Source organism: Trueperaceae bacterium, assembly GCA_023954415.1.
Lineage (GTDB): Bacteria > Deinococcota > Deinococci > Deinococcales > Trueperaceae > JAAYYF01.
Genome location: JAMLIB010000001.1, coordinates 80,001 through 137,671, shown reverse-complemented (window position 1 = coordinate 137,671; position 57,671 = coordinate 80,001). Strand labels below are relative to the sequence as shown.

At 70.5% G+C, this 57,671-nt stretch carries 46 protein-coding genes and 1 tRNA gene (2 of these 47 cut by a window edge); 17 read left to right on the top strand and 30 right to left on the bottom strand.

What is annotated here, in order from left to right:
• Positions 1-131 carry the 5' end (the start) of a nitronate monooxygenase gene (locus tag M9914_00620; GenBank protein MCO5172673.1) on the bottom strand. The gene continues 1,324 nt to the left of window position 1, outside the view, so only the first 131 of its 1,455 coding nucleotides appear in the window; the start codon lies at positions 129-131; its stop codon lies beyond the left edge, outside the window.
• A 146-nt stretch (positions 132-277) separates the two neighbouring features.
• Between M9914_00620 and M9914_00615 the strand changes: the two genes are divergently transcribed.
• From M9914_00615 to M9914_00605, 3 genes are all read left to right on the top strand, one after another.
• Positions 278-2,188, top strand: a complete 1,911-nt coding sequence (locus M9914_00615; protein ID MCO5172672.1) for a potassium transporter Kup — start codon at positions 278-280, stop codon at positions 2,186-2,188.
• Between the two features lie 255 nt (positions 2,189-2,443).
• Positions 2,444-3,772 carry an aspartate--tRNA(Asn) ligase gene (gene aspS / locus M9914_00610; protein ID MCO5172671.1) on the top strand — a complete coding sequence of 443 codons (1,329 nt, stop codon included), beginning with the start codon at positions 2,444-2,446 and terminating at the stop codon, positions 3,770-3,772.
• A 176-nt stretch (positions 3,773-3,948) separates the two neighbouring features.
• Positions 3,949-4,596, top strand: coding sequence for a hypothetical protein (locus tag M9914_00605; protein MCO5172670.1), 648 nt, complete (start codon positions 3,949-3,951; stop codon positions 4,594-4,596).
• A gap of 90 nt (positions 4,597-4,686) precedes the next feature.
• On the opposite strand, the gene M9914_00600 is transcribed toward M9914_00605, so the two are convergent.
• The 8 genes from M9914_00600 to M9914_00565 all read right to left on the bottom strand — a co-directional run bounded on the left by M9914_00600 (position 4,687) and on the right by M9914_00565 (position 19,251).
• Positions 4,687-5,862 (bottom strand): amidohydrolase, encoded by a 1,176-nt coding sequence (locus tag M9914_00600; protein ID MCO5172669.1) that lies wholly within the window; start codon positions 5,860-5,862, stop codon positions 4,687-4,689.
• A gap of 9 nt (positions 5,863-5,871) precedes the next feature.
• Positions 5,872-6,978 carry a hypothetical protein gene (locus M9914_00595; protein ID MCO5172668.1) on the bottom strand — a complete coding sequence of 369 codons (1,107 nt, stop codon included), beginning with the start codon at positions 6,976-6,978 and terminating at the stop codon, positions 5,872-5,874.
• A 73-nt stretch (positions 6,979-7,051) separates the two neighbouring features.
• Entirely contained in the window at positions 7,052-12,376 is a 5,325-nt protein-coding gene (locus M9914_00590; GenBank protein ID MCO5172667.1) for a VWA domain-containing protein, read from the bottom strand.
• Between the two features lie 120 nt (positions 12,377-12,496).
• Positions 12,497-13,117 (bottom strand): hypothetical protein, encoded by a 621-nt coding sequence (locus tag M9914_00585; GenBank protein MCO5172666.1) that lies wholly within the window; start codon positions 13,115-13,117, stop codon positions 12,497-12,499.
• A complete protein-coding gene (locus M9914_00580; GenBank protein MCO5172665.1) occupies positions 13,114-13,338 on the bottom strand; it encodes a hypothetical protein in 225 nt (74 codons plus the stop codon). The genes M9914_00585 and M9914_00580 overlap by 4 nt, the downstream gene beginning before the upstream one ends.
• Before the next feature lie 135 nt (positions 13,339-13,473).
• Entirely contained in the window at positions 13,474-15,870 is a 2,397-nt protein-coding gene (locus M9914_00575; GenBank protein ID MCO5172664.1) for a hypothetical protein, read from the bottom strand.
• 190 nt (positions 15,871-16,060) lie between these two features.
• The gene (locus tag M9914_00570) at positions 16,061-18,520 is read right to left on the bottom strand and encodes a tetratricopeptide repeat protein (GenBank protein MCO5172663.1); all 2,460 of its coding nucleotides are present in this window, start codon (positions 18,518-18,520) and stop codon (positions 16,061-16,063) included.
• 86 nt (positions 18,521-18,606) lie between these two features.
• Positions 18,607-19,251 (bottom strand): thymidine kinase, encoded by a 645-nt coding sequence (locus M9914_00565; GenBank protein ID MCO5172662.1) that lies wholly within the window; start codon positions 19,249-19,251, stop codon positions 18,607-18,609.
• Between the two features lie 162 nt (positions 19,252-19,413).
• Here M9914_00565 and hslV point away from each other — a divergent pair, with 162 nt between their 5' ends.
• Positions 19,414-20,013: an ATP-dependent protease subunit HslV gene (gene hslV / locus M9914_00560; protein MCO5172661.1), complete on the top strand. Its 600-nt coding sequence runs from the start codon at positions 19,414-19,416 to the stop codon at positions 20,011-20,013.
• 60 nt (positions 20,014-20,073) lie between these two features.
• Here the strand turns inward: hslV and M9914_00555 are convergent, their stop codons facing one another.
• The gene (locus tag M9914_00555) at positions 20,074-21,747 is read right to left on the bottom strand and encodes an Ig-like domain-containing protein (protein ID MCO5172660.1); all 1,674 of its coding nucleotides are present in this window, start codon (positions 21,745-21,747) and stop codon (positions 20,074-20,076) included.
• A gap of 163 nt (positions 21,748-21,910) precedes the next feature.
• Between M9914_00555 and M9914_00550 the strand changes: the two genes are divergently transcribed.
• The 3 genes from M9914_00550 to hslU all read left to right on the top strand — a co-directional run bounded on the left by M9914_00550 (position 21,911) and on the right by hslU (position 28,824).
• Positions 21,911-24,904, top strand: a complete 2,994-nt coding sequence (locus M9914_00550; GenBank protein MCO5172659.1) for a tetratricopeptide repeat protein — start codon at positions 21,911-21,913, stop codon at positions 24,902-24,904.
• Between the two features lie 20 nt (positions 24,905-24,924).
• On the top strand, positions 24,925-27,372 hold the full coding sequence (locus tag M9914_00545) for a S8 family serine peptidase (GenBank protein MCO5172658.1): 2,448 nt from the start codon (positions 24,925-24,927) through the stop codon (positions 27,370-27,372).
• Between the two features lie 147 nt (positions 27,373-27,519).
• Positions 27,520-28,824: an ATP-dependent protease ATPase subunit HslU gene (gene hslU / locus M9914_00540; protein ID MCO5172657.1), complete on the top strand. Its 1,305-nt coding sequence runs from the start codon at positions 27,520-27,522 to the stop codon at positions 28,822-28,824.
• 54 nt (positions 28,825-28,878) lie between these two features.
• Here hslU and M9914_00535 read toward each other — a convergent pair whose 3' ends face one another.
• The 8 genes from M9914_00535 to M9914_00500 form a co-directional block, all read right to left on the bottom strand.
• Positions 28,879-29,772, bottom strand: a complete 894-nt coding sequence (locus M9914_00535; GenBank protein ID MCO5172656.1) for a prolyl oligopeptidase family serine peptidase — start codon at positions 29,770-29,772, stop codon at positions 28,879-28,881.
• Positions 29,773-29,876: 104 nt separating this feature from the next.
• Positions 29,877-30,248: a type II toxin-antitoxin system VapC family toxin gene (locus M9914_00530; protein ID MCO5172655.1), complete on the bottom strand. Its 372-nt coding sequence runs from the start codon at positions 30,246-30,248 to the stop codon at positions 29,877-29,879.
• A 26-nt stretch (positions 30,249-30,274) separates the two neighbouring features.
• The gene (locus M9914_00525) at positions 30,275-30,529 is read right to left on the bottom strand and encodes a type II toxin-antitoxin system VapB family antitoxin (protein MCO5172654.1); all 255 of its coding nucleotides are present in this window, start codon (positions 30,527-30,529) and stop codon (positions 30,275-30,277) included.
• A 63-nt stretch (positions 30,530-30,592) separates the two neighbouring features.
• Positions 30,593-31,558 (bottom strand): menaquinone biosynthesis protein, encoded by a 966-nt coding sequence (locus M9914_00520; GenBank protein MCO5172653.1) that lies wholly within the window; start codon positions 31,556-31,558, stop codon positions 30,593-30,595.
• Entirely contained in the window at positions 31,545-32,702 is a 1,158-nt protein-coding gene (mqnE, locus tag M9914_00515; protein MCO5172652.1) for an aminofutalosine synthase MqnE, read from the bottom strand. The genes M9914_00520 and mqnE overlap by 14 nt, the downstream gene beginning before the upstream one ends.
• A 32-nt stretch (positions 32,703-32,734) precedes the next feature.
• Positions 32,735-34,165 (bottom strand): dihydrolipoyl dehydrogenase, encoded by a 1,431-nt coding sequence (gene lpdA, locus M9914_00510; GenBank protein ID MCO5172651.1) that lies wholly within the window; start codon positions 34,163-34,165, stop codon positions 32,735-32,737.
• 1 nt (position 34,166) lies between these two features.
• Complete coding sequence (gene odhB / locus M9914_00505; protein MCO5172650.1) at positions 34,167-35,501, bottom strand: 2-oxoglutarate dehydrogenase complex dihydrolipoyllysine-residue succinyltransferase; 1,335 nt, start codon at positions 35,499-35,501, stop codon at positions 34,167-34,169.
• 45 nt (positions 35,502-35,546) lie between these two features.
• The gene (locus M9914_00500; protein ID MCO5172649.1) at positions 35,547-38,342 is read right to left on the bottom strand and encodes a 2-oxoglutarate dehydrogenase E1 component; all 2,796 of its coding nucleotides are present in this window, start codon (positions 38,340-38,342) and stop codon (positions 35,547-35,549) included.
• 261 nt (positions 38,343-38,603) lie between these two features.
• Between M9914_00500 and M9914_00495 the strand changes: the two genes are divergently transcribed.
• From M9914_00495 to M9914_00485, 3 genes are all read left to right on the top strand, one after another.
• Positions 38,604-39,611 (top strand): PfkB family carbohydrate kinase, encoded by a 1,008-nt coding sequence (locus tag M9914_00495; protein ID MCO5172648.1) that lies wholly within the window; start codon positions 38,604-38,606, stop codon positions 39,609-39,611.
• Positions 39,612-39,645: 34 nt separating this feature from the next.
• Positions 39,646-40,656, top strand: a complete 1,011-nt coding sequence (locus M9914_00490) for a threonine/serine dehydratase (protein MCO5172647.1) — start codon at positions 39,646-39,648, stop codon at positions 40,654-40,656.
• A 211-nt stretch (positions 40,657-40,867) separates the two neighbouring features.
• Positions 40,868-41,578, top strand: coding sequence for a hypothetical protein (locus M9914_00485; protein ID MCO5172646.1), 711 nt, complete (start codon positions 40,868-40,870; stop codon positions 41,576-41,578).
• 6 nt (positions 41,579-41,584) lie between these two features.
• On the opposite strand, the gene M9914_00480 is transcribed toward M9914_00485, so the two are convergent.
• The gene (locus M9914_00480) at positions 41,585-42,238 is read right to left on the bottom strand and encodes a DUF2847 family protein (GenBank protein ID MCO5172645.1); all 654 of its coding nucleotides are present in this window, start codon (positions 42,236-42,238) and stop codon (positions 41,585-41,587) included.
• Positions 42,239-42,525: 287 nt separating this feature from the next.
• Between M9914_00480 and M9914_00475 the strand changes: the two genes are divergently transcribed.
• Positions 42,526-42,617: transfer RNA gene (locus M9914_00475), tRNA-Ser, on the top strand.
• Positions 42,618-42,691: 74 nt separating this feature from the next.
• Here M9914_00475 and M9914_00470 read toward each other — a convergent pair.
• Positions 42,692-43,222 carry a dihydrofolate reductase family protein gene (locus M9914_00470; protein MCO5172644.1) on the bottom strand — a complete coding sequence of 177 codons (531 nt, stop codon included), beginning with the start codon at positions 43,220-43,222 and terminating at the stop codon, positions 42,692-42,694.
• Positions 43,223-43,376: 154 nt separating this feature from the next.
• Here M9914_00470 and rph point away from each other — a divergent pair, with 154 nt between their 5' ends.
• Both rph and rdgB read left to right on the top strand, forming a co-directional pair.
• Positions 43,377-44,099: a ribonuclease PH gene (rph, locus tag M9914_00465; protein MCO5172643.1), complete on the top strand. Its 723-nt coding sequence runs from the start codon at positions 43,377-43,379 to the stop codon at positions 44,097-44,099.
• A gap of 79 nt (positions 44,100-44,178) precedes the next feature.
• On the top strand, positions 44,179-44,859 hold the full coding sequence (rdgB, locus tag M9914_00460; GenBank protein MCO5172642.1) for an RdgB/HAM1 family non-canonical purine NTP pyrophosphatase: 681 nt from the start codon (positions 44,179-44,181) through the stop codon (positions 44,857-44,859).
• A gap of 114 nt (positions 44,860-44,973) precedes the next feature.
• On the opposite strand, the gene M9914_00455 is transcribed toward rdgB, so the two are convergent.
• The 7 genes from M9914_00455 to M9914_00425 all read right to left on the bottom strand — a co-directional run bounded on the left by M9914_00455 (position 44,974) and on the right by M9914_00425 (position 51,202).
• Entirely contained in the window at positions 44,974-45,399 is a 426-nt protein-coding gene (locus M9914_00455) for a type II toxin-antitoxin system VapC family toxin (protein MCO5172641.1), read from the bottom strand.
• Positions 45,396-45,650 (bottom strand): antitoxin, encoded by a 255-nt coding sequence (locus tag M9914_00450; GenBank protein MCO5172640.1) that lies wholly within the window; start codon positions 45,648-45,650, stop codon positions 45,396-45,398. The genes M9914_00455 and M9914_00450 overlap by 4 nt, the downstream gene beginning before the upstream one ends.
• Before the next feature lie 144 nt (positions 45,651-45,794).
• Positions 45,795-46,877: a class II fructose-bisphosphatase gene (gene glpX / locus M9914_00445; protein MCO5172639.1), complete on the bottom strand. Its 1,083-nt coding sequence runs from the start codon at positions 46,875-46,877 to the stop codon at positions 45,795-45,797.
• 69 nt (positions 46,878-46,946) lie between these two features.
• The gene (locus M9914_00440; GenBank protein MCO5172638.1) at positions 46,947-48,026 is read right to left on the bottom strand and encodes a hypothetical protein; all 1,080 of its coding nucleotides are present in this window, start codon (positions 48,024-48,026) and stop codon (positions 46,947-46,949) included.
• A 139-nt stretch (positions 48,027-48,165) separates the two neighbouring features.
• Positions 48,166-48,852: a bifunctional phosphoribosyl-AMP cyclohydrolase/phosphoribosyl-ATP diphosphatase HisIE gene (hisIE, locus tag M9914_00435; GenBank protein ID MCO5172637.1), complete on the bottom strand. Its 687-nt coding sequence runs from the start codon at positions 48,850-48,852 to the stop codon at positions 48,166-48,168.
• A complete protein-coding gene (gene hisF, locus M9914_00430; protein ID MCO5172636.1) occupies positions 48,849-49,664 on the bottom strand; it encodes an imidazole glycerol phosphate synthase subunit HisF in 816 nt (271 codons plus the stop codon). The genes hisIE and hisF overlap by 4 nt, the downstream gene beginning before the upstream one ends.
• Before the next feature lie 224 nt (positions 49,665-49,888).
• The gene (locus M9914_00425; protein MCO5172635.1) at positions 49,889-51,202 is read right to left on the bottom strand and encodes a hypothetical protein; all 1,314 of its coding nucleotides are present in this window, start codon (positions 51,200-51,202) and stop codon (positions 49,889-49,891) included.
• 55 nt (positions 51,203-51,257) lie between these two features.
• Here M9914_00425 and M9914_00420 point away from each other — a divergent pair, with 55 nt between their 5' ends.
• Both M9914_00420 and M9914_00415 read left to right on the top strand, forming a co-directional pair.
• Complete coding sequence (locus M9914_00420; protein MCO5172634.1) at positions 51,258-51,725, top strand: hypothetical protein; 468 nt, start codon at positions 51,258-51,260, stop codon at positions 51,723-51,725.
• 149 nt (positions 51,726-51,874) lie between these two features.
• On the top strand, positions 51,875-52,312 hold the full coding sequence (locus M9914_00415; GenBank protein MCO5172633.1) for a cytochrome c: 438 nt from the start codon (positions 51,875-51,877) through the stop codon (positions 52,310-52,312).
• A 120-nt stretch (positions 52,313-52,432) separates the two neighbouring features.
• On the opposite strand, the gene M9914_00410 is transcribed toward M9914_00415, so the two are convergent.
• The 3 genes from M9914_00410 to M9914_00400 all read right to left on the bottom strand — a co-directional run bounded on the left by M9914_00410 (position 52,433) and on the right by M9914_00400 (position 56,417).
• Positions 52,433-53,476, bottom strand: a complete 1,044-nt coding sequence (locus tag M9914_00410; GenBank protein MCO5172632.1) for an ABC transporter permease — start codon at positions 53,474-53,476, stop codon at positions 52,433-52,435.
• Position 53,477: 1 nt separating this feature from the next.
• Complete coding sequence (locus M9914_00405) at positions 53,478-54,506, bottom strand: ABC transporter permease (protein ID MCO5172631.1); 1,029 nt, start codon at positions 54,504-54,506, stop codon at positions 53,478-53,480.
• Positions 54,507-54,674: 168 nt separating this feature from the next.
• The gene (locus M9914_00400) at positions 54,675-56,417 is read right to left on the bottom strand and encodes an ABC transporter substrate-binding protein (protein MCO5172630.1); all 1,743 of its coding nucleotides are present in this window, start codon (positions 56,415-56,417) and stop codon (positions 54,675-54,677) included.
• 271 nt (positions 56,418-56,688) lie between these two features.
• Here M9914_00400 and M9914_00395 point away from each other — a divergent pair, with 271 nt between their 5' ends.
• Together M9914_00395 and M9914_00390 are read left to right on the top strand one after the other, a co-directional pair.
• Positions 56,689-57,306 carry a hypothetical protein gene (locus M9914_00395; protein MCO5172629.1) on the top strand — a complete coding sequence of 206 codons (618 nt, stop codon included), beginning with the start codon at positions 56,689-56,691 and terminating at the stop codon, positions 57,304-57,306.
• Positions 57,303-57,671 carry the 5' portion of an aminotransferase class III-fold pyridoxal phosphate-dependent enzyme gene (locus tag M9914_00390; protein MCO5172628.1) on the top strand. 1,068 nt of this gene lie beyond the right edge of the window, so 369 of the gene's 1,437 nt are visible here — the first part of the coding sequence; its start codon is at positions 57,303-57,305; the stop codon falls past the right edge of the window. The genes M9914_00395 and M9914_00390 overlap by 4 nt, the downstream gene beginning before the upstream one ends.

The following is a 57,671-nucleotide window of genomic DNA, read 5'->3' as shown; positions in this document are numbered from 1 at the left end:
CTGACGAGAACCGTGTCGATGCCGGTGGCTGAGACGACGCCCAGCTGACCGATCGAGGAGACGGCCCTGGCCAGACGCCAGTTAGAGACCGCGACCCCCATGCCGCCTTGGATTATCGAGGTTAGATGCAAGATAATTCAGCATAACCCGCCGCTACTTGCGATCAGTGATTCTAGGAACGTAGAGAGCCGGTGCCGCCGTGCGTGTCGGTGACCTGCGTCACGACACCGGCCCAGCCAGGACTTAGAGTGTGCGCCGCTCGCTCGTGGCGAGCCGTATGGCGACCCCCGTCTCCCCTTCCAGGCAGTACCTGCCCCTCAGCCTCATCGCGCTCGGCGTGGTGTTCGGCGACATCGGGACCAGCCCCCTGTACTCGATGCGAGAGGCGTTCGCGGTCACGCACGGCCTCGACGTGGCGCCGGAGACGGTGCTAGGGGTGCTCTCCCTCATCATCTGGTCTCTCGTGCTCGTCGTCTCCGTGAAGTACGCCGTCCTCGCCATGCGGGCAGATCGGAACGGCGAGGGCGGGATCCTGATCCTCACCTCCCTCGTCACTCCGTTGCGCGGACGACCCGTCGGCGCGCGCCGGGTGCTCGTACTGCTCGGGCTCTTCGGGACGGCCCTGCTTGTCGGTGACGGCATGATCACTCCGTCGATCACGGTGTTGAGCGCCGTGGAAGGCGTTGCAATAGCCGCTCCGAGTCTGGCGGGGTTCATCGTGCCGCTCGCCGTCGCCGTCCTGGTGGTCCTGTTCGCCGCGCAGCGCCGAGGCACGGACGCCGTTGGCAGGGTGTTCGGACCGGTCATGGTCGTGTGGTTCTCGGTCATCGCCGCGCTCGGCATAGCGGGCGTCGTCAGGGAGCCGAGCGTTCTCCTAGCCGTCGACCCTCGCCACGCCGTGGCCTTCTTCGCCCACGAGCGCTGGCGAGGCTTCCTGGTACTGGGCTCCGTGTTCCTGGCGGTGACCGGCGGCGAGGCGCTCTACGCCGACATCGGTCACGTCGGCAAGCGCGCGGCGCGCATCGGCTGGTTCGCCGTCGCGCTGCCCGCCCTGCTCCTCAACTACGCCGGCCAGGGCGCGCTCCTCCTGGATGTCCCCACGGCCGCCGGCAATCCGTTCTTCCTCCTCGCCCCGGCGTGGGCGCTCGCCCCGCTCGTCGGGCTCGCGACCTTGGCCGCGATAATCGCCTCACAGGCGTTGATCTCGGGCGTCTTCTCGCTGACGATGCAGGCCGTTCGCCTCGGCTACCTGCCACGGCTCAAGGTCGAACACACGTCGGCCAAGACGTTCGGGCAGGTGTACGTCGGCAGCGTCAACTGGCTCCTGTTGTGTGCGTGCGTGGCGCTCGTCCTGGCGTTCGGGACGTCGAGCGAGCTGGCGGCCGCCTACGGGGTCGCCGTGACGGCGACCACGCTCATCACCTCCGTCCTCCTGGCGGTGGTCGCGCGGGAAGTGTGGCGTTGGAGCCTGCCGGCCGTGGCAGCCTCGGTGGGCATCTTCCTGCTGATCGACGCCGCGTTCCTAGGCGCCAACCTCGCGAAGGTCCTGCATGGCGGCTGGTTCCCGCTCGTCGTCGGGGCGATCGTCTTCACCGTCATGACGACGTGGCGGCGCGGGCGCGAGGAACTGCGCGCGAGACTGGGCTCGAGCGAGCTCGCCATCGAACGCTTCCTCGCGAGCATCGAGGCGACGCGGCCGCGACGGGTTCCGGGGACGGCCGTCGTCATGCACGGCATGAAGGGCGTCGTCCCACCCGCGCTCCTGGCCAACCTGCGCCACAACCACGTGATCCACGAGACGGTGGTCATGCTCGTGGTCGAGACGGCGGAGGAGCCGCGCGTGCTGCGGGCCGAGCGGATCGCCGTGAAGGTGTACGGCGATGGCTTCTTCCAAGTCCGTCTCAGGTTCGGCTTCATGGAGCGGGCGGACGTTCCGGCGGCCCTAGCGGGCCTGGTACACCCTGAGCTGAACCTCGACCCGGACGTGACGACCTACTTCCTCGGACGCGAGTTGGTCGTGGCAGCCGAGCGTCCGCAGCGGACGCACGTCCAGGGAGGCCGACGGCCCATGCCGCTCTGGCGCAAGCGGCTCTTCGTGCTGTTGACCAGGAACGCCGCGAACGCCGCCTACTACTTCTCGCTGCCGCCCGAACGCGTCATCGAGGTCGGCGTGCAGGTGGAGCTGTAGACCCGGCTGTCGGTTGACTCCCCACGGCCCTCCTGCTAAGCTTCCGCGCATGACGAACGCGCTCGCCCTGCGCCCGGACGATAATTCGGATTCGAGGCACCTCGGGGCGTAGGCGTCGTAACGGTTCACCGTACCGACCCCCGAGGCTTAGACCCTCGGGGGTTTCTCTTTAACGTGCACGAGCCCGGCCGCGTCCCGGCCGTCACGTGAGCGGCGCAGCGAGTCGGGAACGGTAAGGCCATAGGAGGCGGTCGGATGACGGGCAAGGCAGAAGCGGTCGAAGAAGGCGAGACGCATGGGAGCGCAGCCACGGACAGGGTGCTCGTGCGCGATCTGGCCGCGCACATCGGCGGGCACGTGGCCCTCGCCGGTTGGATCCTCACCCGCCGCGACCTAGGGGGCATCCGCTTCCTCGTCCTGCGCGATCGCACGGGGGTGGTCCAGTGCGTGCTCGAAGGCATCGACGTGCCGCTGCACGAGAGCTGTGTGCGCGTGAGCGGCAAGGTCGTCGAGCAGCCTCGCGCGCCGGGCGGCATCGAGGTGCAGGCTTCCGGCCTCGAGATCGTCAGCGCGGCCACCGTCCCGCCGCCCGTCGAGCTCTCCAAGGAGGAGTGGCAGGCCAACCCGGACACGCTCCTGCAGTACCGCCACGTCACCGTGCGCAGCCCGAAGGCCCGGGCCGTCCTCAAGGTCGAGGCCGAGCTGGTGCGCGGCTTCCGGGCGTTCCTCGACGCGCGGGAGTTCACGGAGATATTCACGCCCAAGCTCGTCTCCGCCGGCGCCGAGGGGGGCGCCAACCTGTTCGAGGTCGACTACTACGGGCGCCGCGCCTACCTCGCCCAGTCGCCGCAGCTCTACAAGCAGATCATGGTGGGCGTCTTCGAGCGCGTCTACGAGACCGCGCCCGTCTACCGCGCCGAGAAGAGCCACACGCACCGCCACCTCTCCGAGTACCTGTCGCTCGACGTCGAGTTCGGCTTCATCGAGGACGACGGCGACGTCATGGACCTCGAGGAGGCCCTCCTCAAGAGCATGCTGAACAGCGTGGCCGGGAGCTGCGGCCGCGAGCTCGCCGCGCTCGGCGCCGAGTTGCCAGACAGGAGCGTGGCGTTCCCGCGCATCGAGCTCCTCGCCGCGCGCGAGCTGGTGGCGGAGCGTTACGGGCACGTGTCGGGCGGCAAGGACCTCGACCCGGAGGCCGAACGGCTCGTCGGCCGCTGGGCGAAGGAGGAGCACGGCGCCGACTTCGTGTTCGTCACCCGCTACCCGCAAGCGGCCAGGCCGTTCTACACGTACCCGCTCGACGGCGGGCTCACCCGTGGCCTCGACCTGCTCTTCAGGGGCGTGGAGATCACGTCCGGCGGCCAGCGCGTGCACCGGCCGGAGGTGCTCGTAGAGGAGCTCCGCAAACGCAACATGGACCCCGAGGCCTTCGGCGACTACCTGGAGGTGTTCAGGCACGGCATGCCGCCGCACGGCGGCTTCGCCATCGGCGCGGAGCGGCTCACGGCGCTCTTGCTCGGCATCCATAACGTTCGCTTCGCGCGCGCCTTCCCGAGGGACGCCCAGCGCCTCACGCCCTGAGCTCCCGGCTCAGACGGGGGACCGCTGCGGCCCCCGTCCGAGCGGGCGGCCGGCCCGCCGACCCACACGGCGCGGCATGCGCGAGTGGCGCCTTTGACGGCGGATTGACGCGGTTCTGCTAGCCTGACCGAGTAGCAGGACGGCTCGCTTCGCCGCAGCCAGGAGGAGAACAGACCATGCAACGTAGGACCCGTCTAGCCGTGCTCGTCGCAACCTTGGCCGCGCTCGTCGCGCTCGGCGCCTGCGCCCCCACAACGGAGTCCGCGGAGCAGCCCGCCGCGTGCGTGTCGAACCCGATCCCGACGGTGGCGGTGGTCGACTTCGAGAACACCTCCAGCCAGGGCGGCGGCGTCAGCGTCGTCGGGGTCGAGGAGGCCGCGACCGCGCGCCTGATCACGCTCCTCAAGGAGTCCGGCTGTTACGTGGTCGTCGAGCGCAGCGAGCTGCAGACCCTCATCGAGAAGCAGGGCATCGAGTCGCTCGACCCGATCGGCCTCGCCAAGGCCGCCGGCGCCGGCTACGTCGTGACCGGCACGGTCACGCGCGCCACGGTCGCCCGACCTGGCGGCAGCCTCTTCGGCGTGACCCTCGGCCAGACCAAGGCCCAGATCGAGGTCGACGTGCGCGCCACGGACATCATCACGGGCGTCGTCGTCGTCTCCATGAAGGGCGCGGGCGAGGCGAGCAGCCCGAACGTCAACATCAACAACGTGCCGTTGGCCGGCAACGTCAGGTACGACGACCCGACCGTCGGCCCGCTCTTCGCGCAGGCGGCCAACTCGGCCGTCAGCCAGGTGGTCGCCGCCCTGCGCGCGAAGTTCTAGGCGCTCCCCGGCGCCCGCAAGGAGCGGGGCCGATCGCTTGCCTCACGGCAGGCGGTCGGCCCCGCTCCCCGTTAACCGTCGAAGGCTCCGTCAGTCTCCGCTCATGAGGTCGGCCACGCCGGAGGCGAGCACGGTGACGGCCACCTCCAGGCCGCGCTCGTCGAGGTCGAAGCGCGGGTGGTGGTGCGCCCACGAGGAGTCGGGGCCGGAGCTGGTGCCGACGAAGAAGTAGCAGCCGCGCGCCTGGGCCAGCCAGAGGGCCATGTCGTCCCCGCCCATGATGGGCGCCTGCAGCGTCACATGCTCCGGCCCGACGACGCCGGCGGCCACCTTGCGGAAGCGCTCGACGGACTTGGGGTCGTTGACGACCGCCGGCGTGCCAGCTATCCACTCTTGCTGCAGCGAGCACCTGGCCAACGCGCAGGACGCCTCGGCGACGGCCAGGATGCGCTCGCGCAGGCGTGCGCGCGTGGCCGCGTCGAAGGTTCGCAGCGTGCCCTTGAGCTCCACCTCCTCCGGGATGATGTTGAAGGCGGTGCCGCCGTGGAAGCTCGTGACGCTGATGACCGACTGGTCGATGGGGTCCGTCTCCCGGCTCACAAGCGTCTGCAGCGCGAGGACGAGCTGCGACGCCGCCACGATCGGATCGATGCACACGTGCGGGTAGGCGGCGTGACCGCCACGGCCCCTCACGACCAACCGGAACGAGTCGGTCGCGGCCATGGCCGGCCCCTCGCGCACGGCGACCGTGCCGAGCGGGTGACTGCTGGAGAGGTGCAAACCGATCACATGGTCGACGGTGAGGCCGTCGAGCGCACCGGCGTCCAGCATCGCCTGCGCCCCGCGCACGACCTCCTCGGCCGGCTGGAACACGAACACGACCCGGCCGGCCAGCTGCGCGGCGCGCGCCAGCACGATCTCGACGACGCTGAGGAGCACGGCGACGTGGCCGTCATGACCGCAAGCGTGCATCTTCCCCGCCACGGTCGAGCGGTACTCGACTCCCTTCTCCTCGGGCACTGGCAGCGCGTCCATGTCTGCGCGGGCCAGGACCGTCGGGCCGGGGCGACCCGTGTCGAACACGGCCACCACGCCCGTGCCGCCCACCCCCTCGCGCGGCTCCAGGCCGAGCTCGCGCAGCCTGGCGGCGATGACGCCCATGGTGCGGCGCTCCTCGAAGGCGATCTCGGGGTGGCGGTGCAGGTCGCGGCGAACGGCGACCGTGCGGGGCTGTAGCTGCGCTGCCAGCTCGGCTATCTTGGTCATGCCGGAAGTCTAGCCGACGGCACCGTCCGTCGCCCGGTCGTCCGGGACTGTCGGGGCGCCGGCATGCGTCGGTGCCCCAATATCCCGCTCCGGGGCCTCGGCCTCCGCTACCAGAGCAGCGGCTCCTGGCGTAACGGCGACCGACGGGATGCTGGGATCAGCCGCCGCGGCTGCATCGGCCGCCGCGGGCCGCCGCGCCGCCGCGAGCGCCTTGTCACCGAGCTCGCGGAACTTGGCACTCGCCCCTTCGAGCTTGGCCACCCAAGACGGGTCCGGCACCATGCCGGCCGTGGTGCGGTGGTAAGCGAGCAGCGTGGCCGCCAGGGCGACGGCGTCCGACAGCGCCAGCTTGAGCATCCAGGCGCCTATGAGAGCAGCGACGCCGAGGGTCGGCCCCAGGCTCGGCACAGCGGCCCCTACGGCGAGCGCCGGCAAGCCGAGGACGACGAGGAACAGCACGAACTCCGCGTAGCTCAGGAGCGCGAGCACCACGGCGTTGGCCAGGATGGGCTTCCACGCTTGCGCGTAGAGCACCACGCCCTCTTGTGCCACGGCCCACACGTTCTGCTCACGCTTCGCGTAGGCGCGCGACAGGACGGCTTCGTCGACGTAGGTGGTGCTGAGTACGGCCACGCGCTCGAGCAACCTGCCGAGCGAGTCGACACCTGGCAGCGGCAGGATGGAGGCGATCCTGGTGAAGGTTCGCACGATGAACTTGACGACCCCGCCAACGAGGAGGGCGACCCCGAAGAGGATGGACGTGTCCTTGAAACGGCTCGTCACCTGCTGCCGACCGTACGCGAGCTGGCCTTCGGACGGCCCCTTGCCGGTAGTGATGAACTCCGTGAGCACAGCAGTATGCGCCGCCCGCAATAGGTGGAACCAGTAGCGGCCGGCGAGGTCGACTATCCAGAAGGCCCCACCGACGGCGGCGAGGAACAGGATGACACCGAGCGGCGCCCACAGCTTGGCGAGCAGCCAGCCGATCCCGGCGAACACGCCGGCGTACGCCCCCAAGACCAGGCCGAGCACGAGGTAGCTTCCAAGCCGCACCCACACGAGCGGTAGGGTCTTCATGACGAGGCCGATGGCCTCACCCAAGTATATCTTCGGCACTTTCGCACTTCCTTTCTATTCACGAGGTGGGGAAGGGGCCGCCTCGCGGCGCGGCCCCTTCCCCAGTCGGCGATCAGTCGGCCCGGAGGGTGAGCGTCACGTCCTTCTCGCCGGGCACACGCACGCCTTTGAACTCCTGGACGGGCGCGACCAGGACGCTGACGTCGTACACGCCCATCTCCAGGCTCACCGGCTCACTGCCGACGCGCCCGCGTGCGACCAGTTCTCCCGTTGCGGCGTCGTAGACCTCGAAAGCTGGGTTGAGGGCTTCCGCCACGGCCTCGGAGAGCGCCTCGTAGGAGCCGACATCCACGTAACTCGCCCCCACGTCCGCCGCGAGCTTCTCGAAGACAGCGAGGGCGTCCGGCTCGAGGCCGAGGGAGACGATGGCGAGATCGAGCGGCCCCTTGCTGCGCGCCTCCCGCACGGCAGCGACCGGGTCGCCGCCGCAGGACTCGGCGCCGTCCGTGATGAGGATGACGGTGCGGGCGCCGCCGGCCTGCGCGAGGTCCTGCGGGACGGCCGCAAGCGAGTCGGCGATGGGCGTCTGCGACAGGAGCTTGGGCGCGATCGCCTGCACGGCCGCGAGGGCCTTGGCGCGGTCCAAGGGGGCGAGGGGCACGTCGAGGCGCGTCTCGCACGACGACGGCGCTATGTGCCCGAAGGCGCGCAGCGCGAACGGCGCGCCTTCCGGCAACACCTCGTTCACGAGGGTGGTGAGGGCGTGCTTGGCTGCGGTGATGCGCTGCTCGCCGCTCGGGAGCTCGCGACCCATCGAGCCGGAAGCGTCGAAGATGACCTCGATGGCCGGCTGGGCGGCGCCGGCGGCGGCGCGCACGCTGAGGCTGCCCGGGCCGGGCAGGGCCTGGCTGCGCGTCGCGAGCGCGACCGTGTACTGCTTGGGCCGCCTGAGCAGGCACGAGGCGCGGGAGAAGCCGGCGTCGAACTCCCCCACGCCCGCGGCCAGCGCGTACCTGCCGGAGTTGACGTCGGCCCAGTCCTGCATGAGGTCCTGCGCGTAGTCGTTGCCGGCGGAGCTGATCTCGAACGTGAAGACGCGCGGGCGCACCTGCTCGAACGCGCTCCACAGCTCCGGCGTCAGGTAGTCGGTGCCCGACTCTGCGTCGGTCATGAGCATGATGGCGCGGGTGCCCTCGCGATCGGCCAACGCCTTGGTGGCCGCGAGGAGCGCCGTCTCGGAGTTACTCGAGTCGGCCGAGCGGTCGAACTCGACGATGGAGCGCTGCACCTGCGCCGTGTCGCTCGACCAGAACGGGAGCAGCCACTGCGGGTTCGGGTCGTCGAAGGCGAGGAGCTGGACGGCCTCGCGCTCGCCGTCCACGTCCGTCGCGAAGCTCGCGAGCGAGTTGTACGTGATGGCGAGGTACGGGCTGACCGAGCCGCTCGTGTCCCAGGCGAAGACGACCGTGCGTTTCGGCTCCCAGAGGTGGAGGTAGTAGTCGCCGGGGGCGGCGAACAACGAGAGGGTGAGCGCGTCGCCGTCCGCCTTCTCGTCGTAGCTCACGGCGTGGCCGGAGGCGTCTAGGAGCTCGAAGCGGTAGGCGATGGCCGGGTCGCCGGCGAGGCTCAGCTCGAGGTAGTTCTCGCCCGCCGGGATGGTGAGGCGGTACCAGTCCTCGTCCACCGCCACCTGGACGGTGCCGGTGACCTGCTCCCCCGAACGCAGGGGCGAGGCGGACTGGCGCGTGTCGTTGCCGGCGTCGGCGACGCTCGTCGCCACGCTGACCGGGTTGAGGTACTCGTAGACGGCCTCGCGCGAGCTCGGCCCCCACTCGGCGAGCGCGGAGCGGTAGTCGGCGTCGGCCGGGCGCTCGAACACGCGCACGGCGTCCGGCGGGTAGTAGTAGCGGCCGGGCGCGCCGTCGGCCCCGGTGACGGCCTTGCCGGTGAGGCGCAGGTAGCGCGCCCATGCGGGCGCGTCCAGCTCGAGCTTGGCGAGGCCGGTCGCGTCCCGCTTGAAGGTCCAGTCGGCCAACGGCGCCCACGGTCCCGCACCCCCGCTCAGGCTCACCTCGACGGTGACCGACGGGAAGATGGCCTCGGGCTTGGCGAGCGCGTCGGCCGTCTCCTGCCACTCGAGCCGTGTGATCTGCGCGGCGCGACCGTCGTTGAAGCCGATAACGAAGCTGAACGCCCCCGTGTCGCGCAGGTCGAGGGTCGAGGCGCGGCCGTCCGCCGTCAGGAGCTGGGCGCCGTAGCTGCTCATGTAAGGCTCGGAGCGCACGACGTGGCCGCCGTTCTCTGGCGCGGCCAGGTTCAGCTCGCCTAGGCCCACGTCCGCCGCGAGGAGCTTCCACTCACCGACGTAGCCGTTGGCGCGCCTGTCCTGACTGCTTACGATGACGAGGCGCGCGTAGCGCGCCCGGACGGGCGTCTCGAACACGAACGGCTGCTCGATGCCGGCCGCCTTGAGCACGCCTTCGTAAGCGGTGGTGAAGCTCGAGCCGTCCAGCGAGGTCTCGATCCTGAACGCCGCCAGGTAGTCGCCCGTTCGCGCTCCAGAACGCGGGTCGAGGGTGGCGCCCAGCAGCGTCACCGGGGCGTCGCCCGCCAGGCGGTAGGTGGGCGAGTGGTCCAGAGCCAGGTAGCCGCCGCCGGACGGCCCGACCCGCCCGTCGATCAGCGCGAGGTCGCGGCGCTCGTAGCTCGTGTCGCCGTAGATGGCCGCGCCGAAGTTGGTGCGCAGCACGTCCATCCTACCGAGGAGTGTGGCCGGCAGCGGCCAGTAGTCGAACGCTGAGACGGATGGAGCGTCGCACGCCAGGGCGGTCTCGAGCGCGGCGACGTCGGAACCGGCGGCGCCGACGGCAGCCACCTCGATGCGGAGCGGCAGGTCGTCGCGCATGTCGCTCGGCACCCGCACATGTATCGGAACGTCGCGAGCCTCGCCGGGCGCCAGCCTCAGGCTCTGGTCGTAGTCGAGCAGCACGTTCGCATGGCTGCTGGCCGCTTCCAGGCGCAGCTCCTGCGGCTCGGCGCCGCGGTTCTCGACGCGTGCGGTGGCGTCGAGGAGTTGACCCTCGTGCCAGAACGCCGCCAGCTCGGCGGTCGGCGCGGTGAGCGACACCGTCACGGCGCCGGAGGCGCGCGGCGGCCGGAGTTGGGCGCCGTCCGGCGCGCTGCCGAACGTCACGGCCACCCGGTAGGTCGTCGCGCCGCTCAGCCGCAGGTAGGCCTGCCGCCCGGCCGGCACCGTGCCGCGCCAGGGCGTACCGGCCTGCGCGTCGCCGCGCGTGGCGAAGTCGAGCGTGTTCGCCTCGTCGCGCAGGTCGATCGCGAGCCGCGCGGTCACGCCGTCGGCGCTCACTTCGACGGTCGTGTCGCTCGCGAACACGGGCAGGCGGTAGATGTCGTAGTCGTTGGAGTACTCGCCGACGTGGCCGCTCCACTCGAGCTCGGCAGGTAGGAGCGAGGCCGTGGCGTAGTCGTCGTTCGGCTCGGCGTCCACGGCGGGCATGAGGCGCCCGAGCAGGTCGAACCTGAGCTGGTAGTAGCCGTCCGTCTCGACGTCGGGAGCGTCGAGGTAGAAGGTGTGGTCGCCCGCCAGGAAGAGGCGCTCGAGCCTCACCGGGCTGCCGGGCGCTGCGTCGGGGAACCTCACCCAGCCGAGGCCGTCGAACCACACGTCGATGGTGGAGCCGCCGGTGGGGGGCACGACCTCGACGCTCACGTACTGGTCTTCCGCGAGGAAGAAGCGGTAGTAGTCGTCGCTGTCGCCGGTCAGGCGCCCGACGTGCACGGCGCCCGGCACGAGCCGCATGGCGCGGCTGGCGTCGTCGTTCGGCTCGAGCTCCAGGATGCCTGGCGGGGGCGGCGGTCCGGCCTCGAGGACGGCGCCGTCCAACGCGGCCGCGGCCGCGGCCGGGTCCTGGCCCGCGCTCCCCTGGGCCGCCGGCGCGAGCGGCTGGTCGCTCGGCGGCGAGGAGGCGCCCACCTGGGCCGGACCGAGCGAGAGGACCTTCAGGGCGTACTCGCCGGCGGCGCCACGCACCTCGAAGTAGTGCCTGCCCGGCAGGAGGACCACGTCGTCGAGGCGCAGGCGCTGCGCGCCGCGCACCTCGGTGAGGACCTCGCCCGCGACGCTGAGCTCGGCCAGCCTGTCGATGGAGTCGCCGACCAGCTGCACGCGGAAGCGCTGGGCCGTTCCCGTGACGTCGAGGCTGTAGACGTCCGTCTCGCTGCCGTCGAGGCGCCCACGCACCTGGTCGCCCGCGGGCAGCGGGCTGGCGGCGATGGGGTAGTCGTTCGGCTCGACCTCGCCGACCGCGGGGGGCGCCGCGGCCGCCCTGAGGGCCATGCGGTACGTGGTGCCGTCCCGGCCCTCGACCAGGAGCTGATAGGTGCCTTCCGCGAACGTCAGCCCCGTCCTCGGTCGGCTCGAACGCGAGGTGAGGAGGGGCCTGCCCTCCTCGTCGCGCAGCGTGTACGTCAGGTCGGCGTCCGCCTCGAAGGCGAGGTCGTAGACGCCCGCCTCCGCGGCGGCGACGTCGATGCGGTAGAAGTCGCGCCCGCCGACGGTGGCGCGCATCTCGCTCCCCAAAGGGAAGACCGTGGCGGTGCCCCACTCGTCGTTCGGTTCGACGGCCGCGCCGTCGCCTGGCACGCCTTGTGACTCGAGGCGCAAGCGGACCATGCCGCTGTCGCCGAGCACGCGGAGCGTGTACTCCCCCGCCGCGAGCCGGAGGCCGGGCAGGCGCGCGCGGCCGGTCGTGTCGACCGTGCCCTGCGCCACCACGCCGCTCGGACCCGCCAGCTCGACCCGGGGCTCGGTGCCGAGGGCCGCCCACAGCTCCACGCCCCAGTTGCGCTTGGCGCCGTCCGAGTCGATGGTGAACGACTGCACGAGCTCACCGGCTACAGGGCCGTACAGGCCGAACGCGCCCGTGTAGCGCCTACCGCCGCCGTCGTCGTAGCGGTCCTCACCGGCGCCGTAGCGCAGGCCTATCACGGGCGTGACGTCGGCGACGTACTCGCCCGCGCCACCCGCCGCGGAGACGCGGAGGTAGTAGGCGCCGGGCTCGACGAGGAACTCGCCGGAGAGCGCAGCTATGCCGCCTCGGCTCGTCACGCGCTCGTACTCGGCGACGGTACCGTCCGCGCTCGCGCGGAGCAGGACGACGCTCGTCGAGCCGTCGGCGGGGCCTTGCAGCGAGAAAGACCAGCGGTGCCGCGCGTCGAGCTCGGTGACTTCCCAGCGGAAGACGTCCTCGTCCGTGCCGCCGGCCTCGCCCGTCAGGCACCTGGCGCTCACCTCGTTGTAACGGTCCGGTCCGAACGGCTGCGGTCCGGCGTCCGTGAGCCGCGTGGCCGCGGCCACGGTGTCGTTCGGCTCCGACTCATAGGTGCACTGCTGCGCAAAGGCCATACCGATCGTCAAGGCACCGAGCAAGTAGAGCGTGAGGGGGAGCCGCCTCCCCCACCCGGACCACGACCCGCGCCACGTTGCCCCGCTCGTAAAGTCACTTGCGACCACTTGCTCCTCCTAGAACCCTTTCGCCTAGAGGCCGAAGGCCGCCAACGGCAAGAACTCCTCGACTGCGTCGACGTGCTGCTTGACCATCTCGACGTTCGCTTCAGGGACGCCCGTCGTCGCGGCCTCGTCCGCCTCGACCTCGCCCTTCGACAACGCCGTCAGGTCTATCTCGGCGTAGGCGTGGCCGGCCGCCTGGATGACCGAACGCCTCACCCAGTCGTACTCGGCGAGCGAGAAACCCGCCGCGTTGAGGGCATCAACCTGCAACTCCTTCGCCTGCACTACCAGCTTGATTATGTCCGCGTAGGCGTTGAGCACCTGCCGGATGCCCGGGTTGCCGCTAGAGCTGATCTCGTCGTACTTCTTCGTGAGTTCTTCGGCCCTGCCCCTGAGGCCGTTCATGACGGCGCTGGTCACCTGCAGGTAACGGTCCACCTGCTCGGCAGTCAGCTCGCCGTCGACAGGAGCCGCGAAGGCGCGATCGTTGCTGACCTTCTGGTCGAGCTCCGCGAGCCTTGGCAGTTCCATACCGGCCTTCACGGTGTTCGTGAGCGGCCTGATCACGTAGAAGTAGGCGGCGCCACCGCCTACCACCAGGACAGCTACGGCTACTATCAAACATCCAAGGGCGAACTTCTTCTTCATCCGTCTACCTCCACGTCCGTTCGGACGACATGCACCTCGTGTTCCAGCGATGTCCCTTCGTCGATCTCAGTCAGGTAAGCGACCAGCTCCACCTTGGTAGAGAACTCGCGGAGCGAGCCGTCGACGACATCGCGCAGGGCGGCACGCCAACCACGCTCCCCGTCGCCGCCATTCGACTCACGCCACACCTTGAGCAGGAACCGCCGGCCGTGGTCGCGCACGCTACTGCTCCAGAGGTGCGCCCGCGCCGGCGCCGGGCAGCGTGATCCAGGTAACGGGTCGGCCGACACCGCCCAGCAGTTCGGCCGGCCGGCCGGGACCCCGCCGCTGGTGGGGTCCCGCGGTCGCAAGGCTGCTCAACTGAGCACGCACCGGCTCACGCCCCTATCGCTCATGGCGCTGTTCGCCCAGGAGCATGGACCGCCGAGGGGCGAGAGGCCTATGACGCCGACGGCGACGTCGCCCACGAGGAACGACGCGGCGCCGACCGCTTGCTCGACCATTAGGGTCGCTCCGGCGACGGCACCGGCGATCGCGATACCTAGGCTCAGGAAGATGACGTTCCCCACTACCAGATCGCAGAAGCACAACAACTGCTCGTCGCCGGTGGCGGACATGCATAGCGCGGCGCCCGGCACGGAGAGTGCAGCGGCGAACGCCAGGCTCGGGATGGCCCCCACGAGGTACTCCGTCGCAGCCTCGCCCTGACCGTCCGAGCCGATGCCCAAGGTAGCGCCCGTGCTTCGGTTCACGCGCCACCAGCTGAAGGGCGCGCCGCTGTCGGCCAGCTCCGCCGAGTAGACGACGACGTTCCCCGCTTCGAGATCGCGCCGCAGCGCAGGCCACGCCGCCTCAGGCACGCCTGCGGTGGCTAGGTCGTCATCGACACCCAGCACACCGAGCCGCGGGGTTGGCCCCTGGAAGGCGTCGTAGGCGCTCCTGACATCGGGCGTGAATCCGAGTAGGTACTGCCTTTCAACCGCCGTGTCCCACGCACCTGCCAAGATGGCCCGGCGCGAGTCGCCCTCGATGCCGGCCTCTCCCTCTCTCAGGAAGCGCCTGTCGGAGAAGACGATATCGACCCCTAACTCGCCTGCTCGTTGCCCCGTCAGCTCCAAGCTCTGTCTGAGCGCCACGACGGTGGGGCCATGGCGGTACGCCACGCCGCCGTGGCCATGGCCGACCGCCTCGAACAGGCCCATGAGCAAGAGCTGGTCGCGGGGGCGCAAGTCCGCCACCGCGGTGTTCATGTCCATCTCGCCGCCTGCCTGCGCGAGCCGCTCCGTCGCTAGGACGTAGTCTAGGGCCTGGCCGGTCAATTCCTTCTGCAGGTAGCCGAACGGCAGCGCCGAGGTCGTGACCATGAACTCCATCGTGCTCACGAGCCCGTCCACGTCGGCCTCGCCGCGCAGCGCTGTGCCGCCTGCGATCCGCTCGCCAACCGGGCGCCTGTCGAACAGGTAACGACGCTGGCGCCGCTCGGCTCCACCAGGTGCCACGTGGACGATGTCCACGAACTGGGCCACCAAGGCGAAGGGTAGCTCCTCGGTGGGTTCGGAGCCACCGAGGCCCCCCAAGGCCCCAGCCGCGGAGTTGAGCTTGCCGGCCACGGTCTGGAAGACCCCAGCCATGGCCGAGGCCGCGTCCTCCGGGGAGAGGAGGTTGCCCATGACGTCGAACGCCTGCGCGCCGGGTGCCAGCTCGCCACCGAACATTGGGACAAAGAACAGGGAGTCGGGCGAACGCCCCGCCAGGTCTGCGAGGGCGGCGTCAGGGCCGAGACCAAGCGGCATGGTGGCCAAAGACAGGTTCACCCCGTTAACGTTGGCCAGCGGCCGCTCCCACGGCGTCATGATCAGCTCCTCGCTGAAGACGTCGCCCTGCTTCCGCTCGATCCCCATCTCGATACGTAGGCGATGTTGGAGGCGCTCCGGCACGGAGCCCTCCAGGTACTCGTCGGCCACGACCACCGGCCGTGCGTGCGCGCCGAAAGCGGGGTGAAGCGGCGTCCAGTCCGCTGTCCCGAGGCGGTACTCCACCCAGGCGTATTCGCTCGCTTCCGCTACGAGCTCTTCGTGAGCCTCGCCGACCGGCATGAGCCCGGCCCCCGACAACGTCGCCGCTATCAGGTCGCCTGCCGCCGCCGCTTCCAGGAAGGGAGTGCTCTCCGCGAGGTTCACGGCCAGCAGCGCCTCGCCGTACGCGCGCAACTCCGTCTCGGCCACGCCGCCCGCCTCGGCGAGCTCCGCGAGCGTGGCGGGCTCGCTCACGGGGCCGGTCGCGCTGACACGGGCCTCGGTGACCCTGGCGAGGAGGCGTTCGGCGTCGGGGCGAGCCAATGACCCCACCGCTACACGTGTGTCGTACCCGGCATCGCCCAGCAACGAGGCGAGGAAGACGGAGAGGTCGAGGGAGTTCCCCGCCCCCGACAGGTGCACCCCGTCTGCTCCCCTCAGGAGCCCCCGGTACAGTTCGAAACCGTACTCGGAGGCCACGAGTGCTCCCAGTTCCTCCGGCTCCATGAACGAGGCGTCCAGTCGGAGCCCAGCCAGGTCGGGTTGGTGTCCCGGGGAGTGCGCGAGAGCGGCTTCCAGCATGCGACGCTGACGGCCAAGCTTGGCGAGGGCCAGGTCTGCCTCTTGGGCGAACACGACCGGCGAGGCCGGGAAGGCCAGGCCGAACGTCAAGAACGCCGTGATGATCGCTCTACGGCCGCGCCGGGCCCTTGTCACCGATGATTGCCACACGTTCATGTGCTCTCCAAACTTGGCAGCCGAGCGGCCCCGCAAACCGGAGCCGGCGAGCCGCGGCAGCCCGTCGGTACTTGGGGGAGCTTAGGGTATGAGGTGTCAACGGGGCGTCAAAGACGCGCGTCAGCACCACGCGCGGCCTCGGCAGCAGACGCGGTGCGGAAGAGCCAGGTGAGCCCCGCGGCCCGGAAGGCTACAGGTCAGGCAGCCACGTGGCCGGGGTCAGCAGCAGGGCTGCCCGAAGGTGGACGGGCAGCCCTGCTGCCTGCTCGACCAGTTCGCCCTCGGCCACGGCCCGGGCGCCTGCCCGGTCGTCCACGGCGGCAATGAGACGCGCCAGGTAGAGCGCCTTCGGGCGCTCTACCACACGGCCACCGACGGTGGTGGATGTACCACGGCCCGCCGTAGCCCCCGCCTCATCCAAGACTCCAGCGACCCTCAAGCGTTTCATGGCCTCCGCCGCCTCGGACATCGCGGCATCGTCGGCGCCCGCCAAGAAGCTCATGCGCATGATGACCAGGTCGCGCAGGTGCCGCTGGTGCGCACTCTTCAGTTCTTCGGGAGACAACGCCCCAAGCTGCACACGCGCCGCGGCAACGTCTGTGGCCCAGGCGGCAAGCTCCAGGCGCAGCCACGGCGCGACATCCTTGAGGCCACTCGCCTCCAGGCTCGCGACGGCTGCGGTAGCCGCCGCCGTCGCAGCGGCCGAACTGCGCGCCTCGACAGCCAGGCGCTGGGCCCACAACGAGCGCTGCTTCCTCTCGTCACCGATGCGTTTCGCTATCTCCTGAGCGGCAATCATCTTCGCGAGCGCGTCCTCGAGTAGACCGCATACGCGCAGGACCTCGCCGCGAACCTCGGAGACGCGCAACATCAGGCGACGATCGGACAATTCACCAATCAGCAGTTCGACCTCGTCGACGGTGTTCCACGCAGGCCCGAGCTGCCCCTGGCGCAGGTACACAACAGCCAGGTTCAGGAGCACTTCCGCCTCGCGCTGCGGGTTCTCGTCCTTGCGGGCGAGGCTACTACCCTCACGGAAATGGCGCTCGGCGCGCTGGTAGTCGCCGAGCCGCTCCGCCGTGGCGCCCAGGTTGTTGAGGGTGGCGGCGATGTCCTGGAGACTACCCTGCCGCCGCCCGATCGTAAGGGCCGCGTCGAAGTGGCGATACGAGTCCTCGAGGCGTCCGAGCATCGCGCTGATGCTGCCTAGGTTGTTATGTGCCCTGAAACTCTCGACCTCGTCGGAACCATCCAAGTTGTCTGCGAAGGCCGCCTCGGCGCCCGCGATGTCGCCGGCATAGAAGTGCGCCGCCCCGACCGCGTTGCGCGCCCTGGCGCTCAGGCTGGCGTCGCCGAGGCGCAGCGCGATCTGCAAAGCCTCGAGGGCGGCCTCGAGGGCCTCCCCCACCCGTCCCTTGGAGAGCTCCAAGCGAGCCAGGCGCACTTCACCTTCCGCCAGCGCCAGATCGTCCTGAAGCTCCCACGCAAGTCGACGGGCCTCGGCCAGGTAAACCTCCTGCGCAGCAATGTCGGCACGCTTGGCCGCCAAGTTCTCGAGTGCCAGGCAGGCCTGGAGACGCGTGCGCGACTCGTCCTGCGCGGCCCACATCGTGAGGTACAGGAGCCGCTCGGCCGCCTCGTTCTGCCCGCGCCCGAGCGCCGCATCCGCGGCCGCCAACGCGCGCAACGCGGCCTCCCTGGTCTCTCCGGCAGCCAGGAGGTGTTGCGCCAGCACCCCCTGATCGGTACTCGGGTCGTTGCGCATGACACCCGCGATGCGCTCGTGGAGGAGACGGCGCAGCGGCGCGGAGACCGCATCGAGCAGGGAGCGCCGTAGCTCGTCCCCGAGCGCCTGATGCTCGCTCAACAGGCCCCTGGCCTGCATGCGAGCCAGGTCTTCGGTCAGCTCGAACGCCGAGCGGCCCAAGACGCGCGCGAGCCCGTCGAGGCGGAGGCCGCCGCGCGCCACGGCCAACGCCTGGAGCGTGCGCCGGTCGCTCTCGGCTAGCGTGGAGACGGTCACGCGCGGTGCCACCGTCTCGCCGCGTTCGATACGCGCAGCCAAGTCGGCGGTCGCCGCATCCGGATCGGTCCCGAACTCGCGCCTCAGGCGTGCGGCGAAGACTTCGTAGCCGGCCAGCGCCTCCTCCCTTGCGCCGGCCAGGTAGGCGACACGCATGGCCAGGCGCTGGCGCTCGCCACTGTAAGGATCGAGAGCGAGGGCGCGCTTGGCGAGACCGAGCGCGGCGGCCGGCGAACCGCTCGCCTCGAGCTGCTCTGCCCTCACCACGAGGGCCAGCCCCACAGTCACAGCAGCCCTGACCCGCTCGCCAGCCAGCCATTCCTCGAACGGGGTGGGGAATCGGTCGTCCAAGCCGGCCAACAGCTGCTGCCCGACTAGACCCTCTACGGCGGCCACGTCCCGGGCCAGGGCGCCGAGGTCCGTCACGGCGTTGAGACTAACTGCCTCCACGCCATCCGAGAGCCATTCGCGAGAACGAGGCAGCTTACGCAACGTATAGAGGGCCTGCCTCACGTTGGCCAGCCTCCCGGGACCCCACAGGAGCGTGGCCAGTTCCTCGCGCCCGGCGGGCGTCCCCGTGACGGCCAGGTAAGCGAGCAGGGCCACAGCCTTGCGCGAGGTAGGCACGACCTCTACGCCAGCGTGATGAAAACCCGCGGGTCCCCACAGCCGCGCCTCCAATGGGCGGGCACCCTGCGGGAATACGCCGTCGGTCAACCGACGACCTCGTCGGCGGCGACCTCGTCGGCGGCGAGCTCGAAGAGCGGCGCCTCCCGCACGCCCCTGAGGATGACGTGGCAGGCGCGGCAGCGGGGCTCGTAGCTCTCGGCCGCGCCGACGAGCACGGTCGGGTCGTCGTAGTGGGCCGGCTTGCCACGGATGAGACGTTGCGTCCTGGTGGCGGCAAGGCCGCACCGGCAGATGGCCGTGAGCTTCTCGACGACCTCGGCGCGCGCGATGAGCTCCGGCATGGGACCGAACGGCTCGCCGCGGAAGTCGAGGTCCAGCCCAGCCACGATGACGCGCGTGCCGCCGTCCGCCAGGCGCTGGACGGCGTTCACCACGCCGGTGTCGAGGAACTGCGCCTCGTCGATCGCGACCACCTGCGTGTCGGGCTCGAGGCGGGCGAGCAGCTCCGCGGAGCCGGCGACTAGTTCGGCCTCCAGCGTGCGACCCGCGTGGGAGGCGACGGCCAGCTTGGCGTACCGGTCGTCGATGGCGTGCTTGAAGACCTGGACGCGCTGTCTGGCGATGACGGCGCGCGTGACACGGCGGATGAGCTCTTCGCTCTTGCCTGAGAACATGGGGCCGGCGATCACTTCCACCCAGCCGCTCGAGAAGGCGTGTCCCAACTGCATGGCGCCATGGTATCGCCACGGCCGGCGGGCAGGCGGCCCGTGTCGGGTCGCCGTGGCAACGCCGCTGCCCGTTGCGTAGGCTGCGCCACGGCTCGAGTCGCGAAGTATCGCCCTGGTAGCGGGCGCGGCCGGCGCCGGTGCTAGGCTCGGCTGGTGAACCGCATGCACGGCACTACCATCGTCGCCGTCCACAAGGACGGCGTGACCGCGATAGCCGGCGACGGCCAGGTGACCATGGGCGAGACCATCGTCAAGCGAGGCGCCGTCAAGGTCAGACCGCTGGCGGACGGGGCCGTGTTGGCCGGCTTCGCCGGGACGGTGAGCGACGCCTTCACCCTGTTGGAGAAGTTCGAGGGCTACCTGGAGACCGTCAAGGGGAACCTCGTCAGGGCGGCCGTAGAGACCGTGAAGGAGTGGCGCACGGACCGCGCCCTGCGCAACCTCGAGGCGCTCCTCATCGTGGCCGACTCGGAGCAGATCCTGACGCTCTCCGGCGTCGGCGACGTGATCGCACCCGACGAGCCCGTGGCGGCCGTCGGCTCGGGTGGTCCGTACGCCCAGGCGGCGGCGACCGCCCTCCTCCGCCACAGCGACATGAGCGCCGCCGAGATCGCGAGGACGGCCCTGCTGATCGCGGCCGAGATCGACATCTACACGAGCGGCAACGCGACCGTCCTCACGGTCGGGGGCGAGGAGCCGCGGGCCGACGACGCAGCCGACGGCCCCGACGACCCTGTGGCGCCCGAACTCGGCACGGCATGAGGTCTTGCTAGCTGAGGCCTCCTTATGCCGGACGCACCGATGCCGCCGGCCGGGCGCGCCTCACGGCCCGACGACGAGCCGCGTCGTGAAGGCGCCCGTCGCGGGAGCCGCCAGCGCGAACTGGCCTCCCGCCTCGGCCAGCGCCGTGACGGTCCAGCGGATGGTGGCGCTGCCGGGGTAGGCCGAGGTGGGGGTCAGCCTGAGTACGCGCTGGTCGTCCTCGAACGCGGCCGTAGTCGGCACCGCGACGTCGCCGCCGGCCGTCTGACGCACGACCGCGTAGGCCAGTGTCGCGGGGTCCATCGGCTCGCTGAACGTGAAGACGATCGGCGTCGTGTAACCCACGTTGATGGCGCCCGAGCGCGGCGTCACGCTCACCAGCCTCGGGTGGAGGTTGGTGATGACGTACTCGGAGGTCCACGGCGTCGCCAGGGCGTTGCCCGCGAGATCGGCCGCCGACGTGGCCACGGCGAGCTGGTAGGTCGTGTACTGCTGGAGCCCGGTCCCGACCCTGCACTCCATAGTGGTCGGTGTGAGCCAGGTCCAGGCGCAGGCGAGGCCGGGCGAACTGCCGAAGGCGTTCCGGGTCGCCTCCTGGTCCATGGCTTCGCTGAACTCGATCGTGAGCGTGAGCCTGTTGGCGACCGCGTCAAGGTCGTACGCGGCCCGCACGAACGTCGGCGCCTCGAAGTCCGGCTCCGAAGCGAGCTGGAACTGGACGCGCGTGCCTGCGGCCACCGGGTTCCCGGCGAGGTCGGCGCCGCCGACCGTCACCCGGTAGGCATGCCCCTGCTGGAAGGCGCCGGGCGTCTCCCACCGGACGGCCGCGCCGGCGTCGCTCGTCGTCGGCGCCCCGGCGAGCGGCGTGACGGGCCCCTGGCAAGCGCCCGCGAACGCGGCGCTCTCCACCTCGCAGTAAGAGGCCGTCAGGGTGGGGGCGTCCATCGGCTCGGAGAACACGAGGCGCACGAACGAGACCGCGCCGAGGTCGGTGGCGCCGTCGGCCGGGGTGCTCGAGGCGAGCGTCGGCGGCGCCATGTCCATCGGGGTGACGTCGCCCGCGTACGCCTCGGACAGGTTGCCGCTCGTGTCGAGGGCCTGCAACCGGTAGTAGACCTTGACGCCGTTGGCGAGGTCGGTCACCGTCCAGGCGGTGCCGGCCAACGGGACGAACACGCCGCCGGTCGGGGTGGCCGGGTCGGCACCCCACTGGAGCTGGTAGCCGGCCAGGTCGTCCTCGGCGCCGAGCTCCCAGTCGAGGCGGAAGCCACCGTCCAGGGCCGTGGCAACCACCCCGGTCGGCTTGGCCGGGGGCACGTCGTCCGTCACCACCAGCGCGGTCGAGAAGGTCAAGGACGTGCCTTCCGCCAGCGCCTCGCCGTCGGTGTCGGTCGCCGCGATGGTCAGGGTCACGGTTACGCCACCCGGCCAACCGCTCGGGGGCGTGAAGACGGCCACGGTGGGCCCTGACCAGCTCGCCTCGCCGAGGTCGACCGGCGGCTCCGAGACGACCGCTAGTGACGTCGGGTCCATCGGCTTCGAGAAGGTCAGCGCGAGCTGGGCGTCCAGCGACACGCCCGAGGCGCCGGCGGCGGGGCTCGTGGACACGAGCTTGGGCGGCGTCACCATGGCCGGCGCCTCGCCGCAAGCGGCGAGGACGGCGGCGAGGAGGGTGGCGAGGACTGTGGCGATGCCGACCGGGCGGGGGCGGCGGACTAGCGCGGGAATCGGCATGTCTTCCTCCAACCCCACGAGTATGCGAGGCGGCTGCCACACTACCGCCACAGCGCGGCCGCGGCGCCGTGTGCGGCGCCGCCGCGGCGGGCCTCGGGAAGCAGCTACAATCACACGGCGACCGGCTCGACGGCACTAGACTGGCGCCTACGGGAGTTGGCGCATGGCGAAGCTGACGACACTCGGTGGTTTGGCGCTGCATCCTGGTCCGTTCACGCAGCCGAAGCCCTTGGCCATGCTCGCCTACCTCGCCCTGGAAGGCAGGAAGCCACGGCGGCACCTGGCAGAGTTCCTATGGCCGGAAGGCAACGGTCTTAAGAGCCTCTCCATGGCTATCACGCGCCTGCGCAAGGCGGACCCGCTCGCCTGCGCCGCGGACGCGAAGCTCGTATGGACCGAGCTCGAGTGCGACGCCACGCGCCTGCTCGCGGCCCTCGAGGCCGACGACCTGACCGCGGCGTCGGCCTTCTACGGCGGCGCCTTCCTCGAGGGGGCGACGTTCCAAGGGGCGAGCGCCGAGCTCGAGGAGTGGGTGCTCGAGACCCGGGAGCGCCTGGCCGAGGGCTACCGCGCGCTCCTCCTGCGCCGTGCCGAGGCGGAGCTCGCCGCCGGGAAGCCCGAGCATGCCGCCGAACGGGCCGCCCTCGCCTACCGTCTGGCCGGCGCGGCGCCGGCCAGCCCGGAGAGCCTGCAACGGCTCCACCGCCTGCTCGCCCTGAGCCACCACGAGCTGGCGGGCACCGTGTCGGCCGAACTCGAGGAGCTGGGCGCCGACCCGAACCCCGACCAAGGGACACCCCTCGCGCAGCGCACGCGCGGCCTCTTCTCCACCCCGTTCGTCGGCCGCGAGGCGGAGCTCGCCGCCATCGCGAGCGCGTTGGGGCGGCAGGAGACGCGGGTTCTCACGCTCCTCGGCCCCGCCGGGAGCGGCAAGACGCGCCTGGCGGCGCGGGCCGCGCTCGAGGCCGAGGCACACGGGCCGTTCGCGGGCGCCGTGCACCTCGCCCTCCTCGACGACCTAGACCAGCCTCAGCTGCTCCCCTCGCGCCTTGGCCAGGTCCTCGGGTTCCAGGCCCCGCCGAGCGAGGACCCTTGGCGGCAGCTGGCCGCCGCCATCGGCGACCGGAAGCTTCTGCTCGTGCTCGACAACGTGGAGCAGCTGCGCGGAGCGGCGGACGACCTCGGCCACCTCGTCGCCGGCGCACCGGGCCTCACCCTGCTCCTGACCAGCCGCGAAGCGCTCGGGCTGCCCGGCGAGCAGGCGCTGGCCGTGGGCGGCCTGCCCGCGCCGGAGCCCGGCACCGCCTGGGACGAAGCCTTGCGCTACCCGGCCGTCCGGCTTCTCACCGACCTCGCGCTGGCCCTGAAGGCGAACCTCGACCTGAGGTCGCAGGCCGCGGGCGTGCTCCGCGTCTGCCGTGAGCTCGGGGGCCTCCCCCTCGGCCTCGAGCTGGCGTCCGCCTGGCTGCGCATCCTGCCTGCCGCGGCGCTCGCCGAGCGGATCGCCTCGGACCCCGCGTCGCTCGGCGACCTGGCAGCCGGCGCCGGACGCGGCGACGGGGACGGTCCGGCGGGCCTCCAAGCTGTGGTCGAAGCCACGTGGACCGTCCTGAGCGCGGAGGAGCAGGCTGCGCTCGCGCGGCTCGCCGTCTTCACCGGCGGCTTCGATTACCAGGCGGCCGAGGCCGTCGCCGGCGTGGACGTCGGCACCTTGGCCGCCCTGCTCGACAAGGCCTGGCTGCGCTCGCCGGCCCCCGGGCGGTTCGACCGCCACCAGCACGTGTACGCGTTCACGCGCGCGAAGCTGGCGCCGCTCGCGGGCGAGGTGGCCGGGCTCAGGGAGCGGCACGCCCGGTGGTTCGCCGAGCTCGCCAGGCGCAGCGACGAACGCCTGCGCGGCCCTGAGCAGCTCGAGCACCTGCGCCTCCTAGACGCGGAGCACGCCAACCTGCGGCAGGCCTTGGCGTACTTCGCGGAGACGGACCCGGCGAGCGGCCTCGCCCTGGCGGCCGATCTCGGCACCTTCTGGTCGCTGCGCGGTCACGACGCCGAAGGGCTCGGCTACCTGCAAGCGTTCATCGGTGGCGAAGGCGCGGCTCTCCCGGCGAGGGTCCTCGTGAAGGCGCAGGTCCGCGCGGCGCAGTTGGCCGAGCGGCTCGGCCGCGACAGCCTCGCCGGCTCGCTCTACGAACGCGCCCTGGAAGGGGCCGAGGCGCTGCGCGACCGGTGCCTCTCGGCCGAGGCCAACCTGGGGCTCGCAGTGTGCGTGCGCCAGAACCACGGCGACTACCCGGGGGCGCTGAGACACATGGAGGTGGCCCTCGGGCAGGCGCGCGCGGGCGGCTCGCCGCTGCTCGCCTCGGACGCGCTGCGCGTAACGGGCGACCTCCTCGCGAACACGGGCGAGTACGAGCGCGCCGTCTCCTACCTCGAAGAGGCGGCCACGCTGGCCAGCGACGGCGGCGACGAGCTGAGCGAGGCCAAGGCGGAGCTCAGCCTCTCCGGGGTGCTCGTCTACATGCGTGAGGACGGACGAGGCCGGTGGCTCGCGGAGCGCAGCCTGGCGACCTTCCGCAAGCTCGGCGACCGCCTGGGCGAGGCGTCCGCGTTGGCCAACCTCGGCACGCTCATCGACGAGCGCGGCGACGCCCACGAGTGCAAGCGCCTCTACCGGCAGAGCCTGGCGATCCTGCGGCAGCTCGGCGACCCGCGCGCGACGGCCACGCTGCTCAACAACCTCGCCAGCGTCTGCAACACCCTGGGCGAGTACGAGGAAGCACAGGCGCACCTCGAGGAGAGCCTCAACTGGCTGCGGCGCGCCAGCGACGCCGCCCTCACCACCCACGCCCTCTACCTCTACGGGATCGTGCTGCTCAAGGTCGGCGACATGGCCGCGTGCCGCCGCCGGTTGGACGAGTGCATCGAGCTCTGCCGCAGGCATGGCGAGACCTGGTCGCTCATGCGCGCGCTCACCGTGCTGGCGAGGTGGCACCGCGCGGTAGACGACCTCGCCGCCGCCATCGCCTGCGCGCGCGAGGCCGAGGAGTTGGCCGAGGCGGCGGGCGACGAGCGCACGGGCGCCAGGGCCAAGGCCTTGCTGGAGGAGCTGCGGGTCGCCAGCGCGGCTTGTGGCGCCCCTGTGGCGGCCGGCAGCTAGCCTGCCACTCAGGAGGCAACATGCGTAACAGAACGCTCGACGCCCTGAAGGTTCCGACCCGGCTGGCGGTCGCCGCCCTCGGGCTCGCCGCGGCGCTGATCCTCGCCGCGTGCTCTCCCGGAAGCTCCCCGACGCCCGCCGAGCTGAAGATCGCGGTCGACCCCACGCTCGTGCCGTACGTGACGGAGCTGCCCGCGTTCGAGGACGGCGAGCCGCGGCCCGTCGCGGTCATCGCGGGCGACGACGGGGTGCCGGCGACGTTCGTCGCCAACGAGCTCTGGCTGCAGACGGACGACGAGGACGCCCTGGCGGCCCTCGTGTCCCGCTGGCACGGCACGGTCCTGCTGAGCCTCCCCCGGGCGGACCACGGCCTTGCCGACCTGCCCGGCCAGTACTTGATCCGGGTGGACGCCTCCGCCGCGTCGACCGGAGAGCTGGTGGCCGACCTCCGCAAGTTGGAGCCGCGGGCACGGGGCGACTACGGCGTGTCGAGCGAGGCGGGGCTGAACCTCCTGGCCGCCGGCAGCCACGAGGCCGCGGGCGGCGTGCCCGTCGGCCTGAACTGGGTGGGCTCCGCGGCGGACTTCCGCGGCAGCGACGTGCGCGAGGCGCCTGCCGGCGACGCGCTCGCCACCAACCTCGACTACCAGCCCAACCCGTTCCTGTGGCCGTCCCACCAGCGGGGCGGTCCGCAGGACATCGGCGTGGCCGCCGCCTGGCGCGCGCTCGACCTGGCCGGCAAGCTCGGCAACCGCGTGAAGGTCGCCGTCCTGGACATGGGCTTCCGGCCGGACGCCGACATGCCGAGCGGTTGGACGGCCATCAGCAACGTGCCGTACAGCGACCCGGTGGAGGACGACAACCTCCTCGGCTGCGGCAACGGCGACTGCCCGTGGCACGGCACGAACGTCGCGAGCGCGGCCATGGCCGTGGCCGGCAACGGCTACGGCAGCGCCGGCCCGGCCGGTCCGGTCGCGGAGCCCGTCCTCGTATACACGCTCTACGACTTCTTCACCTCGATCGCCGCCCTGACCGAGGCCAGGGTGGCGGGCGCCCACGTCGCGAACATGAGTTACGGCGTCGGCGTGCCCTGGTACCTGGCGTGGTCGGTCCTGCCCTTCGAGGCGGCCACGGCCGCGCTTCGCTACTCCGGCATGCTGATGTTCGCCTCCGCCGGCAACGACGGCAAGAACGTCGACGGCACGACCTGCGCCCCATTGGTGGGCTGCTGGGAGGACACCTGGTACACCCCGTGCGAGAACTCCGGCGTCATCTGCGTCGGCGGTCTACGCGTCAACAGCGTGCAGCGCTCGAGCCGTTCCAACTACGGGCACGAGCAGGTGGACATCTACGCCCCCTTCACCCTGTGGGTGGGCCCCGACCCGGACCACACGGAGAACCGGGCGCACGTGGTGAACGGCACGAGCTTCTCCTCGCCCTTCGTGGCCGGTGTGGCCGCGCTCGTCTGGGCGGCCGACCCGGGCCTCGGCGCGGACGAGGTCGAGGACATCCTCATGCGCACGGCGCACGAGCCCGAGGCCGACGCCGGTCGCCGCGTCAACGCCCTCGCCGCCGTGCTGGAGGCGCTCGGCAACGTCGCGCCCACCTTCGACCTGCCCGGCTCGCTGACCGCCCTGCTGAACCTGCCCGCCCAGCTCTCCATCACGCCGATCGACATCGAGGACCCGTTCCCGTGCTGCACGGTGACCTGGAGCTCCGACGTCGACGGCGCGCTCGGCACGGGCTGGTCGATCGAGAGGACCTTCACGACGACCGGCAGCCGCACGATCACCGTCACGGCCACGGATTCCGGCGGCGCCTCCACCACCAGGACCACCGTCCTCAACGTCGTCAACGAGGCGCCGCAGGTCGCCATCACGTCGCCCGCCGACGGCGCCGCGGTCTACCGCACGGGGCCCGTGCTGCTGCGCGCCCAGGCGAGCGACCGCAACGAGCCGAACGAGGCGCTCGCCTGTGACCGGCTCGTGTGGACGAGCAGCGTCCAGACCGACGCCTTCCCGCAGTCGGGGTGCCTGTTGCAGACCACGTTCGCGAGCAACGGCCCGCGCACCCTCACCGTCACGGCCACCGACCCGCAGGGCGCCCAGGACAGCGCGAGCGTCACGATCACCGTCGTCGACCCGCCCGCCAACCTCCCGCCCCTCGTGCAGATCGAGCAACCCACCTACCACCAGCGCGACCTCGCCGTGAACGCGCCCATGCCGTTGGTCGGCTCCGGCTTCGACCCGGAGGGGGCGACCGCGTTCACCTACCTCTGGACCGTCCAGCTCTTCGACCAGCCCGAGATCGAGGTGGGCACGACCGCCACCGCGTCCTGGACGCCGTCCGATCACTACGACTTCAGTCAGGCCGGCACGTACACGGTGCGCCTGCGGCTGTACGTCACCGATCCAGACGGCGCTACGGGCGTCGATCAGGTCGAGCTCGAGTGGCTGATCATCCTGTGACGCGGGGGCACCCAGCGCCCATGGGACCACGTCGTCCTGGGGTCACGACCGCGCGCCCACGGGGTGTTACCGTCTCCGGTGACGCGCGGCCGTGCCTGGACGGCGGCGCGCCGGCAGCGACGACCCCCAGGCGAGGAAGGACCCCAGGTGATTGGCGACCTCGTAACGCGCAACGCCGAGCTCAGCCCCATCGAGATCGTGGAGGAACTCGACCGCCACATCGTCGGGCAGAGCAAGGCCAAGCGCATGATGGCCGTTGCCCTCCGCAACCACTACCGCCGTAGGCGCTTGCCCCTCGAGGTGCAAGCGGAGGTGACGCCGAAGAACATCATGCTCATCGGCCCCACCGGGGTCGGGAAGACCGAGATCGCCAGGCGCCTCGCGAAGCTCGCCAGGGCGCCCTTCCTCAAGGTGGAGGCCACCAAGTTCACGGAGGTCGGCTACGTGGGCCGCGACGTCGACTCGATCGTCCGCGACCTCGTCCACGCCGCGGCCGCGATGGTCGAGCGCGAGAAGAAGGAAGCCGTGATGGACCGCGCGCGCCAGGCGGCCGAGGAGCGCCTGCTCGACGTCCTCATCCCCGGCGGCGCGACGGACAGCCGCGAGCGCATGCGCGCCCTGCTCAAGGGCGGCGAGTTCGAGGACCGCCCGGTCGAGATCGAGGTGAAGGACGAGCCCCAGACCATGTTGCCCATGCCGGGCATGGAGGAGGCCGGCCTCAACCTGCAGGAGATGTTCAAGCGCTTCATGCCGGAGCGCACGACGCGCCGCAAGACGACCGTCAGGGACGCGCGCCGCATCCTCGAGAACGAGGAGGCCGACGCGCTCATCGACCACGACGGCGTGACGAGCGAGGCCGTCGACAGGGCCGAGAACCTGGGCATCGTGTTCATCGACGAGATCGACAAGATCGCGGGCAACGAGCGCACGGGCGGCGCCGACGTGTCCGGCGAGGGCGTGCAGCGCGACCTCCTCCCCATCGTGGAGGGCACGCAGGTGACGACGCGCTACGGACCCGTGCGCACCGACCACATCCTGTTCATCGCGGCGGGCGCGTTCTCCGTGGCCAAGCCGAGCGACCTCATCCCCGAGCTGCAGGGCCGCTTCCCCATCCGCGTCGAGCTGGAGGAGCTGAGCGCGACCGACTTCCAGCGCATCCTCACCCAGCCGCGCTTCGCGCTCACCAAGCAGTACACGGAGCTCCTGGCGGTGGACGGCACTCACCTGCGCTTCGAGGAGAGCGGCATCCTGGCGCTCGCCGAGTACGCCGAGAAGGTCAACCGCGAGGTCGAGGACATCGGCGCGCGCCGCCTCCACACCGTCATCGAGACGGTGCTCGAGGACATCGCCTTCGGCACCGACCTGGGCATCGTGAAGGTCGACAGGGCGCTCGTCGAGAAGAAGCTCGCCGACATCGTGGAGGACGAGGACCTCAGTCGGTACGTGTTGTAGCCGGTCGTCGGGGCCGTTCGAGCTTGGACCGCGCCCCGCACCGCGCCTGGCCGGCTACTTCAGCGCGTGCCCCTCGAAGAACTCCCAGATGTAGCGCGAGGCGTCCACGTCGAGGCTGACCTCGCCGCCGACCTCGGCTGGCAACTTGCCCGGCCGACCGGGCCAGTTGTGGCCGCCGCCCACGATCACGACCAGGCGCAGCTCACGCCCCGCAGGGCAGTCGAGCGCCTCGAGCACGTGCACTGCCATGGTCGGCGACAGCGTGCTCGGCAGCACCGTCGGTCGGATGCCGTCGCCGCAACCGATGCGGTACGCCCAGTAGCTGAACGTCTGCTCCACGCTGGCCAGCACGGTGATGGGGCCGTTGGGGCCCTGCTGGCGCAGGCCGGCGAACGGCACGACGGCGTCTGCGGTGCCGTGGATGAACAGGATGGATACCGGGTCAGGGTCGCCGCAGTTGGTCGGCTGGCCGCCGTACCCCGCCGCGCTCACGCTCGCGAACGCCGCGAACAGGTCGGTGGCCTTGCAGGCCAGGTGCTGGGCCATGTAGCCGCCGTTCGAGAAGCCCGCCACGTACACCCTGGCCGGGTCGATAGGGTAGCGAGCGGTCAGCTCCGCCACCAGGGCGCGCAGGAACTCGACGTCCGGCACGTTCAGCTCGTACCCCGGGATGCCGTCCACGTAGTTCCACTGACCGTCGAGACCGGTCGGGTACGCCACGACGAAGCCGTGCTCGTCGGCGACATCGTCGAAGCCGGTCAGGTCGGCGGTGCCGGACCCGTCGCCGCCGCGGCCATGGAGCACCAGGACCAGGGGGACCGCGGCCCGCTCGCCGGCCGCCTGGGCGCCGATCCCGGCCGGGACGTGCAGGTAGTAGGCGCGCTCCAGGCCGGCGTGTCGCATGGTCTCGGTGGTGGAGGTCTGGGCGATGGCGAGCGAGCTGAACATCAGCAGGGCTACGAACGACCAGAAACTCCGTCTGACCGTAAGCTGCGCCGTCCCCTTCACAAGTCGTCCCCTAGGTTCTAGGCATGAGGTCGCGACAAAGAGGTTTATAGTGCCGACCTGACATCCGTTCGCGCAAAATCGTCACCGACGAAAAGCAACGGTTCGTCCAAATCCATCGCTATGCCATAGGCAAGGCAATCCCCGAAGTTGAGAACAGCGGGGTCGCCTACTCCCTTGCCGAAACGCGCGTACGCAGCGCGAGCCAGTCCTGCAGCTCCCTCCGTCATACCAGCAACTTCGATGTCGAGGCTCCGCAGCAGCGCGCTAAGCGCGATGTCACCTTGGGGTCCCTTGCGACCAAGCATCACGGCCGAGGTCTCGACCAGTGACGGAGCGCCGATCAGGCGTCGCGTGGCTGCGGCCACTGCCTCCACTAAACGATAGGCAGTCGGTTCGCTTAGCAGTATCGCTACCATCGCGGAAGTATCTATGACCATCGGGATTAGCTCGGCAGGCCGTTCTCGTCGTAGCCGAGTAGTTCATCGGGGCTGCGGGTGTCCAGGTCCGGCAGGCTCGCGACGAACCTTTGGATGCGGGCAACCTCGGTCATGACACCACCAGCTCGTTTTGCCCTTCTCACGGCCTCTAGCCTATCTTGCAGCGCCGTTACGACGGCTTCGGTCATGCTCTCCCCCGTCGCTTCTGCGAGCTCACGCGCAAGCCTGTGCGCCTCGTCGTTCTTTATGTTCAAAGCCATGATCGCCTCCCCTCAAGGCGGTGGAACGCTCTCTCACCATCCACCATTCTACCATAGCCTTCTTCACTCCTCCCAGAACCGCAACTCACGTTCCTGGAAGCTCGGGTCGCTGCGCCTGGCGAACGCGTACAGCCCGTCCAGGTCGGGCGGCTCCAGGTAGTACCTGAAGTTCTCGAGGTAGCGCTGCACGATCCCGGGCGGCAGGCCGAGCTTCTCCGCCTCGACGGCCGCCACGGCGCCCAGGTGCCCCAGCCCCGAGCGGCGCGCCTCGCGGAAGGCGGCGACGAGCGCCTCGGAGGGGCGGGCGTCCTCCCGCGACGCCCAGACCGCGAAGGTGAAGGGCAGCCGCGTCAGTCGGTACCACGCCTCGCCAAGGTCCGTCACGTGCAGGCCGGGTTCGACGGCGCTGCGGCCGCTGATCGGGCGCCCGCCCGGTCCGCCCTGCGTGGGTGGGACGTGCCTCACGGCGCCCTTGAGCGCCGCGTCGCCTATCAGCAGCGCCGCGTCCGCCACGGCCAGCAGGTCGTCGAGGCCGCCCGCGGTCGGCACCAGCTCCGCCCGGACCCCGTCGGCCTCCAGCAGCACCCTGAGCAGCTCCACGCTGGTGGCGGACTCGGTGGTGACGGCGATGCGTGCCCCGTGCAGGTCGCGCCACCCGGGCCGGTGGAAGAGCATCACGCTGTACACGGGCCCGAGGGTGGCGATCGAGAAGTCGAGCAGCGCCCGGTAGCGGTCGCGGTGCCGGATGAACTCGATGGACGACACGAGGGTCAGGTCGATGTCGCCGGCCGCCAGGGCCGCGTTGAGCTTGGTCGGTACGCCGTAGACGAACTCGGCCTGGCCGCCGGCCGACGCCCAGGGCTTCAGACCCCAGTTGAGCGGCGCGACGTTGGTGAACGAGACTATGCCGACGCGCTCGGGGCGCTGGACCGCTCCCGCAGATGGGGCTAGCCCGGCAGGCTTGGGCTGCGCCTCGCTCTGGGCAGTTCCCGCGTCCTGGGCTCGCCCGCCGCCCTCACGCGTAGACATGCAGCTCGTTGTACAGTGCGTCGCGCCTGACGGGCACGCGGCCGGCCGTGCGCACGAGGCGCACGAGCTCGTCCTCCGTCATGCCCTTCTCGGTCACGGCGCCGCTCGCGTGGGCGATCTTCTCGTCCTTGATGGTGCCGTCGATGTCCGAGATGCCGGCCGAGAGCGCCACCTGGGTGAGCTCGGGCGTGATCATGATCCAGTAGCCCTTGACGTGCGGGAAGTTGTCGAGCATGAGTCGCGCCACGGCCAGGTTGCGCAGGTCGTCGATGCCGGTCGTGTGGCGCGTGCCGAGCTCGGCCGCGAGCCGGTTGTTGTCGGGCTGGAACGCGAGCGGGATGAAGGAGAGGAAACCGCCCGTCTCGTCCTGGAGCTCGCGCAGCCGCAGCATGTGGTCGAGGCGCTCCGCCAGCGTCTCGATGTGCCCGTAGAGCATGGTGGCGTTCGTGGGCAGGCCCAGCTCGTGGGCGGTGCGGTGCACCTTGAGCCAGTCGTCGGACGTCACCTTGGCGCGCGCGATCTGCTTGCGCACGCGCTCGGCAAAGATCTCGGCGCCGCCGCCCGGCATGGCGACGAGGCCGGCCGCCATGAGCTGGCTCAGCACCTCGCGGTAGTCGAGGCGCGGGCGCGTGATCTTCGTGAAGTGGTGGATCTCCGCGGCCGTCCAGGCCTTCACCTGCGCGCCCGGGTAACGCTCCGTGAGGCCGCGCACGAGGTCGAGGTAGTAGTCCCACTGGCGCTTGGGGTGGTGGCCGGACGAGATGTGGATCTCGGTGAGGTCCGGGTGCCAGAAGCGGTCGACGTACTCCCACACTTGCGGGAGGTCGTAGTCCCAAACGCCGTCCTCGCCGAACTTGCGCTGGAAGCCGCAGAACGTGCAACCCACGTAGCAGATGTTCGTCTGCGACAGCCTGAGCGAGTGGACGAAGTAGGCCTTGTCGCCTACCTTGCGGCGCCGCACGATGTCGGCGAGGCGCATGAGACCGGGCACGTCGCGGGTGTGATAGAGGACGAGGCCGTCCTCGAGGCTGAGCCGGCGGCCTTCCAGCACCGCCTCGGCGATGCGGTGCAGCGCCTTGTCGCGCAGGATCAGGTCGCTGCCCGCCGGGCTCTCCGGGTTGAGGGTGAGCACTTGGCTCGACATACCTACAAGTCTACCCGCGGTCGCGCTCCGTCCTAGATATGTATGGCCCGACCGTCGACGGCGAGGGCCGCTTCCTTGACGACCTCCGCGAGCGTCGGATGGGCGTGGATGGTGCGGGCGATGTCCTCGCTGCTCGCGCCGAAGGCCATGGCGGCGACGGCCTCAGCGATCAGGTCGCCGGCGCGCGGGCCGAGGATGTGGACGCCGAGGACCCGGTCCGTGGTCGCGTCCGCCAGGATCTTGACCTTGCCCTGCGTGTGACCGAGCGCCCGGGCGCGGCCGTTGGCCGAGAACGGGAACGTGCCCTTGCGGTAGGCCACGCCGCCGTTCTGCAGCTGCTCCTCGGTGAGGCCGACCGTGGCGATCTCGGGCTCCGTGTAAGCCACGCCCGGCACGAGGTCGTAGTGCACGTGCGAGGCCTGGCCGGCGAGCTGCTCCATCAGGGCGACGCCGTCCTCCTCCGCCTTGTGGGCCAGCATGGGCCCGTGGATGAGGTCGCCGATCGCGTACACGCCCGGCACGTTCGTACGGAAGCCCTCGTCTACCGCGACCCGGCCGCGCTCGTCCAGGGCGACGCCCACGACGTCGAGGCCCAGGCCGTCCGTGGCCGGGCGCCTGCCCACCGCCACGAGGACCTTCTGGGCTTCGATGGGCTCGCGCCCCTCGATCTGCACCGTCGCCTTGCGCTTCTTGCCCTTGCCGCTCACGCTGACGCCGGCGACGCGCGCGCCGAGCTCGAAGCGCAGCCCCTGCTGCTTGAAGACGCGCAGCGCCTCGCGCGCGATCTCGAGGTCCATGCCGGGCAGGATGCGCTCCAAGTACTCGAGCACGGTCACCTGCGCGCCGAGGCGCGCCCAGACGGAGCCGAGCTCGAGCCCGATGTAGCCGGCGCCGATGACTACGAGGCTGCTCGGCACCTCGGAGAACTCGAGCGCCTCGGTGCTGGTCACCACGACGTCGCCGTCGACCTCCACCCCCCTGAGCTGGGTGGTGACCGAGCCGGTGGCGAGCACGACGTGCTCGGCCACGAGCTCCGTCACGCCGCCGTCCGCGGCCGTGACGGTGACGGCGCGGTCGCCGGACAGCCGCCCGGTCCCCGAGTACCGCGTGATCTTGTTCTTCTTCATCAGGTACTCGACGCCGTCGGTGTTCTGCTTGACGACCTTGGCCCTGCGCGCCTGCATGGCCGCCAGGTCGGCGCGCACGCCTTCCACGATCACGCCGTGCTCGGCCAGCTCGTGCTTGGCCTCCACGTACTTGAAGCTGGACTCGAGCAGCGCCTTGCTGGGTATGCAGCCGACCCGCACGCACGTTCCGCCGAGGGCCGGCTCCTTCTCCACCACGGCGACGTCGAAACCGAGCTGCGCGCCGCGGATGGCGGCCACGTAACCCCCCGGCCCGGCGCCGATCACGACGATGTCGTGCTGGGCCGTCGCCCTCTCCCCCGCTCCGTTGGTCGCCACCTCACACCTCCAGGAGCATCCGGGCCGGCTTCTCGACGGCGTCCTTGATGCGCTTCAGGAAGGTGACGGCCTCGCGCCCGTCCACCATGCGGTGGTCGTACGTGAGGGCTAAGTACATCATCGGGCGGATCACGACCTGGCCGTTCACGGCCACGGGGCGCTCCTGGATGGAGTGCATGCCGAGCACGCCCGACTGGGGCGGGTTGACGATGGGCGTGGAGAGGAGCGAGCCGAAGACCCCGCCGTTGCTGATGGTGAACGTGCCGCCCTGCAGCTCCTCCGGCGCGAGCTTGTTGGCGTTGGCGCGCTGCCCGAAGTCGGCTATCGCCTGCTCGACCTCGGCGAACGACAGGCGCTCCGCGTCGCGGATGACGGGGACGACGAGCCCGCGGCCCGTGGAGACGGCCACGCCGATGTCGTAGTAGTTCTTGTAGACCACGTCGGTGCCGCGGATCTCGGCGTTGAGCTGGGGCACGGTCTTGAGCGCGTCGATGGCGGCCTTGACGAAGAACGACATGAAGCCGAGGCGCACGCCGTAACGCTTCTCGAAGAGGTCCTTGTACTCGCTGCGCAGCTGCATGACGGCGCTCATATCGACCTCGTTGAAGGTCGTGAGGAGGGCCGCCGTCTGCTGGGCCGAGACGAGGCGCTCAGCGATGCGGCGCCTCAGGAGGCTCATCGGCCTGATCTCCTCCTCGCGGTCGTAGCCACCCGCCCCCATGGGCCGCTCGGGCTCCGCGGCGGCGCGCTCGCGCTCGGCGAGGTAGTTGAGCACGTCCTCCTTCAGGAGTCGGCCGCCCGGGCCCGTGGCCGGCACGTCGTCGGCGCTCAGGCCGTTCTCGTCGAGGAGGCGCTGCGCGGCCGGCATGACGCTCGTCGCGCGCGCGCCCGTCTTGGCGGGCTGCGCCGGCACGGTCGCCGCCGCGTGCTGCTGCGGCGCGGGCTCCTTGGCGGGCTCCTTGGCGGCCGACTCAGCCGCGGGGATGGAGACGACCGCAGTGGGCGCGCCTGCGGCCGCGGCGGCGTTCGTTGGCGCCGGCGCAGGTGTAGCGTCGGACGCTGCCGCGGCAGTCGCCGCCGGCTGAGCAGCGGCAGTCGCGCTCTCGTCGATCCGCGCGATGACCTCGCCGATGCCGGCGGCCTCGCCTTCCTTCTTGAGGACCTCGAGCAGCACCCCGGCGGCCGGCGCGGGGACCTCGAGCGTGGCCTTGTCGGTCTCGAGCTCCACTATCGCCTCGTCTGCCGCCACCTCGTCGCCGGGCTTCTTCAACCACGTACCGATGTAGACCTCGCTGATCGACTCGCCGGCGGCGGGCACCTTGACGTCAGTTGCCATTCGTACTCCTCCAGTGGCGACCCGTGCCGCCGTGCGCTGCGCTTCTCAAGATTCGAACGCCTTCCTCAGCACCTCGGCCTGCTCCACCTTGTGGGCGGCGCCGGAGCCGGTGGCCGGGCTCGCCGAGGCCGGCCTGGAGGCATGGCTGAACGGGCGTCCGAACATGCTCTGGCCGAAGCGGACGAGCATGAAATGCCAGGCGCCGTTGTTCTCCGGCTCCTCTTGCACCCAGACGACCTTGGCCTTCTTCGGGTACGGGGCGAGCGCCGCCTCGAGCTCGGCTTCCCTGAGCGGGTAGAGCTGCTCGAGCCGCACGACGGCCACGTCGTCCACGCCGCGCCGCTGGCGCTCCGCGACGATGTCGTAGTAGACCTTGCCGCTCGCCAGCAGGATGCGCTTCACGCCGGAGGCCTCGACCGTCTCGTCCGGGATGACCCGCTTGAACTTGCCGGTGGTGACTTCCTCTAGGGGGCTGACGGCCTGCGGGTGGCGCAGGAGGCTCTTCGGCGACATGACGATGAGGGGCTTGCGGTACGGCCTGACGACCTGGCGCCTGAGCAGGTGGAAGACCTGCGCCGGCGTCGTGGGGTTGACGACCTGCAGGTTGTCGTCCGCGCATAGCTGCAAGAACCGTTCCAGGCGCGCGCTCGAGTGCTCGGGGCCCTGGCCCTCGAACCCGTGGGGCAGGAGCATGACGAGGCCCGAGAGGCGCGACCACTTCTCCTCGGCGCTCGCGATGAACTGGTCGATGATCGTTTGGGCGACGTTCACGAAGTCGCCGAACTGCGCCTCCCAGAGCACCAGGGCGGCCGGGGCGTCGAGGCTGTAGCCGTACTCGAAGCCGAGCACGCCGGTCTCGGAGAGCGGCGAGTTGTGGATCTCGAAGAGCCCGGGCCTCGCCTCGACGCTGCTCATCGGCACGTACTCGTGGCCGTCCTCGGCGTCGTGGAACACGGCGTGCCGGTGGCTGAACGTGCCGCGCTCGACGTCCTGACCCGTGAAGCGCACCTTGGTGCCACCCGCGACGAAGCTCGCGAAGGCGAGCGCCTCCGCGGCGGCCCAGTCGAGGGGCGCCTCGCCGGCGGCCTGCGCCGCGCGGTTCTTGAGGATGCGCGCGATCTTCGGGTTGAGGTTGAAGTCCTCCGGCACGACCGTCAGCGCGTTCAGCCAGGCCATGGCGTCCGCCAGGGCGATCCCGGTGTCCGGGTCGGGCAGCTTCTCGTCCACGCCGCCCTGGTACTTGTCCCACACGCCCTGCAGGGTGGAGTACTGCAGCTTGAAGTCGCCGCTGCGCGCGACCGACAGCTCCTGCTCGAGGTGGGCGCGGCGCTCGTCGGCGATGCGCTCGGCGTCGGCCTGCGTGACCTCGCCCAGCTGCGTCAGGTGCCCGAGGTACGCCTCGCGGACGCCCTTGCGGCTATGGATCTTCGAGTACATGACGGGCTGGGTGAAGGACGGCTCGTCCGTCTCGTTGTGCCCGAAACGGCGGTAGGCGTACATGTCCACCACGACATCGCGCTTGAACTCGCTCCTGAAGTCCATGGCCAGCTCGATGACCTGCGCGACGGCCTCGGGGTCCTCGCCGTTCACGTGGAACACGGGGCTCTGGAGCATCTTGGCGATGTCGGACGCGTACGTCGTGCTGCGGCCCTGGCGGGGGCCGGTCGTGAAGCCGACCTGGTTGTTGACGATGACGTGCAGGGCGCCGCCCACGCGGTAGCCGACGAGGCCGCTCAGGTTGAGCGTCTCCTGCACGATGCCTTGGCCGATGAAGGAGGCGTCGCCGTGGATGAGGATGGGCAGCACGTGCTCGCGCCGCGCGTCGCCCAGGCGGTCCTGCTTGGCCCGCGAGCGCCCGAGGACGACCGTGTTCACGAACTCCAGGTGCGACGGGTTGAACGCGAGCGACAGGTGCAGGCGCTTGCCTTGCGACGTCACCCAGTCGTTGGAGTAGCCGAGGTGGTACTTGACGTCGCCCCTGCCGAGGTAGAGCTCGGGGTCCTTGTCGTCGAACTCGCGGAAGATCGTGCGGGTGTTCTTGCCGAGGATGTTCGCGAGCACGTTGAGGCGGCCGCGATGCGCCATGCCGAGCACGACCTCCTCGACACCCTGGGCGCCGGCCTTCTCGATGGCGAGGTCGAGGAGGGGGATCAACGTCTCGCTCCCCTCGAGCGAGAAGCTCTTGGCGCCGACGTACTTCTTCTGGAGGAACTCCTCGAAGATCGTGGCGTCAGTCAGCTTGGTGAGGATGCGCAGCTGCTGGTCGCGCGGCAACGCGAGGCGGTTGCGGGTCGCCTCCATGCGCCGCTGCAGCCAGACGCGCACCTCGAGCGAGTCGATGTGCATGAACTGCGCGCCGATGCTGCGGCAGTAGGTGACCTGCAGTCCGTCGATGACCTCGCGCACCGTGGCGGCGCCCGGGAACGTGTTGGCGAGGACAGGTCGGTCCAGGTCAGCGTCCGAGAGGCCGTAGTAGACGGGGTCGAGCTCCGGTGCCTCGAAGCGGTCGCGCCCGAGCGGGCTCAGGTCCGCGAAGCGGTGGCCGCGGACGCGGTAGTTGCGCACGAGCCTGTCGAGCTTCTGCTGCAGGAGGGCGGCCTCGATCTCAGCCTCGCCGAGGCGGACGCTCGAGTGACCGCTGGGGGGGTTGAAGAGGCTGCGGGGGGTGAAGCTCGGGCCCAACGCCGGGCGCGCGCCGTTGGCGGGGAGCGGCTGCGACCGGAAGTACTCCTGCCACTCCGCCGGGACCGAGGAAGGCTCCTCCAGGTAGCGGAGGTAGAGCTCTTCGAGGTACTCCAGACTCGAACTGTTGAATCGGCCGGGTTGGCTGCTAGCATCCATTCAGTGCTACCTCGTGACCTACGACGTTCTCGGCGTGCTCTGGCGGCATGCCAGAACCTAGGCCACGCCCGCCGAGCCCGGCCGTGCGCGGGTGGGGGCGTGCTGCCAGCTTCGTTCGGTGGACGCGCCGAGGCGCCACCGTCATCGAACTCATGTTGTAACACGTGGTGTGAACGGCCTCCGCCGCCCCAAGTACGTGTGGGAAAACGCGCGGCGCGCTAGATTCGGCGCCATGAGCGTGATGAGACGAGCGGTGACCGAGTGAGCGGCCACGCTGCGAGCGACCGTGCGGCCCCACGCCTCGTGTGCGTCGGCGAGGCGCTCATCGATCTCGTGGCGGTCGAGACCGACACGCCCCTCGCCGAGGCCGGCACCTTCGTCCGGGCCGCCGGCGGCGCGCCGGCGAACGTGGCCGTCGGCGCGGCCAGGCTCGGCGTCCGCAGCGCGTTCCTCGGCAAGGTCGGCGCCGACCCGTTCGGCGACCACCTGGTCGACACGTTGGCGGCTGCGGGCGTCGACACGAGCCTCGTGGCCCGCGACCCGCAGGCGCGGACCGGCTTGGCGTTCGTGAGCCGGCACGAGGGCGACCGCGAGTTCCTCTTCTACCGCCACCCAGCGGCCGACCAACGACTGCGCGTCGATGAGGTGGACGCCGAGCGGATCCGGCACGCCGAGGTCTTGCACTTCGGGTCCGTCAGCCTGCCGGTCTCACCGGCGCGCGAGGCCACCTTGCACGCCGTCGCCGTCGCCGGAAGCGCAGGGGTGCTGCGGTCGCTCGACGTCAACCTGCGGCTCGAGGGCTGGGGCTCGGCAGGCGAGGCCCGCGCCGCGATCCTGGCCGCGGCCGCCACGAGCGAGGTCGTCAAGGTGAGCGAGGAAGAGCTCGACTTCCTCGCCGGCGGCACGGGCGAGGCCGGGGCCACCGCGCTCCTCCGCGGAGCGACCGGGCTCCTCGTCGTCACCCGCGGCGCGGCGGGGGCGAGCTACTACCTCGCCACGGGCGACGGTCTCGCGGCCGGCCACGTCGCCGGCTTCGCCGTCGCCGCGTTGGACACGACGGGCGCGGGCGATGCGTTCGTCGCGGGCCTCCTCACGGGCATCCTGGCGGACAGGAACGCGCTCACGGACCGGGGCGCCCTCGAGGCGGTGTTGCGACGCGCCAACGCCTGCGGCGCCCTGGCCACCACCCGGTTGGGCGCCATCCCGGCGCTGCCTACGGCGACCGAGCTCGCGGCGTTCCTAGCAGGGGCGTCCGTCACCCCCGCCTGAGCATCCCCGGGGCGCCGCGTGCCACACTGAACGCGTGACAGACACCGCGGTCGTTCCCCCAGGCGTACCCACCCTTCAGGACGTCAAGGCGGCGCGCGAGCGCATCGCGGCGGGCGTCAGGCGCACCCCCCTCCTGCCGCTGACCGTCGAGCACGCGCGGTACCCCGTCTTCGTCAAGCCGGAGATGCTGCAGGCGGTCGGCTCGTTCAAGGTCCGCGGCGCGCTGAACTTCCTGGCCTCGCTGCCGGAGGACGTTAGGCAGCGTGGCGTGGTCGCGCACTCCAGCGGCAACCACGCGCAAGGGGTCGCGGCGGCGGCCAAGCGTTTCGGGGTGAAGGCCACGATCGTGATCCCCGAAGGCGCCCCGGCCGTCAAGGTGGAGAACACGCGCGCGCTCGGAGCCACGGTGGTGCGCTGCGAGAACACGCAAGCGGCGCGCGAGGAGACCACCGCGGCCATCGCGAGGAGCGAGGGCGCCACCGTCGTCCCCCCGTACGACCACCCCTGGATCGTGGCGGGGCAGGGCACGCTCGGGCTCGAGATCGCGGAGGACCTGCCGGACGTGAAGAACGTGCTCGTGCCCGTCGGCGGCGGCGGCCTCGCCTCCGGGGTCGCACTGGCGGTCACGGGCATGGTCCCCGGCGCGCAGGTCATCGGCGTCGAGCCGGAGTTCGCGGCGGACGCCAAGGAGTCGCTCGAGGCGGGTGAACGGCGTAAGTGGACCGCCGAGCAGGTCACGAGGACGATGGCCGACGGCGTGCGCACGCAGAGCATCGGCGTGCTGAACTTCGCGATGCTCCCCGACCTGCTCGCGGGCATCGTCACCGTCTCGGAGGACGAGATCGCGCGCGCGGTAAGGCACTACGTCACCAAGGCCCACCTGGTGGTCGAGCCGACCGGCGCCATCACCCTGGCCGCCCTCGAGCGTCTGCTGGCGACCGGCCGCGCGGGCGGCGTCGAGCTGCTTCCGGGTCCGACCGTCGTGATCGCGAGCGGCGGCAACGTGGACCCGACGAGGCTCTGCGCGCTGCTCGGCGTGCGCTGACTTACCCGCGTTCGTGTGACCGCGAGAGTCGCCGTGGCTCGTTTCGGCGCCGGACCGCTGTCGGACGCGCTTCGAACGACCGGAGGCGCGTCGCTCTCGCGTGCAAGCGCCCGCTCGTTAACGTCCGGCGGACGGGCGCCATCACCGTTTCCACCGCGCCGTGTGCGCGGCGCGCGTTGCCAGCCGGTCGGCGGCAGACTATTCTCATGTAGTGAACTCGCTCACCGTCCTGGTCCTGCTGCTCTTCACCGCGGCCGTGGCGCTCGCCCTGACGGTCTGGTCGGCGCTCGCCGTAGGGCGGAAACGCCGGGCGGAGCCGGAGGACGAGCCTTACGAGGCGAGGGGCACCGAGCGCGCCCGCGAGACCCGAACTCGGGAGCCGGTCGTGACGCCTGTCGCCAAGCGCACGGTGGTCTCGCCGCCGCGCATCGTGGTCGAACCCAGGACCAGCCAACCCGCCATCGACTTCGCGGACCCGCCGACGGAGCGGGTCGGCGCTGCTCGCGGTCCGACCGGCTCGGCACGCGGTGAAGTAGGCGCAGCGCGCTATGGGGTGGGCTCGGCACACGATCAGGCCGGCTCGGCACGCGACCAGGTGGGCGCGCACGGCAGCCAGGCGCCTTCCCCGCCTCCCATGGACCCCCCGCTTCCCACGGAGATCAGGCCGGGCCGCAGCGGCAGAGCGGTCCGTGAGCCCGTGGCCGACGCTGCCGTCCCGGCGGCCGGCGAGCAGGACCGCAAGCCGGGTGGCGTCAGCGTCCGCCCGCGCGTCGTGGTCACGGAGTCGGAGCCGCAGCGACCCGAGCCGGACGCCCCGAGGACCCCGCAGACAAACGAAACACCTCGCGCGACCGTGAAGCCGCGCGAGGTGGAACCGAACGCGTTCGACCGTTTCATCGACGCCGAACGCCGGCGGAGCTGACGGCCCTCAGGCGGTAGCGCCGGCGATCTCCCTCAGCCTGTCGTAAGCGGCCTGCGCGCGCTGGCGGAGCCTGGAGTTGTCGGCCTTGCCCGCCATCATCAGGTGCATGTTGATGTGCTGGTCGACGTCGCCGAAGATCGAGTTGAGCGCTTCCACCTCGTCGCCCGGCCGGAGCGTGGAGTCGCCACGGAACATGTACGTGTAGGTGTGCTCGAAGTCCGAGTCGTCCATGCTGCCGGCGAGGTAGCGCTCGAGCACGTCCAGGTACGGGCGCAGGTCGGAGCCCGACTTGGCGCTCGGAGCAGCGACCGGCTCGCCGACCGCCACGCGGCCGAAGCCTTCCGTCAGGGCCTCCGGCGTGATGTCCCAGTTGTCCACCGCGAACACGGGCTTCCCTGCGTCGAAGACGATGACCTGCGGCGACTCGTGCTGGATGCCCGTGCGCTCCGCCACGAGGTTGCTGGCCGGGCGCGCCTCGACGACGCGGATGACGCCGCACATGAGGTCCTCGCGCCCCTCGAGCTGCTCCTGCACGAAGCCGAAGCCCTGCATGGTCTTGTGGCACGTGCCCGCCTTGAAGATGACGCTGCTCGGGTACCGCTCGAAGAAGGCTTCGACGGCTTCTGGCGAGTTCAGTAGGACGATCCGGTCTTTGAGCATGCTGCCTCCGTTACACGTGGGAAGAGTCTATCCAGAGCGGGGGCGGGAGGTCAGTCGTCCAGGAACCGTGCGCGGGCAGACGAGACCAGCGGTGCGCGGTCCGTCGAGACCGGCAGCGCGCCAACCGGATCCGGCTTGGCTATCGTCCACGCGCTCGCGGCTCGACCAACCCGGCGGTTCGTTGACCGACCTAGGGGCGCCTGTTACACTTCGTGTTGCCTTCGCGCCCAGCGGCCTGTCGCTCATGGGCTCGGCGCGGGCCGCCCTCACGGGCGCGCCGGCTTCGCGGAGAGGTGTCCGAGTGGTTTAAGGAGCACGCCTGGAAAGCGTGTGTGTGGGGATACCTGCACCGAGGGTTCGAATCCCTCCCTCTCCGCCATACCCAGCGATGGCAGCTTCTAGCATCCAGCCGCTCGATCAGCCCAGGTGTCGACCACCTGCTCCTAGCCAGCCTCAGGCGGGAACGTACACCAGCCTGACCACGTTCTCGTCCAGCACGTCATTGGCTACCAACCTGAGCGGCGGGCGAGGACCCACGAAGAGCGGCCGGCCGTGACCCAACACAACGGGGTGCAGGTAGATGCGGTACTCGTCTATCAGGCCGAGTTGGCCGAGACTGTGCGCCAGCTTCGGGCCGGCGACCTCGATCTCGCCTTCGCGCTCGACCTTCAGCCTACGGATCGCGCTCTCGAGATCGCCCTCGACGAGCTGGGCGTTGGGACCGACCGACTTCAACGAGCGCGAGACGACCCATTTCGGCAGGTTCCGCCACGCCGCCGCGAAGGCGTGCTCTCCCGCGTCCCAGTCCGGTTGGTCGTCGTCCCAATAGCGCATGATCTCGTATATCCCGCGACCGTACACGGCACCGGCCTCCCTCTCGGTCTGCTCGATGAAGTGGCGGAAGAGCGTGGGGCTCGGCCCGAACGCCGTGTGATCGACGTAGCCGTCCAGTGATTGGTTCATTCCGAACACAAGCTTGGCCATGCTATGTCCTCTCCGTTCGAGGTCCCCGAGGATACCCGGTCATCTCCGCCTCGCAGCGCCACTACCTCACCGCTGCTCAGCCGCGAACCGGCCGGGCCATGGGCCACGCGCGCCGCGAGGCAACCCGCATCAGCCCGGTGATAAGCTCCCCGGCATGAGCGCACACAAGCGCGAGGGCCGCGCCGCCACCGAGCTGAGGCCCGTGAACGTCGAGCTCGGCTACAACCCCCACGCTGAAGGCTCGGCTGTGGTGACCTGGGGTCGCACCGTGATCGCGGCCACCGTGACCATCGAGGCCAAGCTGCCGCCGCACCTTCGCGCCACGGCGCACAAGGGCGGCTGGCTCACGGCCGAATATGCCCTCCTCCCCCGCAGCACCAAGGAACGCGTCGCGCGCGAACGCCTCTACGCCTCCGGCCGCACCCAGGAGATCCAACGCCTCATGGGCCGGGCACTGCGCAGCACGGTCGACCTCGACCTGTTCAAGGGCAAGACCGTCACGGTCGACGCCGATGTCCTCGTGGCCGACGGCGGCACGCGCTGCGCCGCCATCCTCGCCGGCTACGCGGCGCTGCACCAGGCGGCCGACAGGCTCGTCTTCCAAGGCGGCGTCGCGGAGTGGCCGCTGCGCCACGAGCTGGCCGCCGTGAGCGTCGGCGTGGTGAACGGCGAGACGCGCGTCGACCTCGACCACGCCGAGGACGCCGCCGCCGAGCTCGACCTCAACGTGGTCGCCACGGCGACGGGCGACGTCCTCGAGGTCCAGGGCGGCAGCGAGACCGGCCCCGTCTCGGCCGAACGCTACGTGACGCTCGTGGCGGCCGGCGTCGCGGCCGTGGAACGCCTCGTCGCGCAGGTGCGAGGGCAGCTCAAGTGACACCGTGCGCTGGCATGAGTGCGCGTCCTGCGGCCGCTCGGGCAGATGCCGGGGGGAACCCGGCCGCGAGGCGGCGTAGGTGACCTTCGTTCAGGACCTGGGAGAGCCCAGCCTAGCCCCACTCCGCATCGCCATCGCCACCCAGAACCCGGGCAAGCTCCGGGAGTTCGCAGACGCCCTCGCGGGCCTCCCCTTCGAGCTCGTGGCGGCGCCCGACATGGACGTCACCGAGTTCCCCGAGGAGAACGGCGCGACCTACGAGGAGAACGCCCTCATCAAGGCGGGGCACGTCGCGCTGGCCACGGGCCTCCCAGCGCTGTCGGACGACTCCGGCCTGGAGGTCGACGTCCTCGGCGGCGCCCCGGGCGTGTACACGGCCCGCTTCGGCGGCCCCGGCCTGACGGACGGCGAGCGCATGGCGCACTTGTTGCAGCAACTCCGCAAGGTTCCGGACGAGGCGCGAACGGCCAGGTTCGTCGCCGTCATCGTGCTGGCCACACCCGCCGGTGCGGTCGAGACCTTCAGGGGCGAAAGCGAGGGCCGCGTCCTGCACGGCCCCCGTGGCGAGAAGGGGTTCGGTTACGACCCCATCTTCCACAGCACGGAGCTAGGCAAGGGGTTCGCGGAGGCGACGCTGGCGGAGAAGCGCGCCGTGAGCCACCGTGGGCGCGCGCTCGCGGCCTTCGCTGCGTGGGCCGTAACGCCGGCAGGGAACGAGGTCCTGCGGGATACCACGCCGCGCGAGCTTGAGTTCGACTAGCCAAGACGACCAAGCTGGCATGAGCGCGGTCCGTGTTGGTTTCTGCACCGACTGCCAAGCATAGAGAACGGGGTCCACGGAGCTCTAGAGCAGTTCGACCGTGCCCGAACGCCCTTAGCGCTGTCCGGCCTTCCAGGGGTCGATGATCGGAACACCCGCCGCCGCGAAGGCCGTGGTATCACGCGTCGCGACGGCGAAGCCATGGGCGGTCGCGATGGCGGCTATGTAGCCGTCGGGCGTGGGGAATCCTTTGCCCGCGTTGCGGGCCGCGACGGCGAGGTCAGCGTAATGGCGTGCCGCATCGGTGTCGAAGGCGAGGATCCTGCCGTCGAACAGCCCGAGAAGACCGTCGAGCGCCAGGGCGAACCTCTGCTTGCGTCGGCCTTCGGGTAGCATGCCGATACCGAATCGCAACTCCGCCACGGTCACACTGGTAAGGAAGAGGGTCTCGGCGACCTGTTCGTCCAACCAGTCGCGGACGGCGGGATCCGGCTCGGGTTTCATCGCCTCCGAGACGACGTTCGTATCCAGAACGATCATCCGAGGCGCAGGGGCACGGCGGGGGTCCTGTCGCGACCTCGTTCCAGCGCCTCGAAATCAGCGTTGGTCAGCCCGGCCTCGCGGCTCAACGCCGACACGGCGGAACCGATGCGCAACCGATCAGCGGGGCGCACGGCCGCCTCCAGAATGGCGCGCATCTCTGCCTCGGCGCTTCGTCCATGCTGGGCGGCGCGCACCTTCAGAGCGCGGTGCGCCTCTTCGGACAGGTTGCGGATCGTCACGGCCGGCATCTGATATCATCTCCTGGAATCCGATAGCGGTGCTATCAGTATAGTAGAATCACTAGCATGGCGCAAGGCGCGCCCGATACCCATGCTCGTCGCATGCGAACCGAAACCGTGGAGCGCTGCGTAGAACGGGGCGTTACCCTACACTCACACCTGGATCGTCACCCGCGCTCCGTCCCCGAGCAGGTGCACGGAGTCCGTGAAGCGGATGACCCGCGAGCGGTAGCCCATCGTGATGCTATGCGTGCGTGCGCCGTTCTTGAAGAACTTGACGCCCCGCAGGAGGTCGCCGTCCGTGATGCCCGTGGCGCTGAAGACGATGTCGCGGCCGGGCGCCAAGTCCTCCGTGCGGTAGACGCGGTCCTCGCTCGCCCCGGCCGCCTGTAGGCGCCGGCGCTCGTCCTCGTTGCGCGGGCGGAAGCGGCCGTGGATCTCGCCGCCGAGGCACTTGAGCGCGGCCGCGGCCAGCACGCCTTCCGGCGCGCCGCCGGTGCCCATGACCGCGTGCACGTTCGTGCCGCGCACGGCGGCGGCGAGGGCCGCGATGACGTCGCCGTCGCCGATCAGCTTCACGCGCGCGCCGGCCTCACGCACCTCGCGCACGAGCTGCTCGTGGCGGGGGCGGTCGAGGATGACGACCGTCAGGTCGTCGACGGCCCGGTCGAGCGACAGCGCGACGCCACGCAGGTTGGCCGCGACGGGCCAGGTGAGGTCGACCCTGCCCTTGGCCGGTGGGCCGACGATGAGCTTCTCCATGTAGGTGTCCGGCGCCTGGAAGAGGCCGCCGCGCTCGGCCATCGCGATGACCGCGACGGAGTTGTTGATCATCCGCGCCGTGATGTTGGTGCCCTCGACGGGGTCGACGGCGATGTCGACCTCCCAGTCGTCCGGCCCGGCCGTGCCGACCTTCTCGCCGATGTAGAGCATGGGCGCCTCGTCGCGCTCGCCCTCGCCGATCACGATCTCGCCGGCGATGGGGAGCTCGTTGAGGACCGAGCGCATGGCGTCGACGCCCGCCTGGTCGACGAGGTCGGCGTCACCCTTGCCGGCCACGCGGCTGGCGGCGATGGCGGCCTGCTCCGTCACCCTGACCGTGTCGAGCACGAGCGCGGCCTCCAGGCCGCCGCTACGCACGACGTTCCGCGTGGCCTTGCGCTCCCCGCCCGCCCTCACGCCGGCCGTCTGCTTGCCGCCGGCATCCTTGAGCTCACCGTCTGTTGGCTTGGTCATACCCCACTATGCGCTCACGGGGCGCGCGGCGCAGAGCGGTTTCCGCCACTCGCGGTAGACCGGGGCCGCTCAGGGCGCCAGCGGCGTAAGCTCCCCGCCGAAGTACGTGAAGCCTTCGGGCGGTTCCGGCAGCACGAAGGCCGACATCGGGTAGGCGGAGTGATCGGGTATGCCGAGCGAGTCGAGCATGGCCACCACCCAGCTGACCGAGCGGTTGTAATGCTTGCCCAGGTCCGAGTGCGACTCCGTCGCCGTTATGCCCCAGATGTTCGTGTGCGTCCCGTTGATGCGCACGTTCACGTGGTCGTCGGTCAGCACGTTCGGGTCGAGCGAGAAGAGGCGGAACGTCGTGCGCACTTCCAGGCCGTAGATGACGTTGGCGGGCACCACGTCGTTGATGTTCTGGCGTTCCGTCTGCCCCGGCACGTCGAGCGTGCCGCACGGGTCGCCCTGCTCGAGCGGGAACGGGATCGTCCACGGGCCGTCCACGAACGTCTCCTTGACGTACTGCTTGTGCTTGTTCCACCACATCCAGCACACGGCGTCGAGCGACACGAAGGAGTCGAAGGTGACGTCGAGGTTGTTCATGGCTAGTAGCGACGCCCAGACGGTGCCGTGCGAGTGCCCGACGAGGACGACCCTCGTCGGGTCGTCGATCCCGTCGATCCAGTCGCGCTTCACCTCGTCGAGGTAGGCCTGCGCCTGCAGGTAGCCCGGCTCGATCTTGCCGCTGATGGAGCTGTAGTGGCTCGTCGCGAACGAGGAGGCGCTGAAGACCTCGATCTTCGCGAGGCCGAGGCGCGTGTACGCCGCCGCGATGGCGTCCAGCACGGCGACGCCGCCGGTCGAATCGCTGGCGTTGCTGAGGTAGGACCAGGTGCTGCGCGTGTCGCACACGAGGCCGCAATGCCCCGAGAACGCGATGATGACGAGGTCGGGTGCGTCCGCCGGCCGCGGGCGCAGCGTGGCGCTCGGCGCGTTGGCGGGAACGTAGCCGATGCCGTCGAGCGGTGAGCCGCTCGACGTGGTGCGCGTGGCGCCCGCCCGCGCCAGGTCGTCGCGCGAGGCGGCCGGGGCGCACGACGCGAACACCCCCGCCACGACGGCAAGGGCCAAGGATATGGCGGCGAAGAGGAGACGGCGGCGCATGCACCAACGAGCCTACGACCTCGGCCGGCGTCTTGGGTAGCCCGGGGAGACCGCGCGGGCTCCGGCGCCAGGCCAGCCATACCCGCAGCGCCGGAACGCAGGCCCCGCGCTAGGGTCCTACCGACCGACAGGCCCCGGCCTACCGCCTCCGCTCGTCGAGCTTCTCGGCGACCGCGCCCAGCCCGACTCCCCGCTCCGTGAGGAGCACGCTCAGGTGGAAGAGGAGGTCGGCGCTCTCGTTGATCAACTCGTCGTCGCGCTCGAGCAGGGCGGCCACAACGGTCTCGCCGGCTTCCTCGACGACCTTCTGCGCCACGTAGCCGACGCCGCGCTCGTGGAGCTTGCGCACGTAGGAGCCTTCCGGCAGCGCGGCGAGGCGGCCCACGATCACGGCCTGCAGCGCCTGGAGCGTGGTGCCGAGGTTGGCGGCGCCCGCCTCGGTGACGCGTCCGCTCGGCGCGCCGCCAAAGGGCGCGGCCGGGCCCGTCTCGACCGCTCGGGCCGCGAGCTCGCCGCCCTCCAACGTCCGATAGAAGCACGTCCTCTCCCCCGTATGGCACGCCGGCCCGCGCTCCTCGACCAGGTAGAGCAGCGCGTCCGAGTCGCAGTCGTAGCGGACCTCGGCGACGCGCTGCGTGTTGCCGCTGGTCGCGCCCTTGCGCCAGATCTCCGAGCGCGAGCGGCTGTAGTAGTGCGCCTCGCGCGTCTCGAGCGTCAGTGCGACGGCCTGACGGTCGGCGTAGGCGAGCATGAGGACGGCGCCGTCGGCCGCCGACTGCACCACGACCGGCACGAGCCCCCGCTCGTCGTAACGGAGGTCGGTCATGCCGCCACCTCGCGCATCGGCAGCCCCGCCGCCGCGCAGACCCGCTTCACGTGCGCGACGCTCACCTCGCCCCGGTGGAAGATGCCGGCGGCCAGGGCCGCGTCGACCCCGGTCAGGAGCGCAGCGCGCATGTCCTCGGCGTTGCCGGCGCCGCCCGACGCCACCACCGGCACGCTCACGGCGGCCCGCAAGGCGCGGAGGGCCTCCAGGTCGTAACCCGTGTTCATGCCGTCGCCGTCGATGCTGTTCAGCACTATCTCCCCCGCTCCCAACGCCGCGCCCTTCTCGGCCCAGGCGAGCATGTCGAGGCCGGTCTCACGCCTACCACCTGCCGCGTACACGTCCCACGCACCAGCGGACCGGCCGCGCGCCTCGGTCGACCCGGTCGCGCGCGAGCGGGCGCGCACGTCGATGGAGAGGACTACCGCCTGCGACCCGAACTGGTCCGCTGCCCGCGTCAGCAGCTCGGGGTCGGCGATGGCGCCGGAGTTGATGGACACCTTGTCGGCCCCGGCGAGCATGAGCGCGCGCATGTCCGCCAGGCCGCGGACACCGCCGCCCACGGTGAGGGGCATGAAGCAGCGCTCGGCCACGCGCGCGGCGACGTCGAGGATGGCGCCGCGGCCCTCGCTCGTGGCCGTGATGTCGTACATGACGAGCTCGTCCGCCCCCTGGTCGTTATAGACCATGGCGAGGGCGACGGGGTCGCCGACGTCCGCGAGCTCCCCCAGCTCGGCGCGCCCGAACTGCCGACCGCGGGTCACTCGGCCGGCGTGGACGTCCAGGCACGGGATGATGCGTTTAGCAAGCATGTGCACGAGTGTAGCCCCCGGCGGCGCGCACGGTGGCACCTGAGGCTCGGGCACCTCCCCTGCCGGGCGTGAGACCCGTGAGCCAAGGCGGGCATCCAGGCCGGCGGCGCCCCGTACCCGCGTGGCCGATCGGGCGCAGCGTTCGTGTACGCCACGCGCGCCGTGCAGTGTCCCGTGCCCGCGTGGCCGATCGGCCACGTGGCGGTGCGAACCGGCCCCGGATCTCAGCCGCGCGTCAACTCGGACAGGAGCTCGACGTGGTGCGTCTGCGGGTAGAAGTCGTAGGGCATGAACCTGGCGAGGCGGAAGCCCCGCGCCTCGAAGTCCGCGACGTCACGCGCCCAGGTCGCGGCGTCGCAGCTCACGTAGAGGAGGCGCGCGGCGCCGGAGGCCGCGATGGCCGCGCGCACCTCGGCGGACAGGCCGGCGCGCGGCGGGTCTACGACCAGAAGCTCAGCGTCTGCGGGTATGGCCGCGAGCCTCGCGTCCTGGCGCGCGAACTCGACGTTCCCGAGCCCGAGCCTGGCCGCGTCGCGTTCGCCCCGCATGACGGCGCCGCGGTCGATCTCGATGGCGGTGACGCGCGCGAAGGCCGGTGCCAGGTGGAACGAGATGGCACCGCCGCCCGCGAAGAGCTCGACAGCGCGCTCCCCCGCCCCCGCCCAGCCGGCCAGCTCCCGGTACAGTCCCCCCGCCGCGGCAGGGTTGGGTTGGGCGAAGCTGGAGGCGTTGACGCTCACTACGACGTCGCCGTAGCGCTGCAGGATGGTCCGCTCGCCCGCCAAGCGTTCGGTGCCGGACCTGAAGCGCCCCCGCGGGTCGTGCGGCGCCAGGGCGACGCCCGTTATGCCGGAGTTGACGAGCGCGTGCGCGAGGGGCAGGAGCCGGCGCGCGGTCGTATGCGCGACGATCGCCAGGAGCGCGTGCCCTTCGTCGTTGGCCCGGATGACGAGTTCCACGGCGCCGCGCGCGGCGTGGGCGCGCATGGCGACGGCGCGCTGCCATGCTGCGTCGACGCCGGCGGTGGCCACCGGATCGGCCCCGATGACCACGACCTCGTTCGACTCCAGCCTGCGGTAGCTGAGGCCGCCCGGCACGGTGGCGGGTTGGACGCCGCTGCGGTACGCCCATTCGCTCGGCGCCGGGACGACCGGCGCCACGCCGGACTCGGCCACGGCCGCCCTGCCACCCACCTTCGCCTGGCGGCGCGCGCGCGCCAACGCGTCCGCCACTACGGAGCGCTTCTCCGTGAGCTGGCGCGCGTAGGTCATGTGCGAGAAGTCGAGGCCGGGGTGGAAGCTGGGCGGCACGCGGTCCTGGCTCGGCTCCAGGACCTGGAGGGTGGCGCCCATCAGCACGCCCTTCTGGGAGCGTAGGTCCGCCAGGACCCTCTCGCCCGGTATCGCCCCGCGCACCAACGCGACCTCGCCCGTCTTGGCGCGGCCGAGGGCGAGGCCGCCATGGACGGTGCGCTCCACCGCGACCTCCACGCCCCGCGCGGTCACGCTCGGCACACGTTCGTAGCCGCCTTCTCTCACGCCGGGCAGTCTAACCGCACTCAAGAGCGCTCATGGTGGCGGGTATACTGGCCTCATGAAGCGCTCCTTGCAAGAAGTCGTGGAGCTGGTCGTCTTCGGCCTGGTCGCTCTGCTCGTCGGTACCGGGCTGCTCTGGCTGGTCGGCTGGCTGTTGTCTCTCGGCGGCCTGCTCCTCAAGGCCATCGCCGGTCTACTGTGGCTGCTCCTGCGCTTCGTGGTGCCCGTGGCCCTCGTGGCCGGCCTCGTCTACTTCCTGGTCAAGGCGCTGCAAGGCAGGCAGGAAGCCGCCCCGACGGCCGGCAGCGGTCAGCCCGCCCCGCACCCTCAGAACGCCGCGCCGGTCGGCGCGGCGCCCACCGCGAACGCGGACGGTTCGTCGACTATCGTCGCTCCCTCCGCCACCGAATCGACGGCTACGTCGAATGACGGCGCCGATGCCGCCCCGGCGCAGGGCGCGTCAGACGTCGGCTCGCCGGCGGACGAGCCCGCCGATGAGGACCGACCTGCGGGCGAGGGCGCCTGAGGACGGCTCCGCCTGAAGGCCGGAGGCCATCAGCACCCCGGGGTGCGCGCCTCACGCTCGCCGGCCTGCCGGTCCTGACGATCGTCGGCCTATGCGTCGTAATCACCCTGGGCACGCCGGTAGGCGCGAGCGGCGGGGGCGGTAGCCCGGTGGGCTACGGGGCGGCCGTCGCCGAAGGCGCGAGCCTTTACGCGCTCAACTGCGCCGTATGCCACGGCAAGGGCGCCGGGGGGCTCGCGGATGCCAAGCTCTCGTTCCCCCCGGAAGACCGAACGTGCACGCGCTGCCACCGCCCGAGCAACCGCACGGTCCAGTCGCTGTCCGAGCCCGTGGTCGACAACGACATGTTCTCGATCGGCACGCCCCCGCCCCTGATAGCGACCGCGGGACACCCGACGGGCTTGGCGCTCACCGCCGCGCCCGCGGCACTGTGGGCGTACGTGAGCGCCACGATGCCGCGCTACGAACCCGGCCGCCAGACGCCCGCCGAGTATTGGCTCCTGACCGCCTACCTGCTCGACCTCAACGGGAGAAGCGCGGCCGCCGCCGAGGCCGTAGCCAACGCGGCCGCCGTGGCCACGCCTTGAACACCCCGGCCAGGCCGCTCGCGGCGCCGGACGCTCGCCAGGCCGGGGCAGGCCTCGACCGGACGCCAGCTTAGGCTTGGGCAGCCGCCAGGCTCAGGACGGCGTGGCCCGGGCGCTCACTCACTTGGCCTGCGGATCGAGGACGTCACGGAAGGCGTCGCCAAGCAGGTTCCAGGCCAGCACGAAGAGCAGGATGATCAAGCCGGGCCAGAACGAGACGTACCAGAAGTAGAACGGCTTGCCGGGAGGACCGAGGATCCAGTCGCGCGCGAACGAGATCATCTGGCCCCAGTCGGCGTAACCGATCTCGGCGCCCAGGCCGAGGAACGACAGCGCGGCGGCGGTGAGGACGATCGAGCCGATGTCGAGGCTGGCCACGATCACGATGGGGCCGATGGCGTTCGGAAGGACGTGACGGCCGATGATGCCGAGCGGGCGCCGCCCGATGGCCCTCGCCCCCGCCACGTACTCCTCCTCCTTGATGCGCAGGACCTCGCCACGCATCAGGCGCGCGTACGACGGCCACGCCGTGACCGCGATGGCCAGCATGATGTTCTCGATCGACTTCCCCAAGACCATGACGACCACCAGCGCCACGACGAGGCTCGGCAGCGAGATGACGATGTCGGTGAAACGCATGACGAGGTTGTCGAAGACCCCGCCTATGTAGCCGGAGAGCGACCCGATGATGATGCCGATTGCGAAGGCGATGCCGACGACGATGAGGCCAACCTTGAACGCCGTACGGGTGCCCCACACGAGACCGTAGAAGATGTCGTAACCGCCGCTGGTGGTGCCCAGAACCGTCTTGGTCGTGGCGGCGTCGGCCGGTTGCGTGCTGAAGCTGACCCGCGCGATCGTGAAGCACGACTTCGGGGGAGCGAAGATGGCCTTCCAGAAGACCGGCTTGACGGGGTTGCGGTAGTCGTGCTGGTTGGCGGCCGTGAGCTCGAGGTCCCGCAGGCAGCTGCGCGGCAGCTCGGTGAGAACCGGAGCCAGCGTGGCGATGAGCACGAAGCCGGCGACCATGATCAGGCCGACGACGGCGAGCGGGTTGCGCCGGAAGCGCTTCCAGGCGCGGCCCTTCCGCGCGGGCTGGTCCAGGTGCTCATCGGCGCTGCCGATGCTCTCGAGGTTCCGGGGGGTGTCGGTGTCTGGTGCCATGCTACTCGTACCTGATCCGCGGGTCGACGACCCCGTAGAGGATGTCCACGAGCAAGTTGGCGAGGACCACCATCATGGCCGTGAAGACGGCGAAGCCGAGCACGGAAGCGTAGTCGAGGTTGACGGCGGAGGCCGCTGCCCACTGGCCGAGGCCAGGGTAGTTGAAGATCGTCTCCGTGATGACGACGCCGTTGATGAGCCCGATGAGGACGAAACCGGAGAGCGTGATGACCGGAATCAGCGCGTTGCGCCGCGCGTGCTTGTGCGTCACGACGTGCTCGGGGAGGCCCTTGGCGCGCGCGGTACGCACGTAGTCCCTGCCGAGCGCGTCGAGCAGCGAGGAGCGCATCACGCGCATGATCTGAGCGCTCTGGACGACCGAGAGGGTGATGACGGGCAACACCATGTGCATGAGGGCGTCCCAGAAGACGTCGAGGCGCTTGTTGAGGAGCGAGTCCAGCAACAGCATGCGGGTGTAGTTGACGAACCCCGAGTTGGGGCCTGTGGAGATCCTGATGGCATCAGATATGCGGCCGGGTTGGAACCAGCCCAACCAGCCGTAGAAGATGACGAGTAACCAGATGCCCAGCACGAACGTCGGCAGCGACCAGCCCACGATGGACGCCACTCGGGCGAACTGGTCTATCGGTTTGTCGCGGTTGAGGGCCGCGGCCGTGCCCATGGCGACGCCCACGCCAATGACGGGCAGGATGGCGAGGATGGCGAGCTCGAGGGTGACGGGGAAGCGCTTGCCGAGCGTCGTCAGCACGGGCTCGCGAGCCGTGCGGGAGTAGCCGAGGTTGCCCTTCACCACCTCGCCGATCCAGCGGCCGTACTGCTTGTACCAGGGGTCGGTGAGGCCGTACTGAACGATTATCGAATCGATATTACGGATCTGCTGCTCGGACTGGACATAGGCGGCGGCGCGTTGGTAGGGGGTGAGGAGCTGCATGAGCAGCACGATCGCCAGGGTCACCCCAACGAACACGACCGGCAGGAGCAGCAGGCGCCTGACGATGAAGACTAGCAAGATACCGGATCCATATCGCTGGTTGGTCGTCTCGTCGGCCGGCGCCGCACCCTTGGGGCCCGCGCAGAGGCACCGCGTGGCGGTGGGCGGCGAGCGGGCCCTGGAACCTGGCGCTGGCCCCGTGGGGCCGGGAGGCTGCGAGAGCTCCCGACCCCACGAGAAGGCGGCTCAGTTCTTGGACAGGTCCTTCCAGAGGAACTTGTCGGAGTACATCGTGTTGTAGTAGACGCCGTTCAGGTTGGAACGGACCACCAGGAACGCGCTCTGGATCGGCACGGCGATGAGTGGCGCCTGGTCGTAGTGGAGGGTGCCGATGCCGCGGTAGAGGAAGCCACGGGCTTCGGGGTCGACCAGCTGGTCGGCCTGGTCGATGATGGCCTGTATCTCGGGCACGCTGATGCTGGTGCGGGCCGAGTAGTAGCCGTCGTCGTCGTAGAAGGTGTTGATGAAGTTGCTCGGGTCGGCGTAGTCAGCTGCCCAGCCGAGCGCGAACATCGGGGCCTTCTTCTCGGCCGTCCGGGAGAGGTAGTCGGCCCAGGGCAGACCGCGCACGCTCATCTTGAACTTCGGGTTGATGAACTCGAGGTTGTCCTTGATGAGCTCGAGGGCCGTCTGGCGGATGGTGTTACCCGAGTTGTAGAGGGCGGTGAACTCGAAGCCCTTCTCCCAGACCTGGCCATCGAACGCGGCGCGGAAGTAGTCTTCGGCGGCTTCGAGGTCGAGGGTGCGGACGGCCACGTCGGGGTTATAGCCGAGGAAGCTGGAGGGCAGGCCCATGGTGATGACGGTGCCCTGGCCCTGGTAGACCTGGTCGACGAACGCCTGCTGGTCGAAGAGCTGGGCGAAGCCGCGGCGCACGTTCACGTCGGCGAAGAAGTTGGACGGGATGCCCTTGCCGTCGAGGAGGCCGGAGCCGACGTCCTCGTTGTTGGTCACGTCGATGGCGAAGTTGAAGAACGCCGCGGTGACACTGGCGGGCAGCCAGTTCGGGTCACGGAGGACGGAGACGCCGGCGGCGCCTTCCACCTGGGCGACGGCGGAGTTCTCGTTGAGCGTGATGCGATCAGCGTCACCCTGCTGGATGGCGAGGATGCGCGTCGACTGCTCGTCGACGTAGCGGTAGATGACGTGCTTGAGCGCGGGAGCGCCGCCCCAGTAGTCGGCGAAGGCGTCGGCTACGACGCTGTCGTCGGTCCAGTCGACGAGCTGGAAGGCGCCGGTGCCGCTCGCGTTGCGGTGGAGGAACTCGGCGGTCAGATCACGGCCGACCCAGTCCTGCCACGTGGCCTCGGTGCCGTCCCACGCGCCGCCGGCGATGGCGAACTGCGAGTCGACGATGCTGAAGGCCGTGTAGGTGAGGATCGGGATGAGGGCCGGGGTGGGGTTGACGAGGTTGACCGTCGCCTTGAGGCCTTGCGGGCCCTCTGGGCAGGTGACGATGCCGTCGATCATGTCCCACGTGACCTCGGAGAGGAACGCAGCCGGGTCGGAGCCGTCGATGTCGGTGCCGAGCCAGAGGTTGCCCATCAGGTACGCCGGGGCGCCTTCCGGGTTGGCGGTGAGGGCGCCGTACTTGAAGGACCACGCCACGTCCTTGCACGTCATGAGGTTGCCGCTATGGAACTTGACGTTCGGGCGCAGGTCGAAGGTCCAGTGCAGGCCGTCGGCGCTGACCGAGTAGCCGGTGGCGAGGCTCGGGACGAAGACGTCGAGGGACTCGCCGTCGTAGGACATGAGGGTCTCGTAGACGTTCTCGATGATGCCGCCGGAGCCCGTGTCGTAAGCCCGGGCCGGGTCCATCGAGACGGGCTGGCCGAACGTCATATACACGTACGTGTCGGCCGGCGCCTGCGCGAAGGCCGTGCCCAACAACAGCATGCCAGCGGCTAGCAGGGTAATGACTCTCTTCATCGACTATCACTCCTTAACGAATTGCTTGCGTCTCTCTGCGGTCGCGAGGGGGCACGCTTAGCCACGCGCCTGTCCCGGGCAGAACGTTCACGGATACAACTTCGTGGTCCGAACTGGCGGGACCCCCTTTCGTAATGAGAGGGCCCATGCCCTCCTTGACGCGTGCCGTAACTATAACTGAACGGCCGGGATTCGTGCGCCACGGGTCACCATGAGGCGCATGAGCGCTTCTGGAGCGGGCGCGGTGAGTGGGGCGGTGTAGCATTGGCCCGTGCAGCCTAGTTTTCCGATCCTGCGCAGCGCGAGGGCGGCCCTCGCCGGCGCCGCGCTACTCGCCTTGAGCGCGTGCGTCCACCGCACCGACTCCATGGCCCCCACGATCGCCATCACCGAGCCGCGCAGCGGCACTACGCGAAGTAGTGACGACCTGCGCATCAGCGGGTACGCACTGGACGACGCCGGCATCGCCAGCATCAAGGTAGACGGGGCCGACCTGATGCAAGACAGCCTGTACGCGTCCGAGCGCGGCAAGCGTCTCGTGCAGTTCGCCTTCACCAAGCCCAACCTGCAGGACGGCGAGCTGCGGCTGGTCCTCGAGGTCACGGACGTCAACGGCCGCTCGTCGCTGGAGCGTTACGTGCTCACGCTGGACGCCACGCCCCCGACCGTCGAGTTGACGAAGGTCGAGTCCGTGGCGGGGGGCCGCATCCGGGTCGAGGGGGTCGCGCGCGACAACATGCGCCTCAGCAGCATCAGGATCAACGGCGTGCCGCTGGCGTTCACCCCAGGCACGGAGTACTCGTTCTCAGTGATCGTCGACGCGGTGAGCGACGGCCAGATCGTCGTCGAGGACAGCGCCGGCAACACCACCACCAGGGACCTACGATGAGCCAAGCCGCCACGACCACCGCCCGCCTCCCCATCGCCACGCGAGACCTCCTGACCGGGAGGGGCGACCACCGCGTCCTCGACCTGGAGAGCAGGCACGGTAACGGCGATCTCTTGAAGGTCCTGGACATACTCGGCATCGCCGGCCCGTTCAAGGTCGTGTCGCCCTGGGAGCTGGAGGACGAGACGGGCCGCCACCTCGTTCATGCGGGCGGCTACGCCGCCATGCCGTTCGGCGAGGCCTACCCGCCGCTGATCGACTTCGTTCGCGACTACCTGGCCGAGAACAAGCAGCTCGGCCTCCCGCAGCAGTCGTTGAGCGAGTGGCGGGCCGCGCTCGCGACGAACCTCGTCGCGCTGCTCGCC

What these genes read in the sequence shown, in the direction of transcription:
- M9914_00615 (MCO5172672.1), top strand. Translation starts at nt 278, where the DNA reads ATGGCGACCCCCGTCTCCCCTTCCAGGCAGTACCTGCCCCTCAGCCTC.
- aspS (MCO5172671.1), top strand. Translation starts at nt 2,444, where the DNA reads ATGACGGGCAAGGCAGAAGCGGTCGAAGAAGGCGAGACGCATGGGAGC.
- M9914_00605 (MCO5172670.1), top strand. Translation starts at nt 3,949, where the DNA reads ATGCAACGTAGGACCCGTCTAGCCGTGCTCGTCGCAACCTTGGCCGCG.
- M9914_00600 (MCO5172669.1), bottom strand. Translation starts at nt 5,862, where the DNA reads ATGACCAAGATAGCCGAGCTGGCAGCGCAGCTACAGCCCCGCACGGTC.
- M9914_00585 (MCO5172666.1), bottom strand. Translation starts at nt 13,117, where the DNA reads ATGAAGAAGAAGTTCGCCCTTGGATGTTTGATAGTAGCCGTAGCTGTC.
- M9914_00575 (MCO5172664.1), bottom strand. Translation starts at nt 15,870, where the DNA reads ATGAACGTGTGGCAATCATCGGTGACAAGGGCCCGGCGCGGCCGTAGA.
- M9914_00565 (MCO5172662.1), bottom strand. Translation starts at nt 19,251, where the DNA reads ATGCAGTTGGGACACGCCTTCTCGAGCGGCTGGGTGGAAGTGATCGCC.
- hslV (MCO5172661.1), top strand. Translation starts at nt 19,414, where the DNA reads ATGCACGGCACTACCATCGTCGCCGTCCACAAGGACGGCGTGACCGCG.
- M9914_00555 (MCO5172660.1), bottom strand. Translation starts at nt 21,747, where the DNA reads ATGCCGATTCCCGCGCTAGTCCGCCGCCCCCGCCCGGTCGGCATCGCC.
- M9914_00550 (MCO5172659.1), top strand. Translation starts at nt 21,911, where the DNA reads ATGGCGAAGCTGACGACACTCGGTGGTTTGGCGCTGCATCCTGGTCCG.
- M9914_00545 (MCO5172658.1), top strand. Translation starts at nt 24,925, where the DNA reads ATGCGTAACAGAACGCTCGACGCCCTGAAGGTTCCGACCCGGCTGGCG.
- M9914_00535 (MCO5172656.1), bottom strand. Translation starts at nt 29,772, where the DNA reads ATGTTCAGCTCGCTCGCCATCGCCCAGACCTCCACCACCGAGACCATG.
- M9914_00530 (MCO5172655.1), bottom strand. Translation starts at nt 30,248, where the DNA reads ATGGTAGCGATACTGCTAAGCGAACCGACTGCCTATCGTTTAGTGGAG.
- M9914_00525 (MCO5172654.1), bottom strand. Translation starts at nt 30,529, where the DNA reads ATGGCTTTGAACATAAAGAACGACGAGGCGCACAGGCTTGCGCGTGAG.
- M9914_00520 (MCO5172653.1), bottom strand. Translation starts at nt 31,558, where the DNA reads ATGTCTACGCGTGAGGGCGGCGGGCGAGCCCAGGACGCGGGAACTGCC.
- mqnE (MCO5172652.1), bottom strand. Translation starts at nt 32,702, where the DNA reads ATGTCGAGCCAAGTGCTCACCCTCAACCCGGAGAGCCCGGCGGGCAGC.
- odhB (MCO5172650.1), bottom strand. Translation starts at nt 35,501, where the DNA reads ATGGCAACTGACGTCAAGGTGCCCGCCGCCGGCGAGTCGATCAGCGAG.
- M9914_00500 (MCO5172649.1), bottom strand. Translation starts at nt 38,342, where the DNA reads ATGGATGCTAGCAGCCAACCCGGCCGATTCAACAGTTCGAGTCTGGAG.
- M9914_00480 (MCO5172645.1), bottom strand. Translation starts at nt 42,238, where the DNA reads ATGCTCAAAGACCGGATCGTCCTACTGAACTCGCCAGAAGCCGTCGAA.
- M9914_00470 (MCO5172644.1), bottom strand. Translation starts at nt 43,222, where the DNA reads ATGGCCAAGCTTGTGTTCGGAATGAACCAATCACTGGACGGCTACGTC.
- rph (MCO5172643.1), top strand. Translation starts at nt 43,377, where the DNA reads ATGAGCGCACACAAGCGCGAGGGCCGCGCCGCCACCGAGCTGAGGCCC.
- M9914_00455 (MCO5172641.1), bottom strand. Translation starts at nt 45,399, where the DNA reads ATGATCGTTCTGGATACGAACGTCGTCTCGGAGGCGATGAAACCCGAG.
- M9914_00450 (MCO5172640.1), bottom strand. Translation starts at nt 45,650, where the DNA reads ATGCCGGCCGTGACGATCCGCAACCTGTCCGAAGAGGCGCACCGCGCT.
- glpX (MCO5172639.1), bottom strand. Translation starts at nt 46,877, where the DNA reads ATGACCAAGCCAACAGACGGTGAGCTCAAGGATGCCGGCGGCAAGCAG.
- M9914_00440 (MCO5172638.1), bottom strand. Translation starts at nt 48,026, where the DNA reads ATGCGCCGCCGTCTCCTCTTCGCCGCCATATCCTTGGCCCTTGCCGTC.
- hisIE (MCO5172637.1), bottom strand. Translation starts at nt 48,852, where the DNA reads ATGACCGACCTCCGTTACGACGAGCGGGGGCTCGTGCCGGTCGTGGTG.
- hisF (MCO5172636.1), bottom strand. Translation starts at nt 49,664, where the DNA reads ATGCTTGCTAAACGCATCATCCCGTGCCTGGACGTCCACGCCGGCCGA.
- M9914_00420 (MCO5172634.1), top strand. Translation starts at nt 51,258, where the DNA reads ATGAAGCGCTCCTTGCAAGAAGTCGTGGAGCTGGTCGTCTTCGGCCTG.
- M9914_00410 (MCO5172632.1), bottom strand. Translation starts at nt 53,476, where the DNA reads ATGGCACCAGACACCGACACCCCCCGGAACCTCGAGAGCATCGGCAGC.
- M9914_00400 (MCO5172630.1), bottom strand. Translation starts at nt 56,417, where the DNA reads ATGAAGAGAGTCATTACCCTGCTAGCCGCTGGCATGCTGTTGTTGGGC.